At 66.5% G+C, this 45,321-nt stretch carries 42 protein-coding genes, 1 tRNA gene and 1 pseudogene; 12 read left to right on the top strand and 32 right to left on the bottom strand.

Annotated elements, in window-relative coordinates; all coding sequences use genetic code 11:
- Nucleotides 1-34: 34 nt before the first annotated feature.
- Nucleotides 35-580, bottom strand: coding sequence for an alpha/beta hydrolase (locus ASE78_RS04910; protein WP_156351294.1), 546 nt, complete (start codon nucleotides 578-580; stop codon nucleotides 35-37).
- A gap of 135 nt (nucleotides 581-715) precedes the next feature.
- Nucleotides 716-1,168, bottom strand: coding sequence for an Lrp/AsnC ligand binding domain-containing protein (locus ASE78_RS04915; RefSeq protein ID WP_056494056.1), 453 nt, complete (start codon nucleotides 1,166-1,168; stop codon nucleotides 716-718).
- Nucleotides 1,169-1,619: 451 nt separating this feature from the next.
- Between ASE78_RS04915 and putA the strand changes: the two genes are divergently transcribed.
- Nucleotides 1,620-4,715, top strand: coding sequence for a bifunctional proline dehydrogenase/L-glutamate gamma-semialdehyde dehydrogenase PutA (putA, locus tag ASE78_RS04920; RefSeq protein ID WP_056495203.1), 3,096 nt, complete (start codon nucleotides 1,620-1,622; stop codon nucleotides 4,713-4,715).
- A 156-nt stretch (nucleotides 4,716-4,871) separates the two neighbouring features.
- On the opposite strand, the gene rplA is transcribed toward putA, so the two are convergent.
- Complete coding sequence (rplA, locus tag ASE78_RS04925) at nucleotides 4,872-5,570, bottom strand: 50S ribosomal protein L1 (RefSeq protein WP_055755631.1); 699 nt, start codon at nucleotides 5,568-5,570, stop codon at nucleotides 4,872-4,874.
- 4 nt (nucleotides 5,571-5,574) lie between these two features.
- Complete coding sequence (rplK, locus tag ASE78_RS04930; protein WP_056495206.1) at nucleotides 5,575-6,012, bottom strand: 50S ribosomal protein L11; 438 nt, start codon at nucleotides 6,010-6,012, stop codon at nucleotides 5,575-5,577.
- 156 nt (nucleotides 6,013-6,168) lie between these two features.
- Between rplK and ASE78_RS04935 the strand changes: the two genes are divergently transcribed.
- Entirely contained in the window at nucleotides 6,169-6,999 is an 831-nt protein-coding gene (locus tag ASE78_RS04935) for a hypothetical protein (RefSeq protein WP_056494059.1), read from the top strand.
- 26 nt (nucleotides 7,000-7,025) lie between these two features.
- On the opposite strand, the gene ASE78_RS18215 is transcribed toward ASE78_RS04935, so the two are convergent.
- The 7 genes from ASE78_RS18215 to ASE78_RS04965 form a co-directional block, all read right to left on the bottom strand.
- Nucleotides 7,026-8,648 carry a reverse transcriptase domain-containing protein gene (locus tag ASE78_RS18215; RefSeq protein WP_156351295.1) on the bottom strand — a complete coding sequence of 541 codons (1,623 nt, stop codon included), beginning with the start codon at nucleotides 8,646-8,648 and terminating at the stop codon, nucleotides 7,026-7,028.
- Nucleotides 8,649-8,946: 298 nt separating this feature from the next.
- A complete protein-coding gene (gene nusG, locus ASE78_RS04940) occupies nucleotides 8,947-9,486 on the bottom strand; it encodes a transcription termination/antitermination protein NusG (protein ID WP_055755635.1) in 540 nt (179 codons plus the stop codon).
- A 40-nt stretch (nucleotides 9,487-9,526) separates the two neighbouring features.
- Nucleotides 9,527-9,754, bottom strand: coding sequence for a preprotein translocase subunit SecE (secE, locus tag ASE78_RS04945; RefSeq protein WP_055755638.1), 228 nt, complete (start codon nucleotides 9,752-9,754; stop codon nucleotides 9,527-9,529).
- 371 nt (nucleotides 9,755-10,125) lie between these two features.
- Entirely contained in the window at nucleotides 10,126-10,770 is a 645-nt protein-coding gene (locus ASE78_RS04950) for an outer membrane beta-barrel protein (RefSeq protein WP_056494062.1), read from the bottom strand.
- A 93-nt stretch (nucleotides 10,771-10,863) separates the two neighbouring features.
- Nucleotides 10,864-11,442: a YqaA family protein gene (locus tag ASE78_RS04955; RefSeq protein ID WP_056494064.1), complete on the bottom strand. Its 579-nt coding sequence runs from the start codon at nucleotides 11,440-11,442 to the stop codon at nucleotides 10,864-10,866.
- A gap of 39 nt (nucleotides 11,443-11,481) precedes the next feature.
- Nucleotides 11,482-11,557 (bottom strand) — tRNA-Trp (locus ASE78_RS04960).
- Nucleotides 11,558-11,654: 97 nt separating this feature from the next.
- Nucleotides 11,655-13,409, bottom strand: a complete 1,755-nt coding sequence (locus ASE78_RS04965) for a fatty acyl-AMP ligase (protein WP_056494067.1) — start codon at nucleotides 13,407-13,409, stop codon at nucleotides 11,655-11,657.
- A gap of 125 nt (nucleotides 13,410-13,534) precedes the next feature.
- On the opposite strand from ASE78_RS04965, the gene ASE78_RS04970 reads away from it, so the two are divergent.
- From ASE78_RS04970 to ASE78_RS19895, 5 genes and pseudogenes are all read left to right on the top strand, one after another.
- The gene (locus ASE78_RS04970) at nucleotides 13,535-14,068 is read left to right on the top strand and encodes a regulatory protein RecX (protein WP_056494069.1); all 534 of its coding nucleotides are present in this window, start codon (nucleotides 13,535-13,537) and stop codon (nucleotides 14,066-14,068) included.
- Nucleotides 14,069-14,133: 65 nt separating this feature from the next.
- A complete protein-coding gene (locus ASE78_RS04975; RefSeq protein WP_056494072.1) occupies nucleotides 14,134-14,715 on the top strand; it encodes a cold-shock protein in 582 nt (193 codons plus the stop codon).
- Between the two features lie 19 nt (nucleotides 14,716-14,734).
- On the top strand, nucleotides 14,735-15,205 hold the full coding sequence (locus ASE78_RS04980; RefSeq protein WP_056494075.1) for a DUF192 domain-containing protein: 471 nt from the start codon (nucleotides 14,735-14,737) through the stop codon (nucleotides 15,203-15,205).
- Between the two features lie 45 nt (nucleotides 15,206-15,250).
- Nucleotides 15,251-15,643: an NADH:ubiquinone oxidoreductase subunit NDUFA12 gene (locus ASE78_RS04985; protein WP_056494079.1), complete on the top strand. Its 393-nt coding sequence runs from the start codon at nucleotides 15,251-15,253 to the stop codon at nucleotides 15,641-15,643.
- A 218-nt stretch (nucleotides 15,644-15,861) separates the two neighbouring features.
- Nucleotides 15,862-16,095, top strand: a pseudogene (locus ASE78_RS19895) (DUF2155 domain-containing protein); the annotation flags it as partial.
- A 35-nt stretch (nucleotides 16,096-16,130) separates the two neighbouring features.
- Here ASE78_RS19895 and aat read toward each other — a convergent pair.
- The 9 genes from aat to ASE78_RS05030 all read right to left on the bottom strand — a co-directional run bounded on the left by aat (nucleotide 16,131) and on the right by ASE78_RS05030 (nucleotide 28,150).
- A complete protein-coding gene (gene aat, locus ASE78_RS04990) occupies nucleotides 16,131-16,832 on the bottom strand; it encodes a leucyl/phenylalanyl-tRNA--protein transferase (RefSeq protein ID WP_056494082.1) in 702 nt (233 codons plus the stop codon).
- Between the two features lie 150 nt (nucleotides 16,833-16,982).
- A complete protein-coding gene (locus ASE78_RS04995; protein WP_056494085.1) occupies nucleotides 16,983-18,035 on the bottom strand; it encodes a c-type cytochrome in 1,053 nt (350 codons plus the stop codon).
- A complete protein-coding gene (locus ASE78_RS19410) occupies nucleotides 18,032-18,625 on the bottom strand; it encodes a cytochrome c oxidase assembly protein (RefSeq protein ID WP_056494088.1) in 594 nt (197 codons plus the stop codon). Before ASE78_RS19410 ends, ASE78_RS04995 begins: the two co-directional genes overlap by 4 nt.
- Nucleotides 18,622-19,002 (bottom strand): hypothetical protein, encoded by a 381-nt coding sequence (locus ASE78_RS19415; protein WP_056494091.1) that lies wholly within the window; start codon nucleotides 19,000-19,002, stop codon nucleotides 18,622-18,624. The genes ASE78_RS19410 and ASE78_RS19415 overlap by 4 nt, the downstream gene beginning before the upstream one ends.
- Nucleotides 18,999-21,524, bottom strand: coding sequence for a cbb3-type cytochrome c oxidase subunit I (locus ASE78_RS05010; RefSeq protein ID WP_056494093.1), 2,526 nt, complete (start codon nucleotides 21,522-21,524; stop codon nucleotides 18,999-19,001). The genes ASE78_RS19415 and ASE78_RS05010 overlap by 4 nt, the downstream gene beginning before the upstream one ends.
- Entirely contained in the window at nucleotides 21,521-22,504 is a 984-nt protein-coding gene (gene coxB, locus ASE78_RS05015; protein WP_055755659.1) for a cytochrome c oxidase subunit II, read from the bottom strand. The genes ASE78_RS05010 and coxB overlap by 4 nt, the downstream gene beginning before the upstream one ends.
- 161 nt (nucleotides 22,505-22,665) lie before the next feature.
- Entirely contained in the window at nucleotides 22,666-24,063 is a 1,398-nt protein-coding gene (locus ASE78_RS05020) for a glucoamylase family protein (protein WP_056494096.1), read from the bottom strand.
- A 74-nt stretch (nucleotides 24,064-24,137) separates the two neighbouring features.
- Complete coding sequence (locus ASE78_RS05025) at nucleotides 24,138-27,125, bottom strand: TonB-dependent receptor domain-containing protein (RefSeq protein WP_056494101.1); 2,988 nt, start codon at nucleotides 27,123-27,125, stop codon at nucleotides 24,138-24,140.
- Nucleotides 27,122-28,150 carry a LacI family DNA-binding transcriptional regulator gene (locus ASE78_RS05030; protein ID WP_055755665.1) on the bottom strand — a complete coding sequence of 343 codons (1,029 nt, stop codon included), beginning with the start codon at nucleotides 28,148-28,150 and terminating at the stop codon, nucleotides 27,122-27,124. The genes ASE78_RS05025 and ASE78_RS05030 overlap by 4 nt, the downstream gene beginning before the upstream one ends.
- A gap of 170 nt (nucleotides 28,151-28,320) precedes the next feature.
- On the opposite strand from ASE78_RS05030, the gene ASE78_RS05035 reads away from it, so the two are divergent.
- Both ASE78_RS05035 and ASE78_RS05040 read left to right on the top strand, forming a co-directional pair.
- Nucleotides 28,321-30,609, top strand: a complete 2,289-nt coding sequence (locus ASE78_RS05035) for a glycoside hydrolase family 3 N-terminal domain-containing protein (protein WP_056494102.1) — start codon at nucleotides 28,321-28,323, stop codon at nucleotides 30,607-30,609.
- 65 nt (nucleotides 30,610-30,674) lie between these two features.
- Nucleotides 30,675-30,893 (top strand): hypothetical protein, encoded by a 219-nt coding sequence (locus tag ASE78_RS05040; protein WP_056494105.1) that lies wholly within the window; start codon nucleotides 30,675-30,677, stop codon nucleotides 30,891-30,893.
- Here the strand turns inward: ASE78_RS05040 and ASE78_RS05045 are convergent.
- Both ASE78_RS05045 and ASE78_RS05050 read right to left on the bottom strand, forming a co-directional pair.
- Entirely contained in the window at nucleotides 30,872-31,666 is a 795-nt protein-coding gene (locus ASE78_RS05045) for an IclR family transcriptional regulator (protein ID WP_056494107.1), read from the bottom strand. The genes ASE78_RS05040 and ASE78_RS05045 overlap by 22 nt on opposite strands.
- 13 nt (nucleotides 31,667-31,679) lie before the next feature.
- Complete coding sequence (locus ASE78_RS05050) at nucleotides 31,680-32,576, bottom strand: ROK family protein (RefSeq protein ID WP_056494110.1); 897 nt, start codon at nucleotides 32,574-32,576, stop codon at nucleotides 31,680-31,682.
- Between the two features lie 169 nt (nucleotides 32,577-32,745).
- Between ASE78_RS05050 and ASE78_RS05055 the strand changes: the two genes are divergently transcribed.
- The gene (locus ASE78_RS05055) at nucleotides 32,746-33,774 is read left to right on the top strand and encodes a LacI family DNA-binding transcriptional regulator (protein WP_056494113.1); all 1,029 of its coding nucleotides are present in this window, start codon (nucleotides 32,746-32,748) and stop codon (nucleotides 33,772-33,774) included.
- A gap of 122 nt (nucleotides 33,775-33,896) precedes the next feature.
- On the opposite strand, the gene ASE78_RS05060 is transcribed toward ASE78_RS05055, so the two are convergent.
- Nucleotides 33,897-35,693 carry an aminopeptidase P family protein gene (locus tag ASE78_RS05060; protein ID WP_056494115.1) on the bottom strand — a complete coding sequence of 599 codons (1,797 nt, stop codon included), beginning with the start codon at nucleotides 35,691-35,693 and terminating at the stop codon, nucleotides 33,897-33,899.
- A 383-nt stretch (nucleotides 35,694-36,076) separates the two neighbouring features.
- On the opposite strand from ASE78_RS05060, the gene ASE78_RS05065 reads away from it, so the two are divergent.
- Nucleotides 36,077-38,134, top strand: a complete 2,058-nt coding sequence (locus ASE78_RS05065) for a S9 family peptidase (RefSeq protein WP_056494117.1) — start codon at nucleotides 36,077-36,079, stop codon at nucleotides 38,132-38,134.
- A gap of 127 nt (nucleotides 38,135-38,261) precedes the next feature.
- Here ASE78_RS05065 and ASE78_RS05070 read toward each other — a convergent pair whose 3' ends face one another.
- From ASE78_RS05070 to ASE78_RS05095, 6 genes are all read right to left on the bottom strand, one after another.
- Complete coding sequence (locus ASE78_RS05070) at nucleotides 38,262-39,320, bottom strand: 5-(carboxyamino)imidazole ribonucleotide synthase (RefSeq protein ID WP_056494119.1); 1,059 nt, start codon at nucleotides 39,318-39,320, stop codon at nucleotides 38,262-38,264.
- Nucleotides 39,317-39,802, bottom strand: a complete 486-nt coding sequence (gene purE / locus ASE78_RS05075) for a 5-(carboxyamino)imidazole ribonucleotide mutase (protein WP_056494121.1) — start codon at nucleotides 39,800-39,802, stop codon at nucleotides 39,317-39,319. Before purE ends, ASE78_RS05070 begins: the two co-directional genes overlap by 4 nt.
- A gap of 222 nt (nucleotides 39,803-40,024) precedes the next feature.
- On the bottom strand, nucleotides 40,025-40,711 hold the full coding sequence (gene gpmA / locus ASE78_RS05080) for a 2,3-diphosphoglycerate-dependent phosphoglycerate mutase (RefSeq protein WP_055755684.1): 687 nt from the start codon (nucleotides 40,709-40,711) through the stop codon (nucleotides 40,025-40,027).
- A gap of 36 nt (nucleotides 40,712-40,747) precedes the next feature.
- Nucleotides 40,748-41,203: a GNAT family N-acetyltransferase gene (locus ASE78_RS05085; protein ID WP_056494123.1), complete on the bottom strand. Its 456-nt coding sequence runs from the start codon at nucleotides 41,201-41,203 to the stop codon at nucleotides 40,748-40,750.
- Nucleotides 41,200-42,312, bottom strand: coding sequence for a M14-type cytosolic carboxypeptidase (locus ASE78_RS05090; RefSeq protein WP_056494126.1), 1,113 nt, complete (start codon nucleotides 42,310-42,312; stop codon nucleotides 41,200-41,202). The genes ASE78_RS05085 and ASE78_RS05090 overlap by 4 nt, the downstream gene beginning before the upstream one ends.
- Nucleotides 42,309-42,926: a DUF4136 domain-containing protein gene (locus tag ASE78_RS05095; protein ID WP_235514880.1), complete on the bottom strand. Its 618-nt coding sequence runs from the start codon at nucleotides 42,924-42,926 to the stop codon at nucleotides 42,309-42,311. The genes ASE78_RS05090 and ASE78_RS05095 overlap by 4 nt, the downstream gene beginning before the upstream one ends.
- A 187-nt stretch (nucleotides 42,927-43,113) precedes the next feature.
- Between ASE78_RS05095 and ykgO the strand changes: the two genes are divergently transcribed.
- On the top strand, nucleotides 43,114-43,239 hold the full coding sequence (gene ykgO / locus ASE78_RS05100) for a type B 50S ribosomal protein L36 (protein WP_055755695.1): 126 nt from the start codon (nucleotides 43,114-43,116) through the stop codon (nucleotides 43,237-43,239).
- Between the two features lie 86 nt (nucleotides 43,240-43,325).
- Here the strand turns inward: ykgO and ASE78_RS05105 are convergent, their stop codons facing one another.
- The 3 genes from ASE78_RS05105 to ASE78_RS19420 all read right to left on the bottom strand — a co-directional run.
- Entirely contained in the window at nucleotides 43,326-44,090 is a 765-nt protein-coding gene (locus ASE78_RS05105; protein WP_056494135.1) for an arginyltransferase, read from the bottom strand.
- A gap of 103 nt (nucleotides 44,091-44,193) precedes the next feature.
- Complete coding sequence (locus ASE78_RS05110) at nucleotides 44,194-44,589, bottom strand: GFA family protein (protein ID WP_056494138.1); 396 nt, start codon at nucleotides 44,587-44,589, stop codon at nucleotides 44,194-44,196.
- On the bottom strand, nucleotides 44,586-45,321 hold a 736-nt coding region (locus ASE78_RS19420; protein ID WP_235514881.1), incomplete at its 5' end, for a pyridoxal-phosphate dependent enzyme. The genes ASE78_RS05110 and ASE78_RS19420, both read right to left, overlap by 4 nt.

Raw genomic sequence — 45,321 nt, forward strand, 5'->3', positions numbered from 1 at the left:
TCAGGGAGGGGAGCAATTTCTGGGCGTTGCTGCTCTACCCCAGCCGCGCCAATTTCCGCGCGGTGCGAACGTCATGCGCCACCACCGCGCCGCTCAGCCGCTCGATGATCCTGAGCAACCGACGCCCACGCGCCGCCTCTTCCTCGCGATCGTCGACCAGTTCGCTGCCCCATTCGCGCGCCAGCGCCGCGATCATCGCCGGCGGCGAGTGATCGACCGTGACCGACCGGAACGGCAGCGCGATGCTGGGCGAGGCGAAGCGGTCATGCCCGGCCTCCGCCACCGGGTCGACGAGGATCGCCCCGGCCACCCGCTGGACATAATGCGCCGGTGACAGCCGCGCCCACCACGCCGCCGCGCGGCAGCCCGCGCCATGCGCCATCAGGATCACCGGCGCATCGCCATCGCCGACGAACCGGTCGATCTTCGCGCCAAGGATGTTGCGGTCGCCATCGGTCGCCCGCCCGATCGGCAGCAACGTCGCGCGCAACCGGTCGATCGCATCGGCCATCGCCATCGGCGGCGCACCATCGATCAACGCCAGGATTCTCGGGCCAGCAGGGGCAGCGATCGCAACCATCGGTCGTCTCCACGTCGAACCGTCGCACAGGCTATCACAGCGTACGAACGACGCAATCGTTCATACCGCAGCAATACCACGCAATATCGTGTTATGCGTCCGCTTACTCCCCTCCCTGTCAGGGAGGGGAGCGAATCAAAGCGGCAACGCCGTCGTCGCCTTCACCTCTTCCAGCACCGCATAGGTCCGCGTCTCGCGCACGCCGGGCACCGTCGTCAGCGTGCGGCCGAGGAACGCGCGATAGGCGTCCATGTCCGCCATCCGCACCTTCAGCAGATAATCGAACCCGCCCGCGACCATATGGCATTCGAGCACTTCGGGCAGGTCGCGGACATGATTGCCGAACGCGGTGAACACGTCGGCCGTCGTCCGGTCGAGCAGCACCTCGATGAACACCAGCAGCGACCGGTCGAGCTTCCCCGGATCGAGCAGCGCGGCATAGCCCCGGATGACCCCGCTCTCGCGCAACCGCCGCACCCGCTCGAACGCGGCGGCGGGCGACAGCCCGCACTGGCTGGCGAGCGCCTGATTGGTGATCCGCCCATCGGCCTGCAACACCCGCAGCAACTTGCGGTCGGTCTGGTCCATGATCCTGTTTCCCCGCCAGCCCCCACGGCTCCCCCACACGCTCCGTCATCCCGGCGCAGGCCGGGATCCATGGTCACGAAGCGTCTCGCAAGCGCCGCCCCGGCCCGTATCCGTGGATCCCGGCCTGCGCCGGGATGACGACGGTAGCCGTGACGGTGAAGATGAATAATGCTCTCATTCCTTTCACAAGAGTAGCCGGTGCCGAACGGAAAACCGTCACACCGCCGGCCCCACGCCCCCGTCATCCCGGCGAAGGCCGGGATCCATGGCCACGAAACGCCTCGCAAGCGCCGCCCCGGCCCGTATCCGTGGATCCCGGCCTGCGCCGGGATGACGAAGATAATGATGCCAAGATCGTATAATGCAACCAGATCATCGGCCATCCCCCGCAACAACCGACACACCTTCACCCGATCCCGCCCTATACCGTCGATACCACATGGAGAAACCGATGCCCGCGATCGACTGGGATGCCTTGGACGCCGACAAGTTCACCGACGAAGCGGTGCTGCTCTCGCAACTACTGGCACAGGTCCCGCTGACCACCGCCGACCGGTCGCAGATCGTTGCCGACGCCGCGAAACTCGTCGCGCGCACCCGCGCCGCCGCCGCCAAGCCCGGCGTGGTCGAAGGCTTCCTCCAGCAATTCTCGCTCGGCACGCAGGAAGGGCTGGCGCTGATGTGCCTCGCCGAAGCGCTGCTGCGCACGCCCGATGCCGCGACCCGCGACCGGCTGATCGCCGAAAAGGTGGGGGCGGCCGACTGGGCGGCGCATCTCGGCCAGTCGTCCAGCCTGTTCGTCAACGCCTCGACCATCGGCCTGACGCTCACCGGCAAGCTGGTCGGCGACGCGGGCAGCGCCGGCATCGGCGAGACGATCCGCCGTCTGGCGGGCCGCCTCGGCGAACCGGTCATCCGCCGCGCGCTGGCCGCCGCCGTCGGCATCATGGGCGACCAGTTCGTCCTCGGCGCGACGATCGAGGACGCGCTGAAGCGCGCCGCGAAGGAAGGCTATCTCTGCTCGTTCGACATGCTCGGTGAAGGCGCGCGCACACTGGCCGATGCCGATCGCTACGAAGCCATCTATGCTGCGGCGATCGACGCCGTCGGCCGCGCCCGCGCGCCGGGCAGCACCCCCGAACAGGGCCACGGCGTCTCGGTGAAACTCTCCGCGCTCTGCCCGCGCTACGAAGCGGTGCGCGAGGGCGAGGTCATCGCCGATCTCTACCCGCGCCTCCACCGCCTCGCCCGCATCGCCGCCGGCCATGCGCTCAACCTCGCAATTGATGCCGAGGAGGCCGATCGCCTCGCGCTGTCGCTCAAACTCGTCGACGCTCTCGCGCGCGAAGCCGATCTCGGCGACTGGACCGGCCTCGGCGTCGTCGTACAGGGCTATGGCAAGCGCGCGCGCGGCGTCATCGATGGGCTGGAGCGCCTGTCGCGCGACACCGGGCGGCGGATCATGGTCCGGCTGGTCAAGGGCGCCTATTGGGACAGCGAGGTGAAGCGCGCGCAGATCGCCGGCCATCCCGGCTATCCGGTATTCACCTCGAAGGCGGCGACCGATCTCAGCTACCTCGTCTGCGCGCACAAGCTGATCGCCGCCGCCCCCGCGCTCTATCCGCAGTTCGCGACGCACAACGCCCACACCCTCGTCGCCGTCCGCCACATGGCGGCGCGCGCCGGGGTGGCGATCGAACATCAGCGCCTCCACGGCATGGGCGAGGGGCTGTACCGCGCCGCCGGGGCGGGCACCGACAATGCGCTGGTGCTCCGCGCCTATGCCCCGGTCGGCGGGCATGAGGAACTGCTGCCCTATCTGGTGCGCCGCCTGTTAGAGAACGGCGCGAACTCCAGCTTCGTCAACGCGCTGCTCGACGAGGAGATTTCGCCGGAAACCATCGTCGCCGATCCGGTGGCGGCGGTCGCTGCCCAGCCGCACCAGCATCCCCGCCTGCCATCGCCCGCCGCGATCTACGCCGGCCGCGCCAACCCGTTGGGGCGCGACTATTCGATCGCCACCGTCCGCGCGCAGGCCGATCGCGCCCGCGCCGCCTATGCGCCGATCACCGCCGGCCCGATCGTCGGTGGCCGGATGCAGCCCGGGGCAGGGGCGACGCCGATGGCCAGCCCGGTCGATCACGCCCGCACCATCGGATCGGTCAGCAACGCCACCGCCGCCGACATCGACGAAGCCGCACGCCGCGCCCGTGCCGCGCAACCGGCATGGGACGCCGCCGGCGGCCTCGCGCGCGGCAAGGTGCTGCGCGCCATGGCCGACGCGCTCGACACGCAGATGGACCGCTTCATCGCCATCCTGTCGGCCGAGGCCGGCAAGACGCTCAACGACGGCGTCGCCGAAGTGCGCGAGGCGATCGACTTCTGCCGCTATTACGCGCTGCTCGCCGAAACCCGCTTCGCCGGGCCGACCGTGCTGCATGGACCGGTGGGCGAGGTGAACCAGATCGAACTCCACGGACGCGGCACCTTCGTCTGCATCTCCCCGTGGAACTTCCCGCTGGCGATCTTCACCGGACAGGTCGCCGCCGCCCTCGCCGCCGGCAATGCGGTGCTGGCCAAGCCCGCCGAACAGACCCCGCTCGTCGCGCATGAAGCCGTCCGCCTGTTCCACGCCGCCGGCCTGAACCCCGATCTCCTCGCGCTGCTGCCCGGCGAGGGCGCGGACGTCGGCGCGAAACTCGTCGGCCATCCGTCGATCGCCGGCGTCGCCTTCACCGGCGGCACCGACACCGCATGGGCGATCAACCGCCAGTTGGCCGACCGGCGCGGCCCCATCCTGCCGTTCATCGCGGAGACCGGTGGCCTCAACGGTATGTTCGTCGACACCAGCGCGCTGCGCGAACAGGTCGTCGACGATGTCCTGCTCTCCGCCTTCGGCTCGGCCGGCCAGCGTTGTTCGGCGCTGCGCCTGCTCTATCTGCCGAGGGACACCGCCGATGCGGTGATCGAAACGCTGATCGGCGCGGCGAAGTGCCTCGCGCTGGGCGACCCCGCCGACCCCGCCACCGACATCGGCCCGGTGATCGACGCCGACGCGCGTGATGCGCTCGAAGCCCATGTCGCCCGCTTGGAGCGCGAGGCGAAAATCCTCTTCCGCGCCGATGCGAAGCAATGGGCGGCCAAGGGCACCTATTTCGCCCCGGTCATCGCCGAAATCCCCACCCCCGACTTCCTCGAACGCGAGGTATTCGGCCCCATCCTCCACATCCATCGCTACGATCCGGCCGACTTGCCCCAAGTCGCCGGAGCCCTCGCCGCGCGCGGCTACGGCCTGACGCTCGGCATCCACAGCCGCATCGACCGTTTCGCCGAGGAAGTCGCCGCGCTGGTCCCGGCGGGCAACGTCTACGTCAACCGCTCGATCATCGGCGCGGTCGTCGGCGTCCAGCCGTTCGGCGGCGAAGGGCTGTCGGGCACCGGCCCCAAGGCCGGCGGCCCCGACGCGCTGCTGCGCTACGCGGCGGAACGCTCGACCTCGATCAACATCATGGCCAAGGGCGGCGATCCTGCGCTGCTGAATTTGTAAGCGGGGTGGGGGCCAAGGAAAAGGGGCCGGAAGCGTAAAGCCTCCGACCCCTTTTCTTCTGGCAACCGACACGGGAATTAATCCCGCGTCGTCGGTCGGGAGCCTGCGCTCCCACCGGCCGGCCTCGGGCCGTGCCCTGCGGCACGGCTGCGGCGCTTACGCGCCTGCGACCTCGGCCGTATCGACTTTAATCCCCGGGCCCATCGACGAGCTCAGCGCGACCTTGCGCACATACTTGCCCTTGGCGCCCGACGGCTTGGCCTTCACCACCGCGTCGACCAGCGCGTCGAAGTTCGCGCGCAGGTCCTCGGCCGGGAACGACGCCTTGCCGATGCCCGAATGGATGATACCGGCCTTCTCGACGCGATATTCCACCTGACCGCCCTTGGCGGCTTCGACGGCGGCGGCGACGTTCATCGTCACCGTGCCGAGCTTCGGGTTCGGCATCAGGCCCTTCGGACCCAGGATCTTGCCGAGACGGCCGACGAGGCCCATCATGTCCGGCGTCGCGATGCAGCGATCGAAATCGATCTTGCCGCCCTGGATCGCGTCCATCAGGTCCTCGGCACCCACCACGTCGGCACCCGCCGCAGTGGCTTCGTCCGCCTTGGCGCCGCGTGCGAACACGCCGACGCGCACCGTCTTGCCGGTGCCCTTGGGCAGCGTCACCACGCCGCGGACCATCTGGTCGGCGTGACGCGGATCGACACCCAGGTTCAGCGCGACCTCGATCGTCTCGTCGAACTTCGACGTGGCGTGGGTCTTGGCGAGCGCGATGGCTTCATCGATGCCGTGCAGCTTCAGCGTGTCGACGGCGGTGGCGAGGGTCTTCGCCTTCTTGGTCAGCTTGGCCATGATCTCAACCCTCCGTGACTTCGAGGCCCATCGCGCGGGCCGAACCTTCGATGATCTTCGTCGCCGCGTCGATGTCGTTGGCGTTCAGATCCTTCATCTTGATCGTCGCGATCTCGCTCAACTGCGAACGCTTGATCGTGCCCGCGACCGACTTGCCCGGCTCCTTCGAACCCGACTTCAGGTTGATCGCCTGCTTGATAAGATACGTCGCCGGCGGCGTCTTCGTCTCGAAGCTGAACGACCGGTCGGCATAGACGGTGATGATCGTGGGCAGCGGCGTGCCCTTCGCGATGTCGCCGCTGGAGGTCTGCGCGTTGAACGTCTTGCAGAATTCCATGATGTTCACGCCGCGCTGACCCAGCGCGGGCCCGATCGGCGGCGACGGCTTGGCTTCGCCCGCCGGCACCTGCAGCTTGATATAGCCGGTAATCTTCTTGGCCATGGTCACTCTCTTTCAAGTTTAGCGGTCCGTGCGGCACATCCGTTACCGGAGCGCCTCCCGCCATGGTTTTCCAAAACTGTCGTATCGGAAGCGTGCGCGCATAGTCGAAAGCGCGGCCCCTTGCAATGTTGGACTTACAATGATCCGCTCGAAGCCATGGCCAGACCCTATAGCCGCGCGCAGGCGCTCCAGAACGCCGCCTTCCTCAAGGAACTCGCCCGCACCGGCAACGCCCGCGACGCCGCGCGCACGCTGGGCCTCAACCGCTCGATGCTGACCAAGCGCCGCAACGCCGACCCCGACTTCGCCCAGCGCTGGGAAAGCGCGCTGGCGCTCGCCGCCGCCGCCCTCGCCGATACCAATGTCTCGCCCGACGACGCCCGCCTCGTCCGCTCGAAAGGCCGCCTGCAACTGCGCGCCACCAGGGCCCGCCACATCGACACCGCCGCCGAGCAAGCCTTCCTGCGCGCGCTCACCGCCACCGCCAACGTGCGTCTGGCGGCGAGCGCGGCGGGCTTCGCCCATTCGAGCTTCTACGCCCGCGCCCGCCGCCACCCCGGCTTCGCCCGCGAGATGCGCCTCGCGCTGGCGGTGGGCGCCGAACGGCTGGAGATGGCGCTGCTCGAATCCGGCCTGCCCGAAGCCAATGTCCACGACCAGTGGCGCCACAACGATCCCCCGCCGATCGAGCCGATGACCGTGCATCAGGCGATGCTCTTGGTCGCATGGAACGACCGGCGGCAGAAGGAACTGGTCAACCCCGCGTTCGGCCCGAAGCGTGGCGAGAGCAACGCCGCGTGGAAGGACCGGTGTGCGCGGGAGTATCGCGTGGAGAAGGTGCTGGACGAGGAGGAGCGGCGGCTGGTCAGTTACGCGCAACTGGAGTGGCGGCGCGGGGGCAGGCGGGAGGAGTGGGAGCCGCTTACGCCGGATGAGGATTTGCTGGCGGCGATTAAGCGGGTGAGGTGGGGGAAAGCATCAAGATAGCCGCTATCAGTTGCCTATTAAGAAATTTAATATTCGTTCAAAGAATAATAACGAGGAGGTTCAATTCCCGAAAGCCCGTAACGCCGATAATATTTCCGCGCTGCGCGCCAAGCACGAACAAAGCTGGGAAGTGACGCATCGTTTCTAATTTCTGGGTATTGATACCAACTTCCAGATATTAATTCTTTTTTGGTCAATACCGGAATAGATACTCCAAAATTACTAGAAAGCATGCGGCGTCTTTCTCGCTGCGCCCTAGCAATGATATTTAACAGCCAGCCATCCAATTCTATAAAAGTTTTTGGGTCCGTAATGAGCGGAAAAAATCCCATTAGTCCACGCATGTATGGGGGTTTGCTGGCATCCGATAAGAATCCATCGATCTGACTTTCTCTCAACGCTCCATAAATATATTTACGTATTTCGTTAATGCACGTGGTTAAGTCCCAATCTGTAAATCCGGGGCCTACGCGTAACGGATTAAAGGAGTCGCCTAAATTTCTTCGATGAAGGAAAAGGTTTTTATGAACTATACTCGAAATTTTTGACTTTATTCGTTTTATTGATTTAGACGGAATGTTTACGCCACAAGCAGTAATGCTATGACCAAGATAATCTATTTTAGAAATAGTTTCTAATTGATCGCCATCGTCAGTATCAATAGTAAAGGTCCGCATTTCACGTTCTGGACTTCCGCCAAATAGTAAAATGCCCGGAGATTTATCATAATTTATTTTCAGGCCAGCCAAATTGCAATGGTCCCGAAATGCTGCTGAAATCGCCAGCGCGTCGGAATATGAGTGAGCTACTGCGACAACATCATCAGCAAAACGTACAAAAGTTCCGTTTAATTTTTCAAGTGCTAAATCTAATTCGTGGGCTGCCGCATTTGATAAGAACAATGACAGTGAGCTACCTTGCGGGACCCCAGAATCTCTGACATCAAACACGTTGTGACTATAGGTAGAAATATGAGCATATTCATGCTTGAGAAAAGAATTTATAGCATTTCGCTCAGCTTCCGGAAGTAAGAATAATTGCCGCTCAAATAGAACTTTTCTAATATAAGAATGATCAATAGTATCAAAATACTTAGAAAAATCGTACTGAACTATATACGATTTTGGAGAGTCGAGGGATTTTGATAAATTTAGTATAGCGTCAAAAACATTTTGGTCAGGACGATAGGCGTAGCTCAGGCGTGAAAAAAGATTTATATTCCTTTTCGTAGCCTTACGATGAACTAAATTTGCAAGAGCAGAGTCGGGAATTGCAAAGGCCATGATCTTTCGATGCGAACCATCTGGTTTTGGAAGGTCGAATTGAATAGCCGGAACTGGATGATACAGATTATCCTGTAGCTTGCGCCATATGGTTCGGCTCAGGTATCGAGCATGCCGAATGCAATATGCTGGATCGAAATGAGGGTGGTAATTCCACCAAGCAGGGTCTGCTTCTGATGGAATACCAGGAACCAGCCCAGTTCGCTTACGATATCGATCAGCATTTTTGAATGAAATGGCGCGATCAATTCTACGATTACGTAAAACAGATTGAGCTTTGCGAATAATCGCTTCTTCAATCAGTTCTTGCAAAATTGTATCCCCTTCCGAGTAACGCGCCCCCGTGCAAGGCACGGGGGCGGCCACCACAATCGGAGAGTCAGGGTTTCTTTTGCGATTGGCGAACGAGTTCGGCAGAACTCGACTGCAAAGTAAGTATCCCGACGTGGCTAGTGCGTCCCGCACATGTCTTTAATTCAACTGGATACTCGTCGGAAGTCAAGGGGGTGTCCGAAGCGTATCAAGAGCTTTTCCCAAACCAAAAACGGCGCAGGGCCTTCGCCCTACGCCGCTAACGTCGGTCGGGTTGCACCCGCCGGCCGGTGTCCGCCGTCTCGCAGTTAGCTGGCGCTAACCGCGTGCGGACAGCAAGTCAGGCTTTGCCTTACTTGCTTCGTTCCACCTGCTCGAAGTCCAGTTCCACCGGGGTTGCCCGCCCGAAGATCGACACCGAAACCTTCACCTTCGACTTGTCGAAGTCCAGTTCCTCGACCACGCCGTTGAAGCTCGCGAACGGGCCGTCGAGCACCTTGACCGAATCGCCGATCTCGAAATCGACCTTGATCTTCTGCTTGGTGGGCGAGGCGGCGGCCTCTTCCTTGCTGTTCAGCATCCGCGTGGCTTCCGCCTCGCTGATCGCCTGCGGCTTGCCCGACGACCCCAGGAAGCCCGTCACCTTCGGCGTGTTCTTGACGAGGTGATAGACCTGATCGTTCAGGTCCAGCTTCGCCAGCACGTATCCGGGCATGAACTTGCGCTCGGACTGCACTTTCTTGCCGCGCCGCACCTCGGTCACGTTCTCGGTCGGCACCTCGATCGCCTCGACCGCATGGTCAAGGCCGAGGCGCGTCGCCTCGGTCATGATCGAATCGCGGACCTTGCCCTCGAACCCCGAATAGGCGTGAATGATGTACCAACGCGACATGAAAGTCCTTTGAAGCTCGTGGGAGTGCGGGGTCGAGGCGTTACTGGGCGAGGCGCAGCAGCGCCTTCACGATCGCATCGAACATCGAATCGACGCCAAGGAAGAAGATCGCGAGCAACGAGGTCATGATGACCACCATCACCGCGGTCATCACCGTTTCCTTGCGCGTCGGCCACGTCACCTTCGCGGTTTCCGCCTTAACCTGCCGCATGAATTCGACTGGAGTAACCTTGGCCACACGCGCACCCTTGTTGCGGTTGATCGACATTTGGACACAAGGCCCCGTCCGGTCCCTTACAAGAACCGGCGCGGCCCATCCACGCTGTCGGATTGGGCATGGTATCTAGCGACGAACGCAGCCCCATGCAAGCAATGCCGGGCAGGGCGGCGATCCCCCCTCGAAGCCCCGCGTCGCGACATCCCCCGCCCGCGCGTTCCCCCCTCGCCATAATCGGACGGGCAGGGCAGGCGAGCCGGATCGACATCCAGCAAAACGCCGGTCTTCTCCCCTCCCTGACAAGGGAGGGGCCGGGGGTGGGTCGGCCGGTTGTGGAAAGCATCCCGTGCCGCACGGACCTACCCAACCCCGCCCCTCGCTTCTCAGCAAAGGTGCCCCCGGTTTCTCCCGAAGGCCGATCGTCAGAACCGATAGCCTAGCCCCACCACGACACTGCGCCGCTCGAAGTTCAGGTCTTCATAGATGGTGTTGTTGGTGCCGAAGCTGCTGCCGACGAACTCGGCCTTCACATAGGCACCGTTGCCCATCGCATATTCGCCGCCGAAGCCGAATTGCACGCCCTTATACGTTTCCTCGAAATCGTCGCCGAATGCCGACAGGTTCAGCTTCAACTGCGAATAGCCGATCTTGCCGTACATCTGCGCGCGACGGCCGATCCGACCGCCGATCCGCAGCCCACCTGAAATCTCGTTGCCCGCCTTCTGGCACAGCACGAAATAATCGAGGTCGTCGCACCGGTCCACGCTCGACCCGCTGTACGCGACATAACCGCCCAGCAGCACATTGCGCCCGATCGCCGCATCATAGCCGATCTCGCTGCCATAGCGGATGCCGTTCGCGCCGTCGTAATATTTGGTATCGTCCTCGATATAATAGGCTTCGAGCCGGTCATAGCCGGCGGTGGCCTCGAACCGGAAACCGCTCAACGGGTCATCGCCCGGCGCATCGGTCAGCTCGGGCGCGACCGGCGGCGGCATATCCTGCGCGGCGGCCGGCTGGGCAAGTGCGATCACCGCCGCCCCGATGGCGGCTACGAATTTCAACATGGATGGTCCCCCCAAACACCGTCCGATTCGCGGACGGCGCAAAGAGCATAGCATCGATTTGCTGCGGTGCGGTATGAAACGCAGCCGAAACGGTTACAACAGGCTGACCGCCGCGAACCCGCCGACCAGCGCCACCACCAGCAACGTCCCGATCAGCGTCAGCCGCTTCTCGATGAAGTCCTGCACCGGCTGGCCATAGCGCTTGAGCAGGAACGCGATCAGGAAGAAGCGGAACGCGCGGGTGATCGCCGCCGTCAGCACGAACATCCCGAAATTGAACTTGGCGAGCCCCGACCCGATCGTGACCAGCTTGAACGGGATCGGCGTCAGCCCTTTGAGCAGGATGATCGCCGCGCCGTACTTCGCGAACGACGCCTGGAACGCGGTGGCCTTGTCCTGCAACCCGTACAGCTCGATCACCCAGCGCCCGACCGTGTCGAACAGGAAATAGCCGATGGCATAGCCGACCATCGCCCCCAGCACCGACGCGATCGTGCAGATCGCCGCGATCCGGTACGCCCGCGTCCGATGCTGCAGAATGACCGGCACCAGCACGACATCCGGCGGAATCGGAAAGAACGAGCTTTCGCAAAACGACACGACGGCAAGGCTGCGCACCGCATGGCGATGATTGGCGAGGCGAAGCGTCCAGTCGTACAGCGCACGGAACATCGTCGGCGTCCAGATGGGGGAAGGGCGCGCGGGGTGCGCTGGCACGAGTGGAGGGATTCGAACCCCCGGCCCTCGGTTTTGGAGACCGATGCTCTACCAGCTGAGCTACACTCGTGTGCGGAGGCGGCCTCTATCCCGGTCCAACCGGAAGCACAAGGCCGATTATTGGATAGCCGGTCGGGCGGCCTGTAGGACAGCGAAAACTTGCGGGTTCAGGCCGCGATCGCATAGGGCTTGATCTCGCCTTCCAGATACAGTTTGCGCGCCTTCGCCCGGCTCAACTTGCCCGACGACGTGCGCGGCAGCGTGCGTGGCGGCACCAGTTCGATGACGCAGTTCATCCCCGTAACCGACCGGACGCGCTCGCGAATTTCCTCGCGCAGCCGTTGCCGCTCGGCCTCGTCCGACGCGCGGCACTGCACCAGCACCGCCGGGGTTTCCTCGCCGCCCGGCGTGGTGATGGCGAAGGCGGCGATGTCGCCCGCCTTGAATCCGGGCAGTTGCTCGACCGCCCATTCGATGTCCTGCGGCCAGTGGTTCTTGCCATTGACGATAATCATGTCCTTGGCGCGGCCGACGATATAGACGTAACCCTCTGACATATAAGCCATGTCGCCAGTGTCGAGCCAGCCATCGGCCATGCACGCCGCGGTCGCCTCGGGATCGCGGAAATAACCGCTCATCAGCGACGGGCCCTTGCACCACAGCTTGCCGATCGCGCGCTGCGGCAACAGCGTGCCGTCCTCCTCGCGGATTTCGATCGCCATGTCCTTCACCGGCTTGCCGCAATTCACGATCGCGCGATACCGCTGCGGCCGGTCGGCGCGCCCTGCGTGACCGGAAAGTTCCGTCTCTTCAACCAGTTCGACGATGATCCCTTCGCCCGGCGGCATGATCGCCACCGCCAGCGTCGCCTCCGCCAAGCCATAGGACGGCAGGAACGCCGACGCCTTGAACCCGGCGTCTGCAAAGGCGTCGACGAACGACTGCATCACATCGGGCCGGATCATGTCCGCGCCATTGCCCGCCAGCCGCCAGCGCGACAGGTCGAACCGGTCGGCCGCCTTGGTCTGGCTCGACATCCGCCGGGCGCAGATGTCGTAGCCGAAGGTCGGCGAGTAGGAAATCGAACTGCCGGTGTTGCGGGTGATGAGATCGAGCCACGCCAGCGGCCGCCGCGCGAAATCCTCGGTCTTCAGATAGTCGGTCGACACCTGGTTGGCGACGACCGACAGGAAACAGCCGACCAGCCCCATGTCGTGATACCATGGCAACCACGACACGCAGCGGTCCTCGGGGTTCACTTCCATACCATGGCTGTGCGCCGACAGGTTGTTCAGCAGCGCGGCGTGGGTGATCTCGGTCCCGTGCGGGAAACGGGTCGAACCGCTCGAATATTGCAGGTAGCAAATATCGTCGGTGGCGGCCTGCGGCAGATCGACGACCGGCGCGTCGCTGGCGGAAAAGCGTTCCCAGTCAATCCCTTCGACCCCGGCGACCCGCGCGGCTTCGCCCGCCATCGCTTCCAGTTCAGCCGGATAGAGCAAGGTCGTGGGATCGCAGCTCGCCAACTGCACGCGGAGCTGCTCGACATAGGCGTCGCGCCCGCCGAACGACGTGGGCAGCGGCAGCGGCACCGGCCATGCGCCGGCATAGACGACGCCGAAGAACAGCGCGGCGAACTCCGGCCCCGTCTCGGCGATCAGCGCGATGCGATCCTTCGGGCGCACGCCATGCGCGATCAGCCGGTGCGCCTGCGCGAGCGCATCCTCGCGCATCTCGCGAAACGGGTAGGGGCGGGTGAGCGTGCCGCGTGCGTCGTGAAAGTTCAGCCCGCGTGTCCCCGTCGCGGCATAGTCCATCGCTTCGCCCAGCGTCGCGAAATCGGCGAAGCGGCGGGGGAGCGCGTCCATGGTCGGTGTCGCCACCGGCGTCGCTGCAACAGTTCCTTCAATATTCGTCGTCATTCTTGTCCAACTCACGGCACCATGGCGGGTAACACGCGGCTCCCAAGCGGATCGCCATAGCGACAACCGGCCGCGCGGCACAGTCCGTTTCAAAATCGCGGCGCACTATGGCACAAACATGGCGCATGCCCCGTGAACCCCGCCGCCCGCCGCCCGCGCTGACCCAGCCGGCACTCGAACGCCTTGCGCTACGCTATGTCGAACGCTTCGCAACGACCCGTGCCAAGCTGCTCGATTATCTGCGCCGCAAGCTGCGCGAACGCGGCAGCGAAGGAGCGATCGACCCCGAAGCGCTGGCCGATCGCATGGTCGAACTGCGCTATGTGGACGATCTGGCGTTCGCGGAATCGCGCGTGGCGGCGATGGCCCGGCGGGGGCTGGGGCCGCGCCGGGTGCGCGATGCGCTGCGCCACGCCGGGGTGGCCGGCGAGGACAGCAGCACGCTGGACGAAGCGATCGACGAGGGGGCGGAGGCGACCGCCATGGCCTTTGCCCGGCGGCGGCGGATCGGCCCGTTCGCGCCCGAACCGGTCGAGCGCGACCAGCGCGAACGACAGATCGCGGCGATGGTCCGCGCCGGTCATGCACCGTCGCTCGCCCGGCGAATCGCGTCGATGACCGCCGACGACGTCCCGGACTTGCGCGAAGACCATGCTTAATCGCAAAGAAATCGTCGCGTTCGTGAAAGATCGTGTTAGGATGCGGGCAGGGGGATTGCAAATATATGCGCATGGAGGCTCGAACCACCGCAGACGATTTCTCCGTCGTTTCGTCGGGCGTCGTGCCGTTCGGCGATGATGCCGAGCCGGGAATCGCGATCGGTGGCGTCGTCAAATGGTTCGACGTGACCCGCGGCTTCGGGTTCGTGGTCGCCGACGACCCGGATGTCGGTGACGTCCTCGTGCATTTTTCGGTGCTTCAGGATCATGGCCGCCGGACCCTTCCCGAAGGGGCGCGGATCGTCTGCCACGCGGTACGCAAGGCGCGCGGCATGCAGGCGACCGAAATCCTCGAAATCGACCTGTCGAGCGCGATCGAACCGGTACGTCGCCCCGCCGACCGCCCCGACCGCATGGCATTGGCCGATCAGGCGGGCCCGTTCGAGCCGGTGACGGTGAAGTGGTTCAACCGCCTGAAAGGCTATGGTTTTCTGGTTCGCATCAACGAACCCGGCGACGTGTTCGTCCATATGGAAACGCTGCGGCGCGGCGGGATTGAGGAAGTCGATCCCGAGGAGCGGCTTGTCGCGAGGATCGTCGATGGGCAGAAGGGGCCGCTGGCGATCGTGGTCGAAAAAGGCGAGTAAGCGCGTGACATTGCAACGGATGGCCGCCGCGGCGGCACTGGCGCTCGCCGCCGCGACGGGCGGCTGCCAGTCGGGCGGGAGCGACGCCGCCACCCAGGCCGGCGTCGCGACGAAGCGCGTCACCATCACGACCGCCGCCGGCAAGGCCCATGACTTCACCGTCGAACTCGCCGCGACCGAGGCGCAGCAGCAGCGCGGGTTGATGTACCGCCCGTCGATTCCCGCCGATGGCGGCATGTTGTTCGCGCCCTATCCGCCCGACGGTGGCCCGCCCAAACCGGCCAGCTTCTGGATGAAGAACACGCCCAGCGCGCTCGACATCCTGTTCATCCGCCCCGACGGCACCGTGGCGACCATCGCCGAGGACACCATTCCCTATTCCGAAATCCCCGTCGGATCGGGCGAGCCGGTGTCGGCCGTCCTCGAACTGGGCGGTGGCCGCGCCGCCGAGCTGGGCATCGCGGCGGGCGACAAGGTGACGTGGAAATGATCGGCACCGTTGCCCCATCCGCATCGGGGCGCTAAGCGGACCGCCATGGGTATCCTCGCGAACATCTTCACCTGGTGGAACGGCGCCACCTTCGGCACCTGGATGGGCCTGCGCGGCATGGCGAAGGTCGGTTCCGACCATCTCGGCAATGTCTATTATCAGGGCGGCAAGGATACCGCGGGGCAGCCGCGCCGCTGGGTCATCTATTCCGGCTCGAACGATGCGAGCCGCGTGCCGCCCGACTGGTTCAGTTGGCTGCACCACCAGATCGAGGGGACGCCCGACGAATCGCTGCCGCCGGTGCGCCAGTGGCAGCAGGCCCCAATCGAGAACCAGACCGGCACCGCGCTCGCTTATCGCCCGCCCGGCGTGCTCGACAAGGGCGGCGCGCGGGTCCGCGCCACCGGCGATTATGAGGCGTGGAACCCCGACGCATGACCCCGCGTCGCTGGCTGGTCGGGCTGGCGATCGTGGTGGTGGCGGGGCTGATCGGCTGGCTGGGCTGGACGCGGTGGCAGGATAGCCGCACCGCCACCGCACCGGTCGCCGCCGAGGTCGCCGTGCCCGATGCCGCGCGTCCGCGCACCGGTGGTGGTACCGAAGTCGTCAGTGTCGACACCGGGCTGGACGAACGGCTGCTGGCCGGTGCCACGCCGATGGCGCAGCGCGTCGCGGTGGTCGGGTTGCTCAACAAGCGCAACGGCGAAACCCGCGACCTGACGCTGAAACCCGGACAGGCGACGCGGGTCGGCGATGTCGTCGTCCGCCTGCGCGCGTGCGAGCGCACCGCGCCGTGGGAGCAGGAGCAATATACCGGCGCGTTCGTGCAACTGGACGTGCGCGGCGCCGACACCAAATGGCGCCGGGCGTTTTCGGGCTGGCTGTTCAAGGAACGGCCGGCACTGAACGTCGTGCTCCACCCGATCTACGACGTGTGGCCCAAGAGCTGCACGATGTCCTTCCCCGGGGGAGGGCCGGAAACCGTATCGGCGGGCGGCGGCGCGCCACCGTCGCCAACCGCCAGACGATCGAGCGCGCCGAAGTCCGCACCGGTGACGACGCCGGCCGAATCGACCCCGATCGCGGCGGACAGCAACGCCGAATAGCGCGCGCGGGGTATCTCGACCGCGCCCATCGATTCGAGATGATCGGTCTGGAACTGGCAGTCGAGCAGCCGGTAGCCGCCCGCCCGCAGCCGCGCGACGAGCCACGCCAGCGCGACCTTGGAGGCGCTGGGCGCGCGGCTGACCATGCTTTCGCCGAAGAACGCACCGCCGATCGCAAGGCCGTAAAGACCGCCCGCCAGCCGATCGCCGTCCCACACCTCGACCGAATGGGCGAAGCCCAGCGCGTGCAATTCGAGGAAAACCGCTTCGATCGGTCCGTTGATCCATGTTTCGGTGCGATCGGCGGCGCTTTCGGCGCACAGCGCGAGAATACCGGCAAAGGCGCGGTCGGCGGTGACGCGGTAGCGATCGCGGACGATCAGCTTGCGCAACGTGCGCGACAGGTGAAACCCGTCGAGCGGGAGGACGCCGCGATATTTCGGCTCGACCCAATAGACGCCGGGCGCGTCGCGCGTATCGGCCATCGGGAAGATCCCGGCGGCATAGGCGCGGAGTACCATTGCCGGGTCGAGGCGGTCGCTATCGCTCACAGGGCCGCGCCGGTCGCGAACAACGGCTGGCCGTGCGATGCGGCGATACGAAGGGCAGGGACGGTCGGCATGGCCGGCCCACCCTATCACCCCGCATCGCCGCGTCGAGGCGCTATCGGTTCATTTCCCCGCCAGTGCGCGGGCGATCGGTTCGATCATGTCTTCGGGGATGCGCCGGGCGATGACCGGCATCGTCGCCTGGCTCTTGCGCGCGTCGACCACCTCCTTCTCGCCACGCCAGTTGCGCAGCCGATCCGCGATATAGCCCGCCCGCTGCCCGTCGATCACCGGATAGCGGTTGGCCATGCCCGGCGTGTGGCAACTGCGACAGGCGGGGAGCTGCTGGTCGGGCAGACCGCGCTCGATGATCCGCAACGCCGCCGAATCCTGTGCCGGCCGGGCGGCAGCGCCGATTCCGTTCGGCATCGCCGCGAAGCGGCTGGCAAGCGCGACCCGTTCCTCGGGCGTCAACTGCGCGGCCGCATTCCCCATCACCGCGCTCTGGCGGCGGCCGGTGGCATAGGCTTCGAGTGCTGCGGCGAGATAGCCCGGGTTCTGCCCGGCGAGGACCGGAATATCCTTTTGTCCCCGGCCCAGCCCGTCGTTGCCATGGCATCCGGCGCAACTGTCGAACCGGCCGTTCGCCGCGCCGAACCCTTGCGCGTTGCTGCCCGCAAGCAGGCGATATTCCTGCGGGCTCATCGTCGGCAGGCGTCGGACGAAGGCGACCATCCGGCGCACCTCGTCGGGCCGATCCTTCGCGCCCCATGCCGGCATGCCGCTGAACTTCACGCCATGTTCGAGAATCCAGTAGAGCTGCTTGTCGGTCCATTCCTTCGCGTTCTTCGACAGGTCGGGCGCGGGCGGCGTGGCCTTCTGCATCAACGGCAGCGGCCGAACGCCCGGCGCGCCATGGCACGAGGCGCAGGACGTGGCGTAATAGCCCGCCGCGCTCACCAGCCCGCTGGCGTCGGCGGCATCGTCGGGCACGGTCAGCGTGGCGCGGGTCTGCACCGAATTGCGCATCACCCAGTGCAGGAACCAGTCGGTGACCGCCCAGTGCCCCGACGACGCGGCGACATTGAACGCCCCCGACCACGCATAGGCCATGCCGAGCGCGAAAATGCCCAGCAGCGTCACGATCACGCGCTTCCACGTCAGGCGGATGGTCATGGCTGCGGCTCCGGTTGACGTAGCAGCGTCGCGAGAAGCGCCAGGCCGCCGAGGAAATAGCTGGCCGCCCCGACCATCAGCATCACGACGCCGCCCAGTTGCTGGTCGGCGAGCGGATCGTGCATCCCATGCGCCATCGCCGGATAGAGCGGGCGCGGGGCAAGGCCGATCAGCGCGCCGAGCAAGGTCATGTGCATCGAGGTGAGCAGCAGCGCGCCGACCCCGCCCGCGCGCCGGTCGCGCCCGGTGCCGAGCACGGCGGCCCAGAGCAGCAACCCGGCGGCGAGGAACGACGTCTGTTCGACGACCATCGCCACGATCGAGCGGTCGGCAAGCAGCCGCAGCGCGGGCAGGTGCCAGCCCCATACCGTCACCAGCTCGACCAGCGACATGCCAAGCGGGGTGACGATCGTCGGCCAGCGCCGTGCCGGGTCGAACCGCCCGTCGCTCAGGCCGAACGCGATCAAGGGCGCGGCGACGGCGACGGCGATCATATGCCCCGCCATATGGCCTACCATCCCCGCCTGCGCCGCCGCCAGCCAGCCGGCGGGCAGCAGCGCGCCACCGATGAGGAACGCTGCGCGCTTCACCGGCAATCCGTCAGGAACAGCACCGGCGCGGCGGTGAACAGCACGCCGACGAAGCTCAGCGCCGCCAGCAGCACGGTCGAGAAGGCGAGGAAGCGAATCCGGTCGCGGTCGGTGCTCTCCTCGTGCGGGGGATCGTCGCCGGGCACCCGCGATTGCAGATGCGCGACGATCCCCGCCGCGAGGATCACCGCCAGCGCCGCGACGGTGCCGACGGCGTAGAGGATGGGAAATCGCGGAAAACCGCCGACCTTCGCGCAATGGATCGCCGCCCACAGATAGGAGAAGAGGAAATGCACCGCCCACGCGACCGGCGGCACGATCAGCGACCACAGGGTGACTTTCAGCCGGCCGACCATGCCATGCAACCCGCGTTTCATGCGACCCCCGGGAACAGGCCGATCGTCGCATAGGTGACGATGGCGGTGAGCGCCATGAAGTGCTGATAGACGGTGATGTTGCGCAGATCGGCATCATAGCGCGGCGTCATCCGCCCGGCGATGCTGCGCGCCAGCGTATAGCTCTGCATGATCGCGCCGATCCCGGCATGGGCGGTAGTCCAGATCACCAGCACCCACACGATTGCGGGATAGCTGTGCAGTTCGGGGTCGAGCCCGGTCGTCAGCGGCCCCTGCAACCCGGCCCAGATGCCGCCGAGGCTGGCGGCGATGCCGAGCGCGAGCAGCGTCCGTGCCGCACCCACGCCGCCACGCCGGTTGAACCCGCGCGCGCCCACCGTCGCCAGCCAGCTCGCCGCCGCCAGCGCCAGCGCGACCATCGGCCAGAAGGTGCCCGGCCCATCCATGCCCGGACCCGAGGGCGGAAATTCGGGATGCACCGTCCAGAAGAAATAATAACCGAACACCAGCCCCGAAAAGGCGGTCGCATCGGCCATCATCGTGATGAACATCGCCCACCATCCAGGGGCCGCCGAGCCGGAGACATAGAGCGGCAGCTCGATGCCATGGCCGATCGGCTTGCTGTCCTTCTCCGGGATTTCGGCGGTGCCGGTCCACAGCCAGTAGAGGACGCAGCCCAGCGTCACGAACGCCCCGGCGAGCGACCACCAGTAGAGGTGATAGGTGGTGAGGATGAACACGCTGCCCAGCGCGACGGCGGTCATCATCGGCACCCAGCTCGGCGTGCCGAGCCGGACGACATAGAGCGGGCGCGCGTCGAGCACGCTCGTCACGATCGTCTCACGCCGGCCTTCCTCGGCATCGGCTAGGAAGAAGCGACCCTCGTCGACCTTCTTCACGAAATCCTTCTGGTCCCAGATCGGGTAGCGGCTCTCGATCAGCGGGACCGAACGGATGCCCCAATCCTCGTCATCGGGATGCGCCAGCCATTCGAGCGTGCCGGCGTTCCACGGATTGCGCACCGCCTTGGCCCGCCACGGCGAGCGCGCGAGGTCGATGCAGACGATCAGCGTGCCCAGCGCGAACAGATAAGCCCCGGCGGTCGACGCGAGGTTCAGCCAGCCGATGCCGAGTTCGGCCGGATAGGTGAACACCCGGCGCGGCATGCCGAACAACCCACTGAAGTGCATCGGGAAGAAGGTGAGGTTCGCGCCGACGAACAACATCCAGAACGCGGTGCGCCCCATCCGGTCCGACAGTTTTTTGCCGGTAATCAGCGGCCAGTAATAATACAGCCCGCCAAACAGCGGCAGCAACGTGCCGCCGATCAGCACGTAATGCAGATGCGCGACGACGAAATAGGTATCATGCGCCTGCCAGTCGAACGGGGCGATCGCGACCATCACGCCGGTCAGGCCGCCGATCACGAAGATGGCGAGGCTGCCCGAGGCATAGAGCAGCGGCGTCGACCATTTGACCTTGCCCGCCCATAGCGTCGCGATGAAGGCGAAGATTTGGATGCCGGTCGGGATCGCCACCGCTTCGGATGCGGCGGAGAAGAAGGCGAGGCTGATCTTGGGCAGGCCGGTCGCGAACATGTGGTGGACCCACAGGCCGAACGACAGGAACGCGGTGCCGACCGCAGCGAGCACGATCCACGGATAGCCGAGCAGATGGCGCTGGGCGAAGGTCGGGATCATCATCGCGAACAGCGCGATCGATGGCAGGAAGACGATATAGACTTCGGGGTGGCCGAAAATCCAGAACAGGTGCTGCCACAGCAGCGGATCGCCGCCGCGCGCCGCGTCGAAGAACGGCCAGTTGAGCAGCCGCTCCATCTCGAACAGCACGTCGCCCGCGATCAGCGGCGGGAAGGCGAACAGGATCATCACTGCGACGACGAGGATATACCACGCATAGAGCGGCATCAGGTTGAGCCGCATGCCGGGCGGGCGGCATTTGAGCACGCCGACGATCAGCTCGACGGCGGCGGCGACCGACGACACCTCGATGAAGCTCAGCCCCAGCATCCAGATGTCGGCACCGAGGCCGGACAGGTCGGTACGGGTGGTAAGCGGCGGGTACATGAACCACCCGCCATCGGGCGCGGCGTTGAAGAAGATCGATCCGCCGACGAACACCCCGCCGATCAGGAACGACCAGTAACCGAACGCCGACAGCCGCGGAAACGGCAGGTCGCGCGCGCCGAGCAACTGCGGCAGGAGGATGATCGACACCGCCTCGAACATCGGCACGGCGAACAGGAACATCATCATCGAGCCGTGCAGCGTGAACAACTGGTTGAAGCTGTTCGCCGAGACGAGGTCGTTGTCGGGCACCGCCAACTGGGTGCGCATGATGAGCGCCAGCACGCCCGCGAACAGCATGAAGCCGAACGCGGTCAGCGTGTACCACGCGCCGACGCGGTTGTTGTTGCAATCGGTCCAGCGCAGGAAAATGCCCTGCGGTGCTTTCCACACCGCACGCAGCCGTTCCTCCTGCGCGGCGCGGAGCGCGGGATCGTCTTGCGCGTGGAGGCTCATTTCAGACTTTCCAGATAGGCGGCGATCGCCTGCGCCTCGGCGGGCGGCAGATGAGTGTAGGCGGGCATCCGCGCGCCGGGCTTCACCGACGGCGCGTTCAGAATGAAGGCGACCAGCGCCTCGCGGGTCATCGGCTGCGTTCCCGCGCCAAGCGAGGTGCGGCTGCCGAAGTGGGTCAGGTCGGGCGCGATCCGCGCCACCGCTTCGGTGCCGGCGATCGCATGGCATCCGGCGCAGCCATCGGCGACGAACGCCTGCGCCCCGGCCGCCGCGACGCTGCCGGCAGGCGGCACGATCGCCGGGCGGCGCTCGGCGGCGAGCCATGCGTCGAACGCCACCGGCTCCATCGCCACGACGTCGAACGCCATCAGCGCGTGGCTGAGCCCGCAGAATTCGGTGCAGACGCCGCGGAACTTGCCCGGCTTCGTCGCGCGGACCACCAGCCGGTTGGTGCGGCCGGGGATCATGTCCATCTTGCCGGCAAGACCGGGTATCCAGAAGCTGTGGATCACGTCACCGGCGGTCAGGTCCAACTGCACGGTGCGGCCCACGGGGATGCGGATTTCGTTCGCGGACATGACCGGCGCGGCACCGGGCGGCTGGTAACGGACCGCCCACCAGAATTGCTCGCCCTCCACCGCGATCCGCAGATCGCTGTCGGCCACTGGCAGCGGGCGCATCGCCGGCAGGCTGTAGAGCAGCAGCGACAGCAGCACGATGACCGGTACGACTCCGCCGAGCCAGCCGACCATGCGCATGCCACCCGACAGCGTCAGCTTGCCTTCCGGCGCGCGCACCGCCGCGATCATCAATCCGGCGACGCCGGCGGCGATGACGACCGCGCCGACGAGCATGATGACGGTCAGGTGGCGAACGGTCGCCGCCTCCTCGCCAAATACCGTCAACGCCGACTGATGCCGGTTGCACGCGCCAAGTGCGGCGAACGCCGCTAATCCGATTGAGGCGCTGAACCGCCGCATGATCCCCCTTCGTGCCGCTCCATTGGGGTATACGGCACGGCAGCGAAACGAGTATTGCCGCCTAGCGTTCCATCACGATCGCGATTGGACCGGGACGTACCGGAACATGCAGCCCGTCGGCGACCGCCGGGCGCGCGGTCACGCCGGCCGCCATGGCAGCATCATGCCAGCCAGCCCCCGGTGAATCCGGCCCGCTCCAGCCCGCGCCGGATATGCGGATTGCGGCGCATGACCTCCCAGATCATTCCCGACCGGCGGTTCTCGATCCCCAGCGCGATCGGCCCCTGATCGATGCCGAGATAATCGCCGTCGACCCAGCCGATACCCGGCACGATCCGCCCATGCTGCAACGGCCGGTCGCTGCGGGTCAGCGTCGGGTTGAACGAATCGCGAAAGCCATATTGGTCATAGATGCCCGCGCCATAGCGCGCGTGCATCTTCGCGATCATCGGCTCGACGATCTCGGGCGCGAACGCGATCGATCCGAGCGCGGCGGTGGGCGCGATCGTGCCGTCGTCGCGTTCGCCCGGACCGCGTGCCGAATAGCTGAAGAACTCGCGTGGGCTTCCATCGATGGTCACGGTGAAGTCGCCCGGACCATCACAGGCGGTCAGCCCCCAGCAATCCGCGCCATACCCCGTCTTGCGACCCGGATTTTCGATCGCATAGGCGCGCTGGGCATGGGTCGCGCGGCGGCTGTTCTCGAAATAATCGATACCCTTGGACGCGATATAGGGATCGCGAATGCCGCGGAAATCGACCCACATATGGCTGTACTGATGCCCGAACAGCGGCGCGAATTGCAGGTGTGGCTCACCCCAGCGATTGCCCCAGCTCGCCTCGAACCGCTTGGTCAGCGCGCCCCAAGTGGCGGGCGGTAGCGGATGCGTCGGGCTGGCCAGCGCCAGCACGTACAGGATCATGCCTTCGTTATAGATATCCCAGTCCGAGCGGATGAACCCGGTTTCGGGATGCCAGCCCATCGACACGAAGGTGCCACGCGGCGTGATCCAGTCCCATTCGACCGCGCGGTAAAGCTGTTCGGCCAATGCCCGAATACGTGCTTCTTTCGGATCAGGACGATCGAACCAGCTTTGCGCGAACAGCACGCCGCCGAGCAGCAGCGACGTGTCGATCGTCGACAATTCGGTCCGGCCGAAGCGCGTGCCGGTCTTCGCATCGAGGAAGTGGTAGAAGAAGCCCTTGTGCCCGCTGGTGCCGGACGCGGCGGGGCCGCTGGGCGCGCGCGCGAAGAATTCCAGTGTCGCAAGCGTGCGGTCGCGGTTCTGTTCGCGGGTGATCCAGCCATGTTTCTCGCCGACGCCATAGCTGGTCAGCGCGAAGCCGACCGCCGCGATCGAGGCGAAGCTGGGCGTCGGCCAGCGATCGGGCGCCAGCCCGGTCACGGGATCGGTCGTGTCCCAGAAAAAGCGGAACGCGCGTTCCTGTACGTCGGACAGAAGATCGGGGGTGGCGAGCGCGCCCATGCCGCCCGGCGCGGCGCATGCCCCGACGATCGCGGCGCTGCCGGCGGCGAGGAAGTGGCGGCGGTCGATCATGGGCTGGCCTTACGTCCATATAAAAAAGCCGGATCGGGCAAGGGGGGCGCCCGATCCGGCAGGAAGGGAAAAGATCAGAAGCGATAGCCGACGCGGAACTGGATACGCCGGGGCAGGGTGAGCAGGTCGCGGCCGATTCGCGCCGAATCGAGCGTGTCGACCGGCCGGCCGGTCGCCGGGCTGACCTGGTTGTTGAAGAAGTCGTCGAAGCCCGAGAAGTTGTTGTTGTTGAAGGCGTTGAGCAGGTCGATCGCAATCTCGGTCTCGCCGCCCAGAATTTTTAGCTTGTTGGCCAGCGTCAGGTTGACCTCGCAGAACGCGAATACGCCCTTGATGCAGTTCTTGTCGGGATAGCGTGCGCTGAACTCGTTGAAGCCGGAGGTCGCGCCGTTCGTGCCGTCGGTGACACGGAACGCCTGACCGCTGCCGAAGGTGCTGAGCGTCGAGAACTGGAAGCCGAGCGGCAGGTCGACGATGCCCGAGACCACGACACGGTGCCGTTCGTCGCCGTCGCGCGGGCGCCAGCCGTAGTCGTCGGGGGTGACGGCATCGAGGCTGAAGAGATCGCCGCCGTTCTGCTCGCCCTTCGACAGCGTATAGGCGATGTTCACGCCCCAGCCCGAGGTCTGGGTATAGGGCTTGTCGGCGGTGACATAGAGCGCTTTGTACCGGGTATCGAGGCCGTCATAGCCGATCAGCGCGTTCGAGAAGCCGAACGGCACCAGCGGCGCGGTGGTGCAGCACGGACCGGTCCCGTTGTTCTGGCGTGTGGCGAACAGGTTGGTATAGCCGTTGCGGCCGCGCTGATACGACCCCGTCACCGCGAACTGCCACCGGCCGACCTGCTGGCGGACGCCGAGGCTGACCTGATCGTTGACCGGCGGCTTGGTGTCGTTCTTGACCGCGAACAATTCGGGCAGGCCGCTGGTCGACGTTGCGCGCAGTTCGAGCAGCCCCTCGCGCGTCAGGTAGCGCGGATTCCAGACGACGGTCTGCAGTCCGTTGCGCGGCTGGCCATCGCGCGAAAAGCGGAACACGCCGATCGGGTTGATCGTGCGCGACTGTTCGTCGACGGTGTTGTTGAAGTTGTTGCGATCGTAATAGCGTCCGAACCCGCCGAACACGACGGTCGTGGCGTCGTCCTTGATGTCGTAGGAGAAGCCGAAGCGCGGCGCGAACGCCCCGGCGAACGGCTTGCGGTTGCTGCCGGTGCTGATGTAGTTTTCGGGATCGAAATAGCTGGTCGCGGGCAACGCACGGAGCGCGGCCGCAGCGTTCGCCGACGTCATGAAGTCGTTGTTGTTGCCGTTGGTTTCGTAATCCCAACGCAGGCCGAGGTTCAGTTGCAGCCGGTCGGTCACGTCCCAGTCGTCCTGGACGTACAGGCCGACCTGGGTGTTCGACCCCCGCACCGTGCCGTTGCCCAGCCCCAGCCGCGCCTCGGCGGGGAAGCTGAAATCGGTGTCGTTGGCGAGGTTGGTGTTGGGGTTCTCGACCGTATCGATGCGGAAGGTATAGCCCGGTTGCAGGAAGGCGAGGTTCGAGAATTCGATGTCCGTCACCTCGACCCGCGCGCCGACCTTGATCGCGTGATTGTCGATACCCGAATAAGTGAAGTCGTCGCGCAGCGTATAGCCCTGCTGGATTTCCCGCCGCGATGCCTCGCGCCCGCCGAACTGCAACACCGTGTCATAGTTGAAGCTCGACTGACCCGGATTCAGCGACGTAGGGCTGAAATTATAGTTCAGATAGTTGAGATTGACTTCATTGATGAAGCTGTCGCCACGATAGGTCCATTTGAGCAGATAGGTCTCGACCGTGTTGCGCTTGTTCTCGGCGAATTCATAGGCGACGTTGCCGCCGAACCCCTGGATGTCGGTTTCCTCGCGGCGGCTGTACGACAGGTCGAACGTCTGCGCGTCGTCGGGCGTGAAGGTCAGCTTGCCGAAATAGAAATCGCCCCGGAACGGGCTGACGAAATTGCCCTCGAACTCGCTGATCCGCCGGCCCGATGCCGCCTCGAACGCCCGGATGTTGTCTGGCGTGCCGGTCGAATCGACGATGAACGCGCGGTCCTGATCGTTGCCTTCATACGCGCCGAAGAAGAACAGCTTGTCCTTGATGATCGGCCCGCCGAGCGACACGCCATATTGCTTGCGCTCGAACGCCGGCTTGTCGCGGCCGTTGATGCGGTCGAGGTAACTGCGCTCGGTCAAACCCCGGTCGGTGTACTGGCCGAAGACCTCGCCATGGAAATCGTTGGTGCCCGATTTGGTGACGGCGGTGATGATCGCCGATCCGGCCTGCTCGTATTCAGCCTTATAATTCTGCGTCAGGACGCGGAATTCCTGCACCGCCAACTGGCCGAACGGGTTGCCCCGGCTGTTCTGCTGCCCGGCCACGCCGCCTTCGCGCAGCTTGTTCTTGAGCGACACGCCGTCGATAAACACGTTGACCTGCGAAGCGGTCGAGGCGCCGGCCTGAAACCCCTTGTTGGTTTCGCTGTCGTTGTAGCGCACGCCCGGCGCGAGCGCCGCGAACGACAGGAAGTTGCGATCGGTCTGCGGCAGGGTGCGGAGCTGTTCCTGCGTCACGTTGGTCGCGATCTCGCTGGTCCGGCTTTCGATCAGGCGGCTGCCGGTCACGACGATGACGTCGCTGTCGTCACCTTCGGCCGCAGGAGCGGCGGCGGTGCCGTCGGCGGCCGGGGCGGCGGCGGCGCCCAGCGTGATGTCGAGGCTGGCCGACTGGGCGATGCCGACGGTCGCTTCCTGCGACGCGCTTTCGCCGTTCGGGCCGGTGATCGCGATCGCATAGCCGCCCGGACGGATGCCGTTCAGCGTGTAGCGGCCATTGGCATCGGTGGTGGCGCGATAGCTCTGGTTCGTGCCGGCCGAGGTCGCGACGACGCTCGCCCCCGCCACCGCCGCACCCGACGCATCGCGCACCGTGCCGCGGATCGACGCGGTCGTTGTCTGCGCGGCGGCGGGCGCGATGGCCACCATGCCGCTGGCGAGCGTCGTCGCGGCGACCAGCGCCGCGCGGAACATCGACTTCTTCATGGAAATATTCCCCTTGCTGCCCGTGGGTCCGGGCCGTCCCTGGATGTCGTTGTCTCACGCACCACCAGGACCGGTGCGCGATGTTCGATGGAGCAGTCGTCGCCGCCGCCGATCAGGTCGATCAGGCGCGCGACCGCGCGTTCGCCGAGTCGCGCGATGTCGATGCGCAACGTGGTGAGGGCGGGCGAGATCAGGCGGGCGAGCGGTACGTCGTCGAATCCCGCGACCGCGATGCGGCCGGGTACATCGATCCCGGCACGCCGGAACGTCATCAGCAGGCCGATCGCCATCATGTCGTTGGCGGCGAACACCGCATCGACGTCGCCGTCGCGCGCGATCAGCCGTTCCGCCGCCGCGACGCCAGATTCCTCCAGAAAGGTCCCGCGCTCGATCATCGGTTCCAGGCCCGCGTCGGCCATCGCGGCGCAGTAGCCCGCGACCCGTTCGTCGGCGTCGATATTGCCCGCCGGGCCGGCCAGATGCAGGATGCGTCGCCGCCCGGTCGCGACCAGATGGTCGACCATCATCCGCGCGCCCGCGACATTGTCGATCCGCAGTTCGGGGCGGGGCTGGTGATGCGGCGCGCAGTTGACCAGCACGGTGGGGACGCCGGCGGGCATATGGCCGAACAGCCGGTCGGGATCGATATGCGGGGCCATCACCACCAGCCCGTCGACCCGGCCGCGCATCGTGTGCAGCGCCTCGATCCCGCGTGCCGGATCGTCGTGCATGTTCGACAGCAGCAGTTGCAGGCCGCGCGCCGATGCCTCGCGGTCCATGCCGCGCAGCAGTTCGGAGAAGAATTCGCCGTGCAGGTCGGGCAGCACCACGCCGATCGCGTTCGATCGCGCGAGGCTGAGCGAGCGTGCCCCGGCATGCGGGATATATCCGAGTTGCGCGGCGGCGGCCTCCACCTTCTCCCGCAGCGCGGGGCGGACGTTGGTCAGGCCGTTCAGCACGCGCGATACCGACGCGACGGACACGTCCGCCACCCGGGCTACATCGCGGATCGTGGCATTCGCCATCGCCTTTGCAATCCACTCCCTGCGCCGCTGCGATTCGTACCAGCGGCTTTTCGTCGGCCGGATGCCGATCGCTCTTGATGTAACCGGTTACATCAAACTACAACGGGCTTCAACCAGGATTCGCATCGCCGCCGCTGACAGGCCGGCGGGCAGGCAGGAGAGGGGATCGCATGGAAGACATCCGCATTTCGCGGCGCGCACTGATGATGGGCGCAGGCGCCGTGGCGGCGTGGCAGGCATCGCCCGCGCGCGCGCTGCTGACGCAAGGGAACGCCACCGCGCTGCCCGCGTCGGTCGAGGCGCTGATCGGCCAGATGACGGTCGAGGAAAAGGCCGGGCAGTTGACGCTGATGGCTGCCGCATGGGCCGGGGGGGCGGCCAATGCGCTGAACCCGATCGGCGCGACCGCCACGTTCGACGAACAACTGGCGCAGGTGCGTGGCGGAAAGCTGACCGGCGTGTTCAACGGCAATGGCGCGGAAATGGCGCGGCGGATGCAGACGGTGGCGGTGCGCGAGGCGCGGCTCAAGGTGCCGCTGCTGTTCGCCGCCGACGTCATCCACGGTTTCCGCACCGTCTTCCCGATGCCGCTGGCCGAAGCGGGCAGCTTCGACCCCGACCTTGCCGAGCGCACCGCGCGCGCCGCCGCCGTCGAGGCATCGGCCGCCGGCATCGACTGGACCTTCGCGCCGATGGTCGACATCGCCCGCGACGCGCGCTGGGGCCGTGGGATCGAAGGGGCGGGCGAGGATATATTGCTTGGCAAGGTCATGGCCGAGGCGCGGGTGCGCGGGTTTCAGGGCCGACGCGGGCTGATGGCCGACGATGCGGTCGCCGCCTGCGCCAAGCATTTCGCCGCCTATGGCGCGGGCGAGGGCGGGCTCGACTACAACACCGTCGACGTGTCCGAACGGACTTTGCGCGAAACCTATTTCCCGCCGTTCCAGACCGCGTTCGCCGCCGGCGCGCCGACGACGATGGCGTCGTTCAACGAACTGTCGGGCATTCCCGCCACCGCCAATCCGTGGCTGCTCGACACCGTGCTGCGCAAGGAATGGGGGTTCGGCGGCCTCGTCGTCTCCGACTATACCGGTGATGAGGAACTGATCGCCCACGGCTTCGCCGCCGACGCGCGCGAGGCGACGAAACTGGCGTTCATGGCCGGCGTCGACATGTCGATGCAGTCGGGCTTCTACCTGAAGCACCTCCCCGATCTGGTGGCGAAGGGCGAGGTGCCGTTGGCGCGGCTCGACCAGGCGGTGCGGCGCGTGCTGGCGATGAAGGTGCAACTGGGGCTGTTCGACAACCCGTTCCGCCGCATCGATCCGCGTCGCGAAAAGACGCGGGTGCGCACCCCCGACCACCTCAGGCTGTCGCGCGAGGCGGGGGCGAAATCGATCGTGATGCTCAAGAACGACGGCGATCTGTTGCCGCTGCCCAAATCGGGCAAGCGCATCGCGCTGATCGGCCCGTTCGTGCAGGGGCAGCGCGAGTTGATCGGGACGTGGAACGTCTATGGATCGGACGCCGAGGCGGTCGACCTGTTGACCGGGGTGCGCGCGGCGGTCGCCGATCCGGCGATGGTCAGCGCGGTCGATGGATCGGGCATCACCGATCCGATTCCCGGCGGCATCGACGCGGCGGTCCGCGCCGCCGCCGTTGCCGACATCGTCGTGCTGGCGATTGGCGAATCGCAGCGCATGTCGGGCGAGGCGCAGTCGCGCACCGACATCGGTATTCCGCAGGCGCAGCTCGATCTGGCACAGGCGGTGCTCGCCACCGGCAAGCCGACCGTCGTGCTGCTGCGCAACGGCCGGGCGATGGTGCTGGAGAAGCCGGTGCTGGATGCGCGCGCGATCCTCGTCACCTGGTTCCTCGGCTCGCAGAGCGGCCCGGCGACCGCCGACATCCTGTTCGGTGAACTATCGCCCTCCGCCCGCCTGCCGGTCAGTTTCCCTTATGCGACCGGGCAGCAGCCCTATTATTACGCACACAAGACCACCGGCCGGCCCAATCCGCCGGGGCCGCTTGCCGAATACAAGGCGCGCTATCGGGAGGGGCCGAACGCCGCGCTGTTCCCGTTCGGGCATGGCCTGACCTATGGCCGGATCGCGTACAGCGACCTCGATCTCGGCGGCGGGCGGATGGCGCTCGACGGCACGCTCACCGTCCGCGCCCGCGTCACCAACAGCGGCACCCGCGCCGCGACCGAAGTGGTGCAGCTCTATATCCACGATGTCGCCGCCAGCATCACCCGCCCGGTGCGCGAGCTGAAAGCCTATCAGCGCGTCGCGCTGGCGCCCGGTGAATCGAAGCTGGTGACGTTCACGCTGAAACCTGCCGACCTCGCCTTCATCGGCACCGCCAACCGGCCGGTCACGGAGCCGGGCAGCTTCCGCCTGTGGATCGCGCCGTCTGCCGAAGCCGAGGGGGTGAACGGCAGCTTCACCGTCGCCTGAAGCATCGGGCATCCTTCGCGTCGGCCCGCGCGTTGGAGCGGTAACCAGACACGAAGGATGCCCCGATGACCGACAAGCAACCCAATCAGGCGATGCCCGACGAAAAGGGCGCGGCGAAGCCCGACGGCGTCAATTCGACCCCCTCGGGCGGTCAGTCGAGCGGCGAGGCCTATCCCAACCCGCAGACGGGCAAGGAGGGTGACCGGTTCGATGGCGGTCAGACGTTGAAGGATTATCACGGCGGCCCCGGCGGGGCCGACAATCAGGCCGCCGGGACCGACTGACCGACGTCGTCATAGCCGAGGTCGCGGCTGATCGCCTGCGCGGTCGCCGCGACCTGCGGGCCGATCGCCGTGACCTTGTCCTGCGTCAGATATTGCGCGGCGGTGGCGATGCCGATCGCGGCGACAATCCCGCCGGTCACGTCGCGGATCGGTGCCGCGACCGAGCGGATGCCGTCGTTGCCGATACTGTCGTGGATCACGTGCCCCCGCCGCGCATTGGTGCGCATGTCGGCGACCCATGCCTCGACCGCCGCATCCTCCGTACCGGGGCGGACGGCGCGATACAGCCGCGCCAGCCCGGCGGCGTCCTCGTCGAACAGCAGCGCCTTGCCGATCCCGGTCTGCGCCACCGGCCGCCGGTCGCCCGGCCGGGTCGATACTTCCAGCCGCTGCCGCCCCGCCGCGCGATCGAGGTGGAGCGAATGATCGCCCTCGCGCCGGCCGAGAAACACGCACAGCCCGCTATCCGCCGACAGCGCCTCCATCCGCGCGCGGGCGACGCGGACGATGTCGATCCGGCGATGCGCGGTGAACCCCAGTTGCAGCAGCATCGGCCCCAGCGTCAGTTGGCCCTTCTCTCCTTGCGCGACATAGCCGCGCTCGACCAATGCCGCCGCCAGCCGGTGGGTGGTCGTCCGGCTGAGCCCCAGCATCCGCGCCAGTTCGGCGACGCGCAGCGGCGCGTCGCGCAGCGCCTCGACCAGATCGAGGCCGCGCATCAGCGTCTGCGTACCGCGCGATGCGGCGGAGGGTTCGTCGGTCGGCTCGCTCATCGCGCGGTCCTTATCACCCCGCCGCGCCCGGTCCAGCGGCGATGCGGTCCTGCGCCATCACCAGCGTGCCGAGCGGCCCGGCTTCGTCGCCCAGCGCCGCCGGCACGATCCGCTCGCCGATATTGCCCCCATCGACATAGCCGAGATACCCGCCGAGCGCGGTGAGCGTGCGCGCCCGCACGAGGTCGAGCAGATGCGGCTGCCCCAGCCCCACGCCGCCGCCGACGATGATCCGCGCGGGCGACAGGGTCAGGAACAGGGTCGCGAACGCCTCGCCCAGCGCATCGGCGATATAAATCCAACGCGGATCGTCGGCCGCGAGCAGATGCGCGCCATGTCCGCACCGCGCCGCGATCGCCGGGCCGCTGACCAGCCCTTCGAGGCAATCGCCGTGGAAGGGGCAGGCGCCGGCAAAATCGTCGCCCGGGCTGCGGCGCACGCGGACATGCCCGGCTTCCGGGTGCATCATGCCGGTGACGGGTCGGCCGCCGACGATCAGCCCCATGCCGACCCCGGTGCCGACCGTGACATACAGGAAGTCGGACAGGCCGACGCCCGCGCCGAACCGCCCTTCGCCCAGCGCCGCGCCGGTCACATCGGTATGGAACGCGACCGCGCCGAACCCTTCCGCCAGCGGCCCGACAATATCGGCCCCGGCCCAGTGCGGCTTGGGGGTGGGCAGCATGACGCCCTCGCGCACCGATACCGGCCCGAAGCTGGCGATGCCGATCGCGCGCGGTCGATATTCGGTCCGCCACGCCGCCAGTTGCCGCGACAGCGCGCCCAGCGTCTCCCCGGGGGTCGTCGTCGGCACGCGATACCGCGCCAGGATTTCCCGACCGCGCCCGATCACCGCGATCGATTTCGTGCCGCCCAGTTCGACGCCCGCGACGACGGCTTCGCTGCCCATGATGCTTCCTCTCCCTGTTATTGCCGATAGTGGCGCACCCGCCGGGGCCCCGGCAAGTACGCCTACCGTACACGATGGCATATCGGATACTGCAAACGATTGCACGCTTTGCCGCACCGCAAAGATTTTCGCTAGGCGCACGGCGATATTTTCTCGTACAAGCATGGGGATGGAGCAAAATCGATCCACGACCCCTCGCGTGCGGACCATCGCCGATCTCGCCCGGCTGGCGGGGGTGTCCGCCGGCACCGTTTCGCGCGCGCTGGCCGGCAAGTCGCTGGTGAATGCCGAGACGCGCGACCGGATTCAGGCGCTGGCCACCGAACACAGTTTCCGCCCGAACCAGATGGCCAGCCGGTTGCGGACGCAGCGCACCGGGGTGATCGGCATCGTCGTGCCGCTGGGGCACGAACGGCGCCAGCATCTTTCCGACCCGTTCTTCATGACGATGCTCGGCTTTCTCGCCGACCGGCTGACCGAGAATGGCTATGACCTGATGCTGTCGCGCATCATTCCCGACGCCGCCGACTGGCTGGAACGGATCGTCGATTCGGGGATGATGGACGGCGTGCTGCTGATCGGCCAGTCGGACCAGATCCCGACGATCGAGCGTGTCGCCGAACGCTATCGCCCGCTGGTCGCATGGGGCAGCAGCAACCTCGACGGGCAGGTGCATTGCGCGGTCGGCACCGACAATGTCGCCGGCGGCCGGCTGGCGGGTGCGCGGCTGATCGCGCGTGGCTGCCGCCGGATCGCCTTTCTGGGGGAGATGCGCGCGCCCGAAATCCGTGACCGCTACGACGGCGTGGCGCAGGCGATGGCGGCGGCGGGGATCGATCATCCGCCGGTCCAGCTCGACACGCACCTCGCCTCGGACATCATGGAGCAGGAGATCGCCGGCCACCTCGACCGGGTCGGCGGCACGATCGACGGCATCGCCGCCGCATCGGACGTGATCGCGATGACGACGCTGCGGGTACTGGCCGATCGCGGCATCCGCGTGCCGGACGACATGCCGGTGGTCGGCTATGACGACCTGCCGATCGCGATCAGCGCGGTGCCGCGCATCACGACGGTGCGACAGGACCTCGCGACCGGCGCCAATGCGATGATCGACGCGCTGTTCCGCCGCATCGCCGGCGAGGATGCGCCGTCGCTGGTCCTGCCCCCGGTGCTGGTGGAGCGCGACTCGGCCTGACGATACTTGCTCTCCTCCCTGACAAGGGAGGGGCTGGGGGTGGGTAGGTCCGTGGCGGACGCACCGCTCCCTCGCAGGCCGACCCACCCCCGACCCCTCCCTTGTCAGGGAGGGGAGTCAGATCAAACCAGCGCCGCGCACTTCGCCTCGACCCACGCCGCCGTCTCGCCATCGAGCAACGGCACCAGCAGCGCGGCGACCTTCGCGTGATAGCCATCGACCCATGCCCGCTCGGCCTCGGTCAACAGCGCGGGCACGATCAGCGAGCGTTCGATCGGCACGAAGGTCAACGTCTCGAACCCCAGCATCGGCAGGTCGCCGTCGGGAATGTCGCGCTTTACCGTCAGCAGCAGATTCTCGATACGGATGCCGTACTCGCCCGCCTTGTAATAGCCCGGCTCGTTCGACAGCATCATGCCGGCGCGTAGCGGTTCGAGCGGTCCGCCACCCGGATAGTTCGGCGCGCCGATCCGCTGCGGCCCCTCATGCACCGACAGGAAGGCGCCGATGCCGTGGCCCGTCCCATGCGCATAGTCGAGCCCCGCTTCCCATAGCGGCCGCCGGGCGAAACCGTCGATATGCCCGCCGAGCGTGCCGTCGGGGAACACGGCGGTATCGATCGCGATATGGCCCTTGAGCACGCGGGTGAAGCGGTCGCGCATCTCGTCGGACACCGGTCCCACCGGCATGACGCGGGTGATGTCGGTCGTGCCGTCCTGATATTGCCCGCCCGAATCGATCAGATAGAGCTGGCCGGGCAGGATCGGCGCGTCGCTCTCGACCGTCGCCTTGTAATGCGGGCTGGCGGCATGTGCCCCGGTCGCGCTGATCGTGTCGAACGACAGGTCGCGCAGCAGGCCGGTTTCGCCGCGGATCGCCTCCAGCCGGTCCGACGCCGACAGTTCGGTCAGCGTACCCAAGGGCGCGGTTTCCTCGAACCATTTGAGAAAGCGGACCATCGCCGCCCCGTCGCGCGCCTGCGCGGCGCGATGATGCGCGATCTCGACCGGGTTCTTGATCGCCTTGGCCAGCACGCTCGGATCGCGTGTCGCGACGATCGTGGCACCGCCGGCGATCAGCGCGCCATGGATCGCCGCCACCGCGCGGTCGGGATCGGCGGCGACGCGCTGGCCGGCGAATTGCCCGAGCACGTCCGCGAAGCCGGCGATGTCGCGCACCGTCACCGCATTGCCCAGATGCCGGGCGACTTCCTCGCCGACCTTGTCGGGGGCCACGAACAGCTCGGCAGTGCCATCCGCGCGGACGATGGCATAGCTCAGCGCCACCGGCGTCCGCGCGACATCCTCGCCCCGCACGTTGAACACCCACGCGATCGAATCGAGCGCCGACAGCACCACCGCATCGGCGCGTCGTTCGCCGAGCCACTCGCCGATCGCCGCGCGCTTGTCGGCCGAGGTCCGCCCGGCGAGATCGTCCGGGTACACCTCCATCGCGGCGGGGGAGGGGGCTGGGCGATCGCTCCACAGCGCGTCGACCGGGTTCGCGTCGACTGCGACCAGCGCCGCGCCGTTCGCGGCGAGCGCGGCGTCGGCCGCCACGACCCAGCCGGTCGTCGCCAGCCACGGATCGTAACCGATCCGGTCGCCCTGCGTCGTGTTCGCCGCCAGCCAGTCGGTCATGGCGGTCGCGGGCACCTGCACGAACTGCCAGTCGTTCCCGTCGACCTGCTCGCGCACCTGCAACGTATACCGCCCGTCGGTGAACATCGCGGCGGTATCACGCAGCACCACCGCGCTGCCCGCCGATCCCTTGAACCCGGTCAGCCATTCCAGCCGCTGGGCATAGGCGCCGACATATTCGCTCATGAACTCGTCGGTCAGCGGCACGACGAAGCCGGTCAGGTTCTGCTTTGCGAGGTGGGCACGAAGGGCGGTCAGGCGGGCGTGATGGTCGATCATGTCACCGCCGATACCAGTTGGGGCGGGGGTGCGGAAGATTGGTTCACGCGAAGGCGCGGAGACGCGAAGTATAAGAAGGGATGGTCGCGCAGAGGCGTAGAGGCGCAGAGAGGCGGCGTTCGTGGTGAGGTCCGCCGCGACAGCGGCTGTCCATCCCGCGGCAACTGCAGGCTTGCGGGTTCCGCTGACGCGGAACAGTCCAGCGGATACGCCCTCTCTGCGCCTCTGCGCCTCTGCGCGAAAAACTCTTCTGCTTCTTTCCTCCGCGTCTCCGCGCCTCCGCGTGAACCCACCTGCTTCTTCGCGCCCTTAGCGCCGTCGCGTGAGCCAAAACCCGGCAAGACGCCTCGACTTCCCGAACCACCCGCCCCAAATGACGCGCCATGACCAACCCGATCCCGCCCATCGCCGAACAGCGCGCTCATGCTTACGACCATCACGGCATCACCGTGCAGGACCCATGGAACTGGCTGCGCGACCCGAACTATCCCAAGGTCGAGGATGAGGACGTGCTGTCCTATCTCAAGGCCGAGAACGAGTATTTCGATGCGGTGATGCGCCCGCACGCTCCGCTGGTCGACACGCTGTTCAAGGAAATGCGCGCGCGGATCAAGGAGGACGACGCCACCGTCCCCCAGCGCGACGGCGACTGGTGGTATTGGTCCGACTTCGAGACCGGCGGCGAATATCGCCGCTGGTGGCGCAAACCCGTCGCGGGCGGTGACGACGAACTGATCCTCGACGAACCGGCACTCGCCGACGGCAAGGAGTATTTCCGTCTCGGCGCGCTGTCGGTCAGCCCCGACGGCCGGCTGCTTGCCTATGCGATCGACGACGACGGCGGCGAACGGTTCGAGGCGCGGGTCAAGGACCTCGCCACCGGCGAACTGCTCCCCGACACCATCCCCGGCACTTTGTCCGAACTAGTGTGGACTGCCGATTCGAGCGGTTTCCTCTACGGCCTCGCCAACGACCAGTGGCGCACCGACAACGCCCGGCTCCACCGCATCGGCACGCCTGTCGATCAGGACATCGAACTCTATCACGAGGCCGATGAGGGCTGGCGCGTGTCGGTTGGCGAGACGCAGTCGCGCCGCTTCCTCGTCATCTCGGCGGGCGATCACGTCACCAGCGAGGTCTATCTGATCCCCGCCGACGATCCTACCGCCGCCCCGATCCTCGTCCGCGCGCGCGAGGAACATGTCGAATATGACGTGGAGGAGCATGACGGCACGCTCTACATCCACACCAACGACACCCACCCCAACTTCCGCCTCGCGAAAGCCGCGCTGGAAACCCCGGACGTGTGGGAAGAGGTGATCGCCGCCGATCCGCATTTCTACATGACCGGCGTGACCACCTTCGCCGGTTTCTTCGTGATCGAGGGCCGGCTCGACGGCCTCGACCAGATTCGCCTCCACGACTATGCCGGCGGCGCGCCCAAGCCGATCGACTTTCCCGAGGCGAGCTTCGTCGTCGGTCTTGGCGACAACCCGGAATATGCCGTCGACACGCTGCGGCTCGGCTATGAATCGATGGTCACGCCGGGCACCGTCTACGACTATGACGTCGCCTCGGGCGAGTTGACCGTCCGCAAGGTGCAGACGATCCCCTCGGGCTACGATCCGGCGGAATACGCGACCGAACGGCTGAACATCACCGCGCGCGACGGCACCGCCATCCCCTGTTCGGTGGTGTATCCGAAGGACTTTCCGCGTGACGGCACCGGCAAGCTCTATCTCTACAGCTATGGCGCGTACGGCTATGCGATCCCGCCGGGCTTCTCGACCAGCCGTATGTCGTTCCTCGATCGCGGCATGGCGTTTGCCATCGCCCATATCCGCGGCGGCGACGATCTTGGCCAGCAATGGTATCTCGACGGCAAGCTCGACAAGCGCACCAACACCTTCACCGATTTCGTCGACGTGGCGAAGGGGCTGATCGAGCTGGGCTTCACCGATAACGGCAAGATCGCCATCGCCGGCGGATCGGCAGGCGGCGAGCTGATGGGTGCGGTGATGAACTCCGATCCCGAGCTGTGGGGCGCGGTCGTCGCCAGCGTGCCGTTCGTCGACGTGCTCAACACCATGCTCGACGACAGCCTGCCGCTGACGCCGGGCGAATGGCCCGAATGGGGCAATCCGATCGAGGACAAGGCGGCGTTCGAGCTGATCGCCTCGTACAGCCCGTACGACAACGTCACCGCGCAGGATTACCCGCCGGTGTTCATCTCGGGCGGGTTGAACGACCCGCGCGTAACCTATTGGGAACCGGCCAAATGGGCCGCCCGCCTGCGCGCGACCAAGACCGATCAGAACGTGCTGCTGCTCAAGACCAACATGGGCGCGGGCCACGGCGGCAAGTCCGGCCGCTGGGAATCCTTGCGCGAAGCGGCGGAGGAAATGGCGTTCGTGCTGTGGCAACTGGGGGTGGAGGGGTAAGACCTCCACCGTTCCTTCGTCATTCCCGCGAAGGCGGGAATCCATACACGCTGCCGTTCCGCCTTAGATCACTACCGCTGCGTCTATGGGCTCCCGCCTTCGCGGGAGCGACGAAGGGGAGAGCGGTTTACCGCTCGATCCGCGTCACATGCCCCATCTTGCGCCCCGGCCGCGCCTCGCGCTTGCCGTACAGGTGGAGATGCGCGCCGCTCTCGGCCATCAGCGCGGGCCATGCCGCGACATCGTCGCCGATCAGGTTCGTCATCTCGGCACGCTCGGCGGTCATGCCGACCCCGCCCAGCGGCAGGCCCAGCACCGCGCGCACATGGTTCTCGAACTGCGAGGTTTCGGCACCCTCGATCGTCCAGTGTCCCGAATTGTGCACGCGCGGTGCCATTTCGTTGAACACCGCTCCGTCGGGTCCGCAAAAGAATTCCAGCGTCAGCACGCCGACATGGTCGAGCGCCTCGGCGACCTTGGCCGCCAGCGCCTCCGCCTGTGCGCGCCACGGCTCGATCGCCGGGGCGGGCACGGTCGAGGTGTCGAGAATGCCGTCCTTGTGGACGTTCGCCGGTGAAGGATACATCGCGATCGCGCCATCGCTCCCCCGCGCCAGCACTACCGAAAACTCGGCGGAAAAATCGACGAACGCTTCCAGCACCGCCGGCCCGCCGCCGATCGCGTCCCACGCCGCATCGGCATCGCCCGCCGCCATCAACCGCGCCTGCCCCTTGCCGTCATAGCCGAAGCGCGTGGTCTTGAGGACCGCCGGGCATCCGACGCTGGCGATCGCCGCGTCCAGCGCGGCGCGATCCGCCACCTCGGCCCAGCGCGCCGGGGTGCCGCCCAGTGCCTCGACGAAGCGCTTCTCGCGCACCCGGTCTTGCGCGATCTCCAGCGACCGGGCGGAGGGCCGCACCTTGTCGCCCAGCGCCGCGATCGGCGCGGCGGCGATATTCTCGAATTCATAGGTGACGACGTCGACTTGGCGCGCAAACGCCCGCAGCGCGTCGATGTCGTCATACGCCCCACGGCTATGGGTGAACGCCACGTCGTTCGCCGGCCCCGTCTCGGGCGCATAGACATGGATGCGATAGCCGAGCTGCGCCGCCGCCATGCCGATCATCCGGCCGAGCTGGCCCGAACCGATGATGCCGATCGTGGCACCGGGGGGCAGCACGCTCATCGCGGGTCGATCGCCACGCCATCGGTCTGCGCCGCGCGCCACGCATCCAGCCGCTCGGCCAGCGCCGGATCGGCGGTCGCGAGGATCGAGGCGGCGAGCAGCCCGGCGTTGATCGCCCCGGCCTTGCCGATCGCCAGCGTCCCCACCGGCACGCCGCCGGGCATCTGCACGATCGAGAGCAGGCTATCCATGCCCTTCAACGCCTTGGATTCCACCGGCACGCCCAGCACCGGCAACCGCGTCATCGACGCGACCATGCCCGGCAGATGCGCCGCACCACCTGCGCCAGCGATCACGACTTTCAGCCCGCGCGATACCGCCGTGGTGGCATAGTCGACCAGCCGGGCGGGAGTGCGGTGCGCCGACACCACTTTCGTCTCATGCGACACGCCCAATTTGCCGAGAATCTCGGCGGCATGGGCCATCGTCTCCCAATCGGAAGTGCTGCCCATGATGATGCCGACCAGCGGTGCGTCGTTCATTGCTTGGCCCGTAGCGCTTGGAGAAGCGCGCTGCTTAGGCAAGGGGGCGGGGCAGGGCAAGCGGGGAGCGTACAACGTTCCGCGTATTGGGTCGGTAAGGCGTCCTCCCATCCATCGTCATTCCCGCGCAGGCGAGAATCCATACACACTGACGCTGCGGTTCAAGCCACCGACGTTGCGTCTATGGATTCCCGCCTGCGCGGGAATGACGAAAAACGAGACTTACCGCTCGTTCAGATAATAGCGGTCGGTCGGCGTCAGATCGTCGGCCAGCTCGTACACGATCGGCTGCCCGGTCGGGATTTCGAGGCCCGTGATCTCGTCGTCGGGAATGCCCGAAAGATGCTTCACCAGCGCGCGCAGCGAATTGCCGTGCGCCGAGATCAGCACCCGCTTGCCCGCCTTCAGTTCGGGCGCGATCCGGCTGTCCCAATAGGGGAGCACGCGGTCGATCGTGTCCTTCAGGCTCTCGGTCTGCGGAATGTCGATTCCGGCATAGCGGCGATCGGCCGACAGGTCCCACGGGCTGTCGGCTTCGGGCAACGGCGGCGGCACGTCGAAGCTGCGGCGCCATACCTTGACCTGCGCATCGCCGTGCAGCGCCGCTGTCTCGGCCTTGTCCAGCCCGGTGAGACCGCCATAATGCCGCTCGTTCAGCCGCCAGTCCTTCTCCACCGGCAGCCACAACCGGCCCATCGCCTCCAGCGCGAGGTTCAGCGTCTTGATAGCCCGCGTCTGGAAACTGGTGAAACACTGGTCGAAGTCGTGGCCCTTGGCGCTAAGCAACTCGCCCGCCGCCTTGGCTTCCGCCTCGCCCTGCTCGGTCAGGTTCACGTCCCACCATCCGGTGAAGCGGTTCTCGAGGTTCCAGGCCGACTGGCCATGGCGGATCAGGACGAGCGTGGGCATGGAACCTCCGTTGCAGTTGTCGGCCGTCCGACTAGCCTAAAGCGTCCGGCAGAGGAACCGGTTGAAGTCGGTCGCGGCATAGTCGCCGAATGCTCCGCAGGGGACGAAGCCGTTGCGGGCATAGAGCCGGTGCGCCGCGTCGAACATCGCCCCCGTTCCGGTTTCGAGCAACAGCCGGTCGATCCCCGCCGCGTGGGCTTGCCCGACGATCCGGTCGAGGATCGCCTGCGCGACGCCGCGTCGGCGCGCCGCCGGATCGGTGCGCATCGACTTCACTTCGCCGGTCCCGTCGTTCATCGTTCGAAGCGCGCCGCAGCCCAGCAGCGTGTCGCCGTCCCATGCCGTGAAGAACGCGATGTCTGGCGTCGCCAGCCGCGCAAGGTCGAGCGCGTGGACCGATCCCGGCGGCGACGATGCCCGCATGTCCGCCAGATGCGCGGACAGCAGCGCGGCGGTGGCGGGATCATCGAGCCCGCCGGCCCGCACGATCATCGCTCGAACGCCGCCAGAACCTCCAGCCAGCCATGCGCCAGCCGCTTCGAGCGTTCGGGCGACCAGCCGAATTCGGGATCGGCGTTGTCGTCATGATCCTTGAACGGCATCTCCAGCGTCATGGCGAGCGCGCCGAAGCGGTTGGCGACCTGGTTGGTCGACATCGCCAGATTGGCGCGCCCTGCCGCTGCGACCGGATAGCCGAGCTTCGTCTGGAAATCTGGGGTGGCCGCCGCCCATGCCGCGCCGAACGCGGTGAAGCGTGCGCCATGTTCGTCGGTCCAGTTGGGAATCCCCTCGTAACCGGCGATGAAATTGGCGGGAATCGCCTCGTCGCCATGCACGTCGATCGCGATGTCGACTCCGGTTTCGTCCATCCGGTTCCGCACGCACAGCACTTCGGGGCTTCTCTCGGCCGTGGGCGCATGCCATTCGCGGTTGAGGTTCACGCCCGCCGCATTTGTGCGCAGATGCCCGCGATAGGAGCCGTCGGGGTTCATGTTGGGGACGCAGTGAAAGGTGAAGCGCGTCAGCAGGTCGGCGGCGATCGCATCGCCCGGATCGGTCAGCCGTTCGAGCAGCCCTTCCATGAACCATTCGCACATCGATTCGCCGGGATGCTGCCGGGTATAGGCCCACACCTGCACGGGGCCGCTGCCGAGCGTCAGATAATCGATCGCCCGCCCGTCGAGGCTCTGCCCCAGTTCGCGGTGCGCGACCCCCGGCTTCGCGGCGATCCGCGCGACCAGATCGTCGTGTCGTTCGAGGGTGTAGGGCGCGAAATAGGCGAACCATGCCAGTTCGCTGTCGATCGTCGCGGTGAAGGTCAGCACGCCATCGGCATAGCCAGTGTCTGCCTGCCGCCACGCATGACGATCAGTGCTCATCCGGGCGCGATAGCCCGGCCAGCCGAACGCATAGGCGGCACCCCCGGCATTCACGATGCGGAAGGTCAGGGTCCGCCCCCGCGCCCCGGCGACGCGGAAGTGGAACCACTGATAGAAGTCCGACAGATGGTCGGCGACGATCTCGAGGTCGATCACGTCGCCTTGGCAAGCGACCACACGGATGTTGCCGCTGTCGAACGCGGCGTTGATGCTGATGCTCATTTCACCGTCGTAGTGATTCCCGACTCGCCTGGGAAGTTGCGGAACAACGCATTCGCCAGCCGGTCGGCCTGAAATACCGGCTGCGCCCCCGCCGTCCGTTCGAGCGAGTTGGTCAGTGCGCGGCCTTCCCAGATAGTGGTGCCGTCGCTGCGCCGGCGAATCTGCACCGCCAGTTCGGAGCCAACGACCTCGCGCTGGCCCCCGCCGCCAAGGCCGAAGCCCACGCCGCCACCGACGCCCAGGCCACCGCCGCGCCAACCGCCCCCGCCGCCGCCCGCGCCGACGCCGATCGAGACCGGCGGGCGCTGCTCGACGAAACCGCGCGACGCGCGGGTGAACGCCACCGCGACGATCATGTCGCTGCTGCCCGAGGTCCCACGCGCAAAGCCCAGCTTCGTCATCTCGCGGGCCACTGCTTCGCCATAGGTCTGGAATTCGGGACTGACGACGGCGTTGGTCGACAGCGGCTCGACCGAGAAGCTGCCGCGTGCGATCGGCTGGTTCAGGTGGAAGCGGGTCACGTCGACCGGGGCGATACCCGATCCGGTGGTGGCGCAACCCGAAGTCGCGATGGCCGCCAGTGCGGCAAGGCCCAGTCCGATCGTCCGCTTCATGTCCATTCGTCCCGTTTTCAACGCTTTTCGTGCGGTTCAACGTGCAGAGCGGGCGATTGGGTTCATTGCGGTAGCGTTTCGGTGGTCAAATTTGCCCGGACGCTTGACGAATCCGATACCGGCCGATAGGCGACGCTTCGTTTCCGGCCGTGCGAGCGGCCCTTTTGCCGTGTTGAGAGCCGAAACCATGAAGATCGTCAATTCGCTGAAGTCGCTCAAGGATCGCCACCGGGACAACCGCGTGATCCGCCGTCGCGGTCGCATCTACGTTATCAACAAGACCAACCGTCGCTTCAAGGCCCGCCAGGGCTGATGCACGGCGGCCGGGGCATCGTCCCCGGCCGGTTGCACGAAAGGGCGCGGTTGCCGGCATGGCAGCCGCGCCCTTTCGCATGAAGCTCAGGCGGCGACCGTTGTGTTGATCGGCGGCACGTCGCCCAGCACCGCCCAGCCAGCCGGCCCCAGCGCCTCCATCGGGCGGAAACGGGTCTTGTACGCCATGCGCGGCGACCCCTTCACCCAATAGCCGAGATAGACGTGCGGCAGCCCCGCCGCCCGCGCGCGGCGAATATGGTCGAGCACGACGAAGGTGCCCAGCCCCTGCCGGCTGTCGTCCTCGGTTTCGAAGAAGCTGTAGACCATCGACAGTCCGTCGGCCTGTTCGTCGGTGATGCACGCCGCGACCAGCTTGCCCGGCCGCCCGTCGAGCGTCGGTTCGCGATATTCGACGATCCACGACGTCACCGGCGAATGTTCGACCATGTCGGCGAAGTCGCTCTCGTCCATTGCCGACATGCCGCCGCCGGGATGCCGCGCGGTCAGATAGCGGCGCAGCAGGCGGAACTGCTCGTCGGTCGCCCATGGTTTGCAGGTGCGGATTTCGAGGTCGCCATGGCGGCGCAGCAGCTTGCGCTGCGTGGCGTTGGGCGCGAACGCCCCCGCGACCACCCGCACCGAGATGCAGGCACTGCACCCGACGCAGCTCGGCCGGTACGCGACCGACTGGCTGCGCCGAAACCCGATCCGGCCGAGCGCGTCGTTCAGCTCGTCGGCATTGGGGCCGTTCAGCTCGGTGAACACCTTCCGCTCCTGCCGCCCGGGCAGATAGGGGCAGGGCGAGGGGGCGGTGACGAAGAAACGGGGAAAACGAAACGGCGCAGTCACCCGGTGATCCTTCGTCCAGCGGTCCAGCTAGTGGCGTTGAACGCCGATATGGCGCGGAAGCCGCATCGTGAAAAGCGGCTTGAGCATCAATGACGGTTAATCGTCACGCCGGTGGTCCCTTTGGATGATGCGGCGCGCCATCGGCCAGTTTCAGCCATGGCTGAATCGCCTCGGTCCAGATATGATCCTGCGGGTGATAGGGGGCAGGATCGTCGAGACTGCCCATCGTCAGCCCGATCGTCCCCGCCGCCGGCCGCGCCGAAAACAGCGTGCAGCCACAGGTCGGGCAAAAGCCACGCTCGACCCCGGTCCCGGCATCATACCATGCGACCGGGCCGTCGATCGTCACCGTGTCGCGCGCAACCATCACCCGCGCATATAAGGGCGCACCGGTCGCCTTCTGGCAACGATGGCAATGGCAGGCGCGCACGTTCATCACCGGCCCGCTGCTCGCATAGCGGCACGCACCGCACAGGCAGCCGCCGGTGATGCCGCTCATGCCAGTTCCACCGTGCTGACCTCGTATCCGCCATCGCGCAGTCCCTCGACCAGCCGGTCGAGATGGGCGCGGTCGCGCGTCTCGCATTCGATGTCGGTGATGAGGCCCTTGGCGGGCAGGGTGGTGAACACGCGCTGGTGATACACCTCGATGATGTTGACCGCCTGTTCGTGAAAGATCTTGGCGACGTGGAACAGCGCGCCCGGCCGGTCCTGCAACCGGATGCGCAGCCGCGCCAGCCGTCCCGATCGCGCCAGATCGCGCAGCAGCACGTTGGCGAGCAGCCGCGTGTCGATATTGCCGCCGCACAGCACGATGCCGACGGTCTTGCCCTTGAACCGGTCCCCGTGCCCCAGCAGCGCGGCCAGCCCCGCCGCGCCCGCGCCCTCGACCACGGTCTTCTCGATCTGCACGAGCAGGCTGACCGCCTCCTCCAACTGGCGTTCGCTGACCAGCACGATGTCGTCGACCAGCGCCTCGACCACCTGCGCGGTCAGGCCGCCGGGCTGCTTGACCGCGATCCCCTCGGCCAGCGTATCGCCGGCACAGTCCATCGTCGTGCCGTGCAGCCGGTTGTACATCGACGGGAACAGCTCGGCCTGCACGCCGATCACCTCGATGGCGCGGCCCGACGCGCGGGCGACGGTCGCCATGCCGCTGATGAGGCCGCCGCCGCCAATCGGAACGACCAGCGTGTCGATGGCCGGCACGTCCTCCAGCATTTCCAGCGCG

The organism is Sphingomonas sp. Leaf25, from assembly GCF_001421635.1.
Classification (GTDB): Bacteria; Pseudomonadota; Alphaproteobacteria; order Sphingomonadales; family Sphingomonadaceae; genus Sphingomonas.

Bases quoted from the DNA above. Each gene is read 5' to 3' on its own strand.
- ASE78_RS04910 (WP_156351294.1), bottom strand. From the start codon at position 580: ATGGTTGCGATCGCTGCCCCTGCTGGCCCGAGAATCCTGGCGTTGATC.
- ASE78_RS04915 (WP_056494056.1), bottom strand. From the start codon at position 1,168: ATGGACCAGACCGACCGCAAGTTGCTGCGGGTGTTGCAGGCCGATGGG.
- putA (WP_056495203.1), top strand. From the start codon at position 1,620: ATGCCCGCGATCGACTGGGATGCCTTGGACGCCGACAAGTTCACCGAC.
- rplA (WP_055755631.1), bottom strand. From the start codon at position 5,570: ATGGCCAAGCTGACCAAGAAGGCGAAGACCCTCGCCACCGCCGTCGAC.
- rplK (WP_056495206.1), bottom strand. From the start codon at position 6,012: ATGGCCAAGAAGATTACCGGCTATATCAAGCTGCAGGTGCCGGCGGGC.
- ASE78_RS04935 (WP_056494059.1), top strand. From the start codon at position 6,169: ATGGCCAGACCCTATAGCCGCGCGCAGGCGCTCCAGAACGCCGCCTTC.
- nusG (WP_055755635.1), bottom strand. From the start codon at position 9,486: ATGTCGCGTTGGTACATCATTCACGCCTATTCGGGGTTCGAGGGCAAG.
- secE (WP_055755638.1), bottom strand. From the start codon at position 9,754: ATGTCGATCAACCGCAACAAGGGTGCGCGTGTGGCCAAGGTTACTCCA.
- ASE78_RS04950 (WP_056494062.1), bottom strand. From the start codon at position 10,770: ATGTTGAAATTCGTAGCCGCCATCGGGGCGGCGGTGATCGCACTTGCC.
- ASE78_RS04955 (WP_056494064.1), bottom strand. From the start codon at position 11,442: ATGTTCCGTGCGCTGTACGACTGGACGCTTCGCCTCGCCAATCATCGC.
- ASE78_RS04965 (WP_056494067.1), bottom strand. From the start codon at position 13,409: ATGACGACGAATATTGAAGGAACTGTTGCAGCGACGCCGGTGGCGACA.
- ASE78_RS04970 (WP_056494069.1), top strand. From the start codon at position 13,535: ATGCCCCGTGAACCCCGCCGCCCGCCGCCCGCGCTGACCCAGCCGGCA.
- ASE78_RS04975 (WP_056494072.1), top strand. From the start codon at position 14,134: ATGCGCATGGAGGCTCGAACCACCGCAGACGATTTCTCCGTCGTTTCG.
- ASE78_RS04980 (WP_056494075.1), top strand. From the start codon at position 14,735: ATGGCCGCCGCGGCGGCACTGGCGCTCGCCGCCGCGACGGGCGGCTGC.
- ASE78_RS04985 (WP_056494079.1), top strand. From the start codon at position 15,251: ATGGGTATCCTCGCGAACATCTTCACCTGGTGGAACGGCGCCACCTTC.
- aat (WP_056494082.1), bottom strand. From the start codon at position 16,832: ATGGTACTCCGCGCCTATGCCGCCGGGATCTTCCCGATGGCCGATACG.
- ASE78_RS04995 (WP_056494085.1), bottom strand. From the start codon at position 18,035: ATGACCATCCGCCTGACGTGGAAGCGCGTGATCGTGACGCTGCTGGGC.
- ASE78_RS19415 (WP_056494091.1), bottom strand. From the start codon at position 19,002: ATGAAACGCGGGTTGCATGGCATGGTCGGCCGGCTGAAAGTCACCCTG.
- ASE78_RS05010 (WP_056494093.1), bottom strand. From the start codon at position 21,524: ATGAGCCTCCACGCGCAAGACGATCCCGCGCTCCGCGCCGCGCAGGAG.
- coxB (WP_055755659.1), bottom strand. From the start codon at position 22,504: ATGCGGCGGTTCAGCGCCTCAATCGGATTAGCGGCGTTCGCCGCACTT.
- ASE78_RS05020 (WP_056494096.1), bottom strand. From the start codon at position 24,063: ATGATCGACCGCCGCCACTTCCTCGCCGCCGGCAGCGCCGCGATCGTC.
- ASE78_RS05025 (WP_056494101.1), bottom strand. From the start codon at position 27,125: ATGAAGAAGTCGATGTTCCGCGCGGCGCTGGTCGCCGCGACGACGCTC.
- ASE78_RS05030 (WP_055755665.1), bottom strand. From the start codon at position 28,150: ATGGCGAATGCCACGATCCGCGATGTAGCCCGGGTGGCGGACGTGTCC.
- ASE78_RS05035 (WP_056494102.1), top strand. From the start codon at position 28,321: ATGGAAGACATCCGCATTTCGCGGCGCGCACTGATGATGGGCGCAGGC.
- ASE78_RS05040 (WP_056494105.1), top strand. From the start codon at position 30,675: ATGACCGACAAGCAACCCAATCAGGCGATGCCCGACGAAAAGGGCGCG.
- ASE78_RS05045 (WP_056494107.1), bottom strand. From the start codon at position 31,666: ATGAGCGAGCCGACCGACGAACCCTCCGCCGCATCGCGCGGTACGCAG.
- ASE78_RS05050 (WP_056494110.1), bottom strand. From the start codon at position 32,576: ATGGGCAGCGAAGCCGTCGTCGCGGGCGTCGAACTGGGCGGCACGAAA.
- ASE78_RS05055 (WP_056494113.1), top strand. From the start codon at position 32,746: ATGGAGCAAAATCGATCCACGACCCCTCGCGTGCGGACCATCGCCGAT.
- ASE78_RS05060 (WP_056494115.1), bottom strand. From the start codon at position 35,693: ATGATCGACCATCACGCCCGCCTGACCGCCCTTCGTGCCCACCTCGCA.
- ASE78_RS05065 (WP_056494117.1), top strand. From the start codon at position 36,077: ATGACCAACCCGATCCCGCCCATCGCCGAACAGCGCGCTCATGCTTAC.
- ASE78_RS05070 (WP_056494119.1), bottom strand. From the start codon at position 39,320: ATGAGCGTGCTGCCCCCCGGTGCCACGATCGGCATCATCGGTTCGGGC.
- purE (WP_056494121.1), bottom strand. From the start codon at position 39,802: ATGAACGACGCACCGCTGGTCGGCATCATCATGGGCAGCACTTCCGAT.
- gpmA (WP_055755684.1), bottom strand. From the start codon at position 40,711: ATGCCCACGCTCGTCCTGATCCGCCATGGCCAGTCGGCCTGGAACCTC.
- ASE78_RS05085 (WP_056494123.1), bottom strand. From the start codon at position 41,203: ATGATCGTGCGGGCCGGCGGGCTCGATGATCCCGCCACCGCCGCGCTG.
- ASE78_RS05090 (WP_056494126.1), bottom strand. From the start codon at position 42,312: ATGAGCATCAGCATCAACGCCGCGTTCGACAGCGGCAACATCCGTGTG.
- ASE78_RS05095 (WP_235514880.1), bottom strand. From the start codon at position 42,926: ATGAAGCGGACGATCGGACTGGGCCTTGCCGCACTGGCGGCCATCGCG.
- ykgO (WP_055755695.1), top strand. From the start codon at position 43,114: ATGAAGATCGTCAATTCGCTGAAGTCGCTCAAGGATCGCCACCGGGAC.
- ASE78_RS05110 (WP_056494138.1), bottom strand. From the start codon at position 44,589: ATGAGCGGCATCACCGGCGGCTGCCTGTGCGGTGCGTGCCGCTATGCG.